Genomic DNA, 55,327 nt, shown 5'->3' with positions numbered 1-55,327 from the left:
CCATCTGGCCATGGGCAACCGCGACCTTCAGCTCCGGCACGTCGGACTGGAGGAAAGCCTGGATTTCCGGCAGGTCCGCAAGCCGCGGGCAGACGTAAAAACTCTGGCCGCCGCGATAATGTTCGCGCATCAGCGTCTCGCGGATGACCAGCGGATCGAAGGGCGAGATGAAGGTGCGGACCGCCATGCGGTCGACCGGCGGCGTGGTGATCAGCGACAGTTCGCGTACACCCGTCATGGCAAGCTGCAGCGTGCGCGGGATAGGCGTTGCCGAGAGCGTCAGGACATGCACGTCGCTCTTCAGTTCCTTCAGCCGTTCCTTGTGCTTGACGCCGAAGTGCTGCTCCTCGTCGATGATCAGCAGCCCCAGATTGGCGAACTGGATGCCAGCGCCGAGCAGCGCATGGGTGCCGACGACGATATCGACCTTGCCGTCGGCAATGTCCTTCTTGGTCTGGGCCAGTTCCTTGGCGGGCACCAACCGCGAGGCCTGCTCGACCTTGATCGGCAGACCGCGAAAACGCTCGCGAAACGTCTTGAAATGCTGGCGGGAGAGAAGCGTGGTCGGCACGACGACCGCGACCTGCGCGCCGTTCATGGCAGCGAAGAAAGCGGCACGCAACGCGACTTCCGTCTTGCCGAAACCGACGTCGCCGCAGACGAGGCGGTCCATCGGACGGCCGGCGCCAAGATCGTCGCGCACGGAATCGATGGCGTTCGCCTGGTCCTCGGTCTCGTCATAGGGGAAGCGGGCGGCGAATTCGTCGTAGAGCCCTTCCGGCGTGGTCAGAACCGGAGCCCGGCGGGTGATGCGCGTGGCGGCGATGCGGATCAGCGCGTCCGCCATATCGAGCAGGCGTTTCTTGAGCTTGGCCTTGCGGGCCTGCCAGGCGCCGCCGCCGAGCCTGTCGAGCTGGGCTTCCGCCGCATCCGAGCCGTAGCGCGACAGGAGATCGATATTCTCGACCGGCAGGAAGAGTTTTGCCTGGTCGGCGTAGTGGAGCTCGAGGCAGGCGCGCGGGGCGCCAGCGGCCTCGATCGTCACCAGGCCGACGAATTTGCCGATGCCATGCTCCGCATGGACGACCAGAGAACCTTCGTCGAGGCCGGCGACTTCGGTCAGGAAATTGGCGCCGCGCTTGCGGCGCTTGCCGCGGCGGACCATGCGGTCGCCGAGAATGTCCTGCTCGCCGATGACGACGATATTGCCCGTCTCGAAACCGGCTTCGAGGCTGAGGACCGCGGAAGCCGCCTCGCCTTTTTCCAGCTTGTCGAGATCGGCAAGCTTGTCGATCTGGTTGATGCGCTTCAGCCCGCGCTCGTCGAGCACCTGCAGCAGCCGATCGAGCGAGCCGGCGGACCAGCCGGTGACAAGAACCTTGGCGCCCTCGGCGCGCTTGTCGGCGATATGCTTGACGACAAGGTCGAAGACGTTGACGCGTTCGTCGCGATCCTTCTCTTCCGTCTGGTTTTTCGCCCAGCGAGGACCGGCATGCGCATCCAAGGTCACCACCCGGCGACCTTCCGCGTCCATCTCGTTGAACGGCGTCAGGCGCACCGCGTTGACGGCGTCGAGCGCGGCGGCAAAGGCTTTGCTTTCGAGGTAGAGCTGACCCGGTGAAACCGGCTTGTAGGGCGCCGCCTGGGCGGCCGCACCCTTGCCCTGGGTGCCGCTGTCGCGCCGTGCCTCGTAATAGTCGAGCACCAGTTTCGAACGCTCGCCGGCCGCCTCGCGAGCCGTGTGGTCGGTGACGATCCGGAAACCCTTGAAGTAATCGAAGGCGGTTTCGAGACCGTCGTAGAACAGCGGCAGCCAGTGTTCCATGCCGGGGTAACGTCGGCCTTCCGAGACTGCCTGATAGAGAGCGTCGTCGCGGGTCGCGGCGCCGAAGAGGGAGAGATAGTTCTTGCGGAAGCGGCTGATCGTGTCCGGTGTAAGCGTCACCTCGCTCATCGGATTGAGGTCGAGGGCGCGCGCCTGGCCGGTGGTGCGCTGGCTGGCGGGATCGAACGAGCGGATCGATTCCAGCGTGTCGCCGAAGAAATCGAGGCGCACCGGCTCCTCAGTGCCCGGCACGAAGACGTCGAGAATGCCGCCGCGCACGGCGAATTCGCCGACTTCACGCACCGTCGCGACGCGCTCGAACCCGTTGCGCTCCAGCCGCGCCGCGATGTCGTCCATGCGGATCTGATTACCGGGCTTGGCGGAAAAGGCGAGGCTTTCGATGATCTCGGCAGGAGCGATCTTCTGCAGCATTGCATTGACGGTGACGAGCACGATCGCCGCATGCGGCTTCTTGGCATGTGAGATCAGGCCGGACAGGGCCGCAAGCCTACGGGCGGAGACATCGGCGCTCGGGGAAACGCGGTCATAGGGAAGACAGTCCCAGGCAGGCAGTGTCAGGACCGGGATTTCCGGCGCCACGAAAGACAGCATCTGTTCCAGATCGAACATGCGCTGGCCGTCCGACATGACATAGGCGACCGCCTGGCCGGCGCGAGCGAGCTCGGCAAGGATCAGCGGCTCCATGCCCGGCGGCACGTTGCCTATGGTCAGCGGGGTCTGCGCCGCGGCGATCTTCTTCGCGTCGAATCCGGGAATCATCGGGCCAGAATTCATATCTTGTGCCCGAGCCTTGCTTCCAGGGAAGCTTTGGTGACGGGATCGAAATCCGGGTTATAGGCAGCGACACGCGCGAAAAGCGGCGTCTTCCTGTGCTCAGGCAAAGTTTGAGCCCCGGTTATCCAGGCATGCAGGTCGTGGTCGTCCTCGCCCATGATCGCCTCGAATTCGTCGAGTTCGGCTTCCCCGAGCTTGCCGATCTCGGCTTCCGCAAAACTCCCGAGAACCAGGTCCATTTCCCGGATGCCGCGATGCCAGCAGCGATAGAGGATGCGCCGGCGGCGCGGGTCGAGATCCGCGCTGGTGCGGGATAGTCCTGTCATGGCCGTGTCCTTGTTTTGCCGTTCATATAGGACGCTTTTCCGCCCTCGTCACCTTGCCAAATGGGCAAAATCCATCGCATTTTGCGCGCCATGCGTCCCGCCATACTCGATCCGCTGTTCTCGCCCGTCGCCTCGCTTGCCGGTGTCGGGCCGAAGCTTGCCGAACTGATCGCCCGCGTCACCGGCCGCGAGGACCCGGACGATTGTCGTGTCGTGGACCTGCTTTTCCATGCCCCCTCCTCACTGATCGACCGGCGCAACCGGCCGGGCATCGCGCTTTCGCCACAGGGCGCCATTGTCACAATCGAAGGCCGGGTCGACCGGCATCAGCCGCCACCGCCCGGCAAGTCCAACATGCCGTACCGCGTCTTCCTGCACGATGATACGGGCGAACTGGCGCTCACCTTCTTCCGTGCCAAGGGCAATTGGCTGGAAAAGTCGCTGCCGATCGACGAGATGGTGATGGTGAGCGGCAAGGTGGACTGGTTCAACGGTCGCCCCTCGATGGTGCACCCGGATTTCATCGTCAAATCCTCCGAGGCGGAGAACCTGGCCCTGGTGGAGCCGGTCTATCCGATGACGGCGGGCCTGACGCCGAAAGTGCTGCGCAAGGCGATCGACGGTGCCGTCGCCCGCATGCCGGAACTGCCGGAATGGGCGGATGCGGCGCTGGCCGTGCGCCAGGGTTTTCCTTCGGTCGCGGAGGCCTTTCGCGGGCTGCACGATCCGCGCGATGCAGCGGATATCGATCCGCAGGCACCTGCCCGTCGGCGGCTCGCCTATGACGAGTTCCTCGCCGGCCAGGTGTCCCTGTCGCTGGTGCGTCAGAGGGTGCGCAAGGTCCCGGGCCAGCCGATCCGCGTCAAGGGCGATCTTGCCGCAAAGATCATCGCCAATCTTCCCTTCTCGCTGACGCCCAGCCAAAAAGCGGCTGTCGAGGACGTCATCAAGGACATGGCCGGCGAAGACCGCATGTTGCGGCTGCTGCAGGGCGATGTCGGGGCCGGCAAGACGCTGGTGGCGCTGCTCGCCATGTCCGCCGCCGTCGAGGCCGGCGGCCAGGCCGTGCTGATGGCACCGACCGAAATCCTCGCCCGCCAGCATTTTGCGACGATCTCGAAGCTCGCCGGTGCTGCAGGCGTCGCGGTCGAGGTGCTGACCGGCCGCACCAAGGGGCGTGAGCGCGACCAGATCATCGAGCGGATTGCGTCTGGCGAAGCGCAGATCATCGTCGGCACCCACGCGCTCTTCCAGGATGCGATCAACTATCACAATCTGATGCTCGCCGTGGTGGACGAACAGCACCGGTTCGGCGTGCATCAGCGCCTTCGGCTGACGGCCAAGGGAATTTCCCCGCATATGCTGGTGATGACCGCGACGCCCATTCCCCGCACTCTGGTGCTCGCCGCGTTCGGCGATATGGACGTCTCGAAGCTCACCGAAAAACCGGCTGGCCGCAAGCCGATCCAGACCGTCACCATCCCCACTGAACGGATCGGCGACATCGTCGCCCGGCTGCGCGGCGCGATCGGCGAAGGAAAAAAAGCCTATTGGATCTGCCCGCTCGTCGAGGAATCAGATGTCTCCGACCTGATGTCCGCGGAGGAACGTTATGCGGTGCTCGCCAAGGAACTCGGCCGCGATGTCGGCCTGATCCATGGCCGCATGAGCGGACCGGAAAAGGACGCAGTCATGAGCGCCTTCAAGACCGGCGAAATCCGGTTGCTGGTCGCGACCACCGTGGTCGAAGTCGGCGTCGACGTGCCGGATGCGACGATCATGGTCATCGAACATGCCGAGCGGTTCGGGCTTGCCCAGTTGCACCAGTTGCGCGGCCGTGTCGGGCGCGGCGACGAGGCTTCGACCTGTATCCTGCTCTACAAGGGGCCGCTCACTGAAACCGGCCGGGCGCGGCTTTCGATCCTGCGCGACAGCGAGGACGGTTTTCTGATCGCCGAGGAGGATCTGAAACTGCGCGGCGAAGGCGAGTTGCTCGGCACCCGCCAGTCCGGCACGCCCGGTTTCCGGATCGCCAGCCTGGAAGCGCACGCGGAACTGCTGGAGATCGCCCGGAAGGATGCTGCCTATCTGCTGGAACGGGATCCGGAGCTCACAAGCGAGCGCGGCCAGAACATGCGCGTGCTGCTTTACCTGCACCGCCGCGACGAGGCGATCCGGTTCCTGAGAGCCGGCTAAGCCTGCATTTTCGGGGCTGGCAGGACGGCGGTCGGCGCGCCGGGGACGGGCTTGTAGTCCGGTGCGATGAGACCACCCGATATCAGCAGCTTGGCGCCTTCCTCCGGCGTCATGTCGAGCATGATGATCTTGCTCTTGGGCACGAACATCAGGAAACCGGCGGTCGGAACCGGGGTCGGGGGCAGGAAGACGCCGACCATTTCCTCACCGTCCGCATTGAGCTTTGCCGCGATCTCTCCCTGCGCGTCGCCGGAAATGAAGACCAGCGCCCACATGCCGGGGCTCGGAAACTCGATCAGCCCGCACCTCTTGAAGGAGGTCGATTGCTCCTTCAGCACCGTCTCGAAGATCTGTTTGATGCTCTTATAAATGCTGCGGATCAGCGGCATCCGGTGCAGGATCGATTCGCCGAACTTGACGATCGAACGGCCGATCAGGTTCTTGCCGAGAAAGCCGATGATGGTGATGAGCACCACCGCGATCAGCAGACCGGTGCCGGGAATGGTGATGTTGAAGTAATATTGGGGGTCGTAGCGCTGCGGAATATAGGGCGTGACCCAGCTATCCGCCCAGTCGATGAAGGTGAAAGTGAGCCAGATGGTGATGGCAAGCGGCGCGCAGATGATCAGGCCGGTTAGGAAGTTGTTCCTGAGACGGCCGGCCAGCGATATTCGCTCTGGACTGTCGCTCATTCGGTTTCCCTGCATACCCTAAGCATTGCCGCAATCATTGATGCGACAATGCCGGATGCGATGTTGCGATGCAAGGAAAAGCCGGCGGATATCACTCCACCGTGACGGATTTTGCCAGATTGCGCGGCTGATCGACATCGGTCCCCATGAACACCGCCGTATGATAGGCAAGCAGCTGGATCGGCAGCGAGAAGATCATCGGCGCGATGATCTCGTCGACATTCGGCAACGCGATCGTCGCCATGGTGGGAAGCTTGGAGGCCGCAGCACCCTTCTCGTCGGTGATGAAGATGATCTTGCCGCCGCGCGCCGCCACTTCCTGCATGTTGGAAACGGTCTTTTCGAAGAAGCGATCATGCGGCGCGATGACGATCACCGGCATGTGCTCGTCGATCAGCGCGATGGGCCCGTGCTTCAGTTCGCCTGCGGCATAACCTTCGGCGTGGATGTAAGAAATCTCCTTGAGCTTCAGCGCGCCTTCCATGGCAAGCGGAAAACTGGTGCCGCGGCCGAGATAAAGCACGTCCTTGAAGCGCGACAGCTCGCGCGACAGCGACTCGATCTGCGGCTGGATGTCGTTCAGCACCCGGCTCATGATCCGCGGCATTTCGGCGAGGTGCTTCACCATCGCCTTCTCCTCGTCCGCCGTCACCGTGCCACGGGCGCGACCTGCACCGATCGCGAGTGCGGCGAGGACCGCAAGCTGACAGGTAAAGGCCTTGGTGGAGGCGACGCCGATTTCCGGGCCGGCGAGGATCGGGAAGATCGCGTCCGATTCGCGGGCGATGGTCGATTCCCTGACATTGACCACCGCGCCGATCTTGAGGCCGTTGTCCTTGCAGTAGCGCAGCGACGCGAGCGTATCGGCGGTTTCGCCCGACTGGGAAATGAACAGCGCCGCCTGGGACGGCGACAGCGGCAGTTCGCGGTATCGGAATTCGGAGGCGACGTCGATTTCGACGGGCAGGCGCGCATAACGCTCGAACCAGTATTTGCCGATCAGGCCGGACAGGTATGCCGTGCCGCAGGCGGCGATCGCCAGCCCCGTCACCTTGCCGAAGTCGATCGCCGTATCGTTCGCCTTCACCGTATGGCTCGCGAAATCGATATAGTGGCTGAGCGCATGGGAGATGATCTCCGGCTGCTCGTAGATCTCCTTCTCCATGAAATGGCGGTGGTTGCCCTTGTCGACCATGAAGGCCGATGCCTGGGAAATCTGGCTCTGCCGCGTCACCGGCCTGCCGTCGTAGTCGATGATCTCTGCACCCTTGTGGGTCATGACGGCGCAGTCGCCGTCGACCAGATAGGTGATTTCATTGGTGAACGGCGACAGCGCGATCGCGTCCGACCCCAGGAACATTTCGCCGCGGCCGTGGCCGATTGCGAGCGGCGGTCCGAAACGGGCGGCCATGATCGTGCCTGGGTCGTCCTCGAACATCACCACCAGCGCATAGGCGCCGGCCACCCGGTTCAGCGTCGCCAGCATGGCGGCGCGATGGTCGAGGCCCTGGCGGGTGTATTTGGCGAGCAGGTGTGCCACGACTTCCGTGTCGGTCTGGCTTTCGAAGACCGCCCCTTCGGCCAGCAGTTCGTCCTTCAGCTCGGAGAAGTTCTCGATGATGCCGTTGTGGACGACGGCAACCCCATCGACGAAATGCGGATGGGCATTGGTCTCGTTCGGAACGCCGTGGGTCGCCCAGCGGGTGTGGGCGATGCCGATCGTGCCGGGCAGCGGCTCGGCGTCGAGCCTCTTTTCGAGATTGAAGAGCTTGCCCTCGGCGCGGCGGCGATCCATGCGGCCCTCGTGGACGGTCGCCACGCCGGCGGAATCATAACCGCGGTATTCGAGCCTTCGCAACGCATCGACCAGACGCGCCGCCACCGGCGAATTTCCGACGATCCCGACAATTCCGCACATGAACGACCCTTTCCGCTTCGTGGAACCCGCGCGAACTCCTAGCCGATTGCTGGTTTTGCGCAATCGGCCCGCCGGTCACTTTCGATGTCGGAAAGTAACGCGCAAACGTTAATAGCGGCGCTACTTTTGTGCCTTGCGGGCGGCCTTGAGGGCGAGCGCCCGCTCGCGGAGGATTTTCGCGCGCTCCGGCTTCACCTCCTGGCGGGCACGGCCGAGGGCCAGCGCATCGGCCGGGACATTTTCGGTGATGACACTTCCCGAGGCGACATAGGCGCCGTCGCCGATCGAGATGGGTGCGACGAGTGACGAGTTCGAACCGATAAAGGCGTTGGCGCCGATCCACGTCTCGTGCTTGTTGACGCCGTCGTAGTTGCAGGTGATCGTGCCGGCGCCGATATTGGAATGGGCCCCGACGAATGCGTCGCCGATATATGTCAAATGGTTGACCTTGGCGCCTTCGTCGATCCTGGCATTCTTGACCTCGCAGAAATTGCCGACCTTGGAGCCTGTGGCGAGATCAGCACCGGGGCGGAGCCGCGCGAAAGGTCCGACCGTTGCGCCGCCGCTCACATGCGCACCCTCGATATGGGAAAAGGCGTGGATCACCGCCCCGCTGTCGATCTTGACGCCCGGGCCGAAAACGACGTTCGGCTCGATCAGCGCGTCCTGGCCGATCTGCGTATCATAGGAAAGGAAGACGGTTTCCGGCGCAATCATGCTGACGCCCGAGATCATCAACTCATGGCGCCGGCGTTCCTGCCAGAGCTTTTCGAGCATGGCCAGTTCGGCCCGGTTGTTGCAGCCGGCAACCTCCGTTTCCGGCGCATCGACCGCCACGACCTTGCCGCCGGCGGCACGGGCGATCTCGACGGCATCGGTCAGGTAATATTCGCCCTTCGCGTTTTGATTGGTGATGCCCTCCAGAAGCGACAGCGCCTTGCGGCCATTGATCGCCATCAGCCCGCTATTGCACCAGGTGACCTTGCGCTCGTCCTCCGTCGCATCCTTCTCCTCGCGGATGGCGATCAGCTCGCCGTTTTCCACCAGCAGCCGGCCATAGCCGGTCGGCTTGTCGGTGTGAAAACCGATCACCACGACATCGGCTCCGGCGGCCAACTTTTCCCGCGCCTCGGCGAAGGGAGCCGAGGTGACCAGCGGGACGTCGCCATAGGCGACCAGGATGTCGTCGTAACCGCGGGCGATGGCTTGTTTCGCCGCCAGGACCGCATGGCCTGTGCCGCGACGCTCGGTCTGCAGGAAGGCCTCAACCGTAACACCCTCGACCGCGCCGGCCTTGGCAACCCCGTCCGCATCACGGCCGACCACCAGAGCCGCCTCAGTCACGCCGCTCGATGCCACCGCCGCCATCACATGAGCAATCATCGGCCGGCCGGCGATCGGATGCAGCACTTTCGACATCGACGATTTCATGCGCGTGCTGTCGCCGGCGGCGAGGATGACGGCAAGGCAGGAACGGCTCATAGGGGTTTCTCCTTCTCAGGCATTTTGCCGCTTCATAACAGCAAGATGATTGAAGTGCGATAAACGCCTTATGTCTGGCCGCAACAAAAAGGTGGCCCAACCACCTGCGCTGGAATTTGACCGAGGTCAGGTTTGGTTGTTGCCGGGCCGTATTGGGGAATGTCGGGCTGCCATACCGGAACCCTTTTCACATTAAGCCAGTTCGCTCTCGTCGTATTTCACGCGCGCTGCCTTAACGGACGGATGATTGGCCTCCGCCCATAGCAGCACCTTGGAAAGCGGCTCGAAGAGCGAGCGGCCGAGATCGGTCATCCGGTATTCGACGCTCGGTGGCTTGGTCGGAAACACTTCGCGTTCGATGTAACCGTCGCGCTGCAGGTCGCGCAGCGTTTGGGTCAGCATCCGCTGCGAAATATCGGGCACCAGGCGGCGAAGCTCGCCGAAGCGGTAAGGCTGGCGCGCCAAGGCCCCGAGAAGCAGCGTCGACCATTTGCCGGCGATCCGGTCGAGGACGTCCCTGACCGGGCAGTTACCCATGTCCCACCCGGACATATCGCATTCCTTGCCGTCCAAGACCGGCTTGCGGTTTGCATTGAGGGCCATGGAGTGGTTCCCTTGAAGTAACGATCTCCCTCGAAACTGCCTCCTTTACAGATCGAAGTCAATTCTTATTATAGTGCTAGTCTCTTTTTGAGACCTACATTCTTCGCCGCGCCTTCAGGCCGGCCATTGCCAGGAAAGAAACCCGCATGACCAAACTTCTCGTCACCGGCGCCGCCGGCCATCTGGGCCGCGCAGTCCTGCGTCACCTCATGGAGACATCCAAGGTCACCGCCGCCGACATCGTCGCTGCCAGCCGTGATCCGAACAAGCTTGCCGACCTTGCCGCCAGCGGTCTGGAAACCCGCACGGCCGATTTCGACGACGAAGCCGGGCTCGTGAAGGCATTCACCGGCGTCGACCGCGTGCTGATCATTTCCACCGACGAGCTGGCGACGCCCGGCAAGCGCATCACGCAGCACAGGAACGCCGTTTCCGCCGCCAAGAAGGCCGGCGTGAAGCACATCGTCTACACGTCCATGCCCAACCCGGACAAGTCGCTGGTCACGTTCGCGCCGGATCATCTCGGCACCGAAGAGGCCATCAAGGCGAGCGGCGTCGCCTACACGATCCTGCGCAACTCCTGGTACCACGACAATTATCTGATGAGCATGCCGCACAATCTTCAGGTCGGCAAATGGTACACGTCCGTTGGTGCGGGAAAGATCACCACGATCAGCCGCGACGACTGCGCCCGTGCCGCAGCCGTAGCCCTTGCCAATCCGCCGGCCGGCAGCCGCACCCTCGCACTCACCGGTTCGGAATCCCTGACGGCCGCAGAAATCGCCGCCCGCGCATCCGCCGCGGCCGGCAAGCCGCTGGATGTCGTTGATGTCACCGACGAGCAGCTGACCCAGGGCCTTACCGGCGCCGGCCTGCCTGCTTTCGTCGTGAATATGCTGGTCTCGGCGGATGCCAATATCCGCGCCGGCAATTTCGAACAGGTGACGAGCGACTATGAGACGCTGACCGGCCAGAAGCCGCAGACCCTCGCTGCCTATTTCGAGACCCAGAAGGCCGCCCTCGCAGCTTAGCGTCTCGCCGGATTGCGGCTCTCGGAATTTCGCGATAATGAGATGGAGTTACCAAATTCCATCTCGTTTGGAGAAAAATGCGCAAGATCGGCTTGATTGGCGGGATGAGTTTCGAAAGCACGGCTGTGTATTATCGGCTGATCAACGAGACGGTGCGCGAACGCCTCGGTGGTTTCGCGTCGGCCGATCTCCTGCTCCATTCCGTCAATTTTGCCGAAATCGTCGACTTGCAGAAGGCCGGCCGCTGGGATCTGGCGGCCGAGCACCTTGCCAGGAGCGCCCGCGGGCTAAAAGCGGCCGGCGCCGAATGCGTGCTGATCTGCACCAACACCATGCACATCGTCGCGCCGGACGTGCAGGCCGCGATCGACGTGCCCCTCATCCATGTCATCGACGAGACCGCCAGGGCATTGACGTCGAAAGGGCTGAACCGCCCGCTCCTGCTTGCGACCCGCTACACGATGGAGCACGGTTTCTATACCGAGCGCATGAAGATGCTCGGTATCGATGTCATGGTGCCGGACGCCGACGATCGCACCGATATCCATGACATCATCTTCAACGAACTCTGTGCCGGCACGGTTCTCGACACCTCCCGCACCCGGGCCATCGCCATGATCGAAAAGGCGAAGACAGAAGGTGCCGACAGCATCATCCTCGGCTGCACGGAAATCTGCCTCCTGCTCGATCCCGCCAGCCTGCCGCTCCCCGGCGTCGATTCCACCGCCATCCACGCCACGGCTGCAGTCGATTTCGCACTTGGCCAGTCGTCGGCAAAACAGGCAGCAGCATAAGTTTACTTGACTCAGTCAAATAGATATTGGACAGAATCTTCGGAGAGGAGATTCTGCCGATGACCGACCCTGCCGTTCTCGACGCCGTTCGCGCCTTCAACCGTTTCTACACCAACAAGCTCGGCATTCTCGCCAAGGGCTATCTCGATACCGATTACACGCTGACCGAGGCGCGGATCCTCTATGAGATGGGCGCCCGCAAGCGGGTGTCGGCGACCGAACTCAACCGCGATCTCGGCCTCGATCCGGCCTATCTCAGCCGGCTGCTGAAGAAATTCCGCGAGGCGGGCTTCCTCGACAGCGAGCCGGATCCCGACGACAAACGCAGCCAGATCCTCGTTGTCACCGACAAGGGACAAGCCGAATACGAGACGCTCGGCGAACGCTCCCGCCAGCAGATCGCCAAGGATCTCAATGAGGTGGACGAGATGGGCCGTGAAAAGCTGATCGGCTCGATGCAGGCGATCCGCACCATTCTCGATCCGCAATCGGCCGCCCCCTCCCCACCGGTCGTCATCCGTCCGCACCGGATCGGCGACATGGGCTGGCTCATCGAAGCCCAGGCGGTCGCCTATGCGCGGGAATACGGCTGGAACGACAAGTTCGAAGGGCTGGTCGCCGAGGTCGCCGGCAAGTTCATTGCCAACTTCAATCCCGAACGCGAACGCTGCTGGATCGCCGAACGCGACGGCAAACGTGTCGGTTCAGTAGTCCTGGCCGATGGCGGCGGTGATACAGCCAAGCTGCGCCTCCTCTATCTCGACCCCGCCGCCCGCGGCCTCGGTCTCGGCCGGACGCTGGTCGAGCAATGCATCAAGTTCTCGACGCTCGCCGGTTATAAGAAGCTGTCGCTCTGGACCAACGATTGCCTGACGGCCGCGATCCGCATCTACGAGACGACGGGCTTCAAGCTCGTCGCGGAGGAAAGGCACAACCTGTTCGGGCCGCAATGCAACGGCCAGACCTGGGTGCTGGAGCTCTGCGAAGCGAAGCTTTCGTCGTCGAACTAGACCGCCTGGCCGCAGGCACGGCGGAAGCGGCGCACGGTTTCCGCCATGCCGTATTCGAGCGCATCCGCCGTGAGGCCGTGCCCGATCGACACCTCGGCGAGCTTGGGGATGCGCTTCACCAATGCCGGCAGGTTGGCGACGGTCAGGTCGTGGCCGCCATTGACGCCGAGCCCCTCGGCAAGTGCCGCATCCGCCGTCCGTCCCAGCTTTTCGAGGATTTCGGCGCCGCGCTCCGGATTGTCGAAACAGCCGCCGTAAGGACCGGTATAGAGTTCGATACGGTCGGCGCCTGTCGCCCTTGCGAGCTTCACCGCCTCGACATCGCCGTCGCCATCGGCAAACAGCGACACCCGCATGCCGCCCTTCTTGAGCCTCGCCACGATCGGCTTCAGCATCTCGTGCGTGGCACGGAAATCGAACCCATGGTCGGAGGTCGCCTGGGTCGGATCGTCCGGCACCAGCGTCACCTGCTCCGGCTGGGTCGCGTCGCAAAGCGCCAGGAAATCCTCGCTCGGATATCCCTCGATATTGAACTCGGCCGCTGGAAACTCGTCGTCGATCAGCGCCCGAAGAACCGGCAGGTCGGTGAAGCGGATGTGGCGCTGGTCGGGGCGCGGATGCACCGTCAGGCCGGCCGCACCGGCCTGAAGCGCGATGCGCCCCAGCCCCTCGACACTCGGCCAGGGAAGATCGCGGCGGTTGCGCAGCATGGCGACGGCATTGAGGTTTACGGAAAGCTTGGTCGGCATGGCAATACCCGGTTTTGAAAGGTTAATCCGCTTTTAGGCCATGCGCCTTCGCAATGCCACCAGGTTTGGGAAAATGCACCTATAAAGAGTTTTGATGGACGAGAATTCACGAGGCAACCGGGGCTACCATTTCCTAAAGTTTTAGCTAATCTATATTTAACAGAGTTCGCTGAGCAGGCCAAACGGCGGCGGAATACGGTTTGAACAGCGAATTCTGCCATCCCACTTAATCGGGTCCGCATTTTCAGTACCGAGGTTCCATCCAGGAGGTTCGACGCGAAGTCGCAACCTCTAGGTGCATATCTGACCACGACGCCAAACTCCGGCGCAAGGGAACTCGATGCAGAGCGATATCATGCAAGCCAGGACCGACAGTGTGCCTCTTGCGGGAGCAGCCCGCAATTTCCCTTATCTCCCCCAGGTTTCACTCTCTTTTGAAATGCCCACCCAGCCAGTGGCGATCGCCGAAATGGCAGATCTCTTCGGCGTCACCCATCGCACTCTTCACTTCTACGAGGAAAAGGGCCTGATCATCGCCCGCCGCTCCGGCAGCATGCGGGTCTATGACAGGGGTCAGATCCACCGCATGGCGGTCATCAATGCCTGCCGCGAGATCGGTATTCCGGTTGCGGTCATCCAGGAACTGATGGAAGAGCTTGCTGGCGCGACCTCGGAGGCGGAAGCGGACGAGATGTTCCACGACATGCTGGCGCGGCGCAAACGGGAGCTCACGGCCGACATCTCGAACATCCGCCGGCAGATGCAGCAAATCGAAAGCCTGCTGGTGGCCGAGGAGGAAGACCAGGCGCTTGTTACCCCCAAGCCCATGTCCCTGGTCCTGAGCGACATCGAGAAACGGTGCCTGGGGCTGATGGCAGAGGGTTATTCGGCGCCGCGGCTTGCCCGCGCGCTCAACCTCGAATTCGAGGACCTGCGCCGGATGGAGGATGACATCATCCAGAAATTCCAGGCAACCAACCGTTTTCAGGCCGTCGCCAAGGCGATGCTGCTCGGTTTCGTGCCGAACTGATCGGCCTCTTTAGCGGACGATCGTCAGAGTCTCGGCCGCTCGGGTGATGGCAGTATAAAGCCAGCGCTCCCGGCTGTCGCGAAACGCCCAGCTTTCATCGAACAGAACGACGTTGTTCCACTGCGACCCCTGCGCCTTGTGGACGGTCAGCGCGTAGCCGTAATCGAACTCGTCGTAACGCTTGCGGGTCGTCCAGGGGATTTCGCCTTCCTGCTCTTCGAAGGCCTGTTTCAGAAGCTTGATCTTGGCCGCACCGCGATCCATGTCGTCGTCTTCCGGCCGGATCATCAGGTTGATGCCGGGTTTCACCGTCTCGCGTGACGAGCTCATCACCTGCCAGAGCGAACCGTTGAGCAGCCCCTTGGCCGGGTCGTTGCGCAGGCAGACCAGCTTGTCGCCGGATTGCGGATAGTCGGCGGTAAAACCTTTCAGTTCCCGGAGCCGCTGATTATAGCGCTTGCGGGTCTTGTTGGTGCCGACCAGAACCTGGTCCGCCTCCATCACCAGTGGCTGCGTCACCTCGTTGCGGGAGATCACTTTCGCTGTGCCGTAGTCGCCATACATGATCTCCTTGCCCTCGCGCACGTTCATCGCGAGCTGGATGATCGGGTTGTCGCGCGCCTGGCGATGGATATCCGTCAGCAGGTAATCCGGATCCTGTTCGGTAAAGAACCCGCCGCCGGTCACCGGCGGCAGCTGGCCGGGATCGCCGAGCACCAGGATGGGCGTGCCGAAGCTCATCAGGTCCTTGCCGAGCGCCTCGTCCACCATCGAGCATTCGTCGATGATGATCAGCGCCGCCTTGGCGACCGGGCTCTGGCGGTTGATCGAGAACATCGGCGCGATCGAAGTCTTGCCGGCATCGTCCTCGACCGCTTCCTCGCCGCGCGGCCTGTAGATCAGCGAGTGGATGGTTTTCGCGTTGCGCGCCCCGCGGGAGCGAAGAACCTGCGCCGCCTTGCCGGTGAAGGCCGCAAACAGCACCTCGCCATCGACATTTTCGGCGAAATGCTTGGCGAGCGTGGTCTTGCCGGTGCCCGCATAACCGAACAGCCGGAAGACCTGGCCGCGACCCTCTTTCAGCCATTGTGAAACGGCCTTGAGGGCCTCGTCCTGTTGCGGTGCAAATTGCATGACGGGACTTGGCAGGATTCTGCAGCCAAGCGCAACCGAAAAAGAACGAAAGATGAATCAAAGGCCGGGATGAGCGCCGTTGCAGGTGTTCCGGCGGACGAACGATAGCCTTCCTCTCGTTTATCCGCCCGGGCAGGATTGCCGCTGTTCAGCTTTCATCATCGGCCCGTATGATCGCGGCATGAAGATCCTGATTCTCGGCGCAACCGGCTTTATCGGCTCGGCGATCCTGCAAAGGCTTGTCGCCGAGGGCCATCGGATAACCGGGCTCGGGCGAGACCCGGACAAAGCCCGCCTGAAATGGCCCGCGGCCGAGTGGATAAAGGCCGATCTCGCGCAACTGTCTGCCTGGGGTCCGCTGATCGAGGATCAGGATGTCGTCGTCAATTGTGCCGGCGCGCTCCAGGACGGTCTTTCGGATGATCTTGGCGCCACCCAGGAAAAGGCGATGCTGTCGCTCTACGAAGCGGCACGGGCGCTCGGCGGCAGACGTATCGTGCAGATCTCCGCCCGCACGGACGGCGCAGCCGCCGGCCTGCCCTTCCTCGCCACCAAACGCCGCGCCGACGAAGCGCTTGCGGCAAGCGGCCTGCCCTTCGTCATCCTGCGGCCGGCGCTCGTCATCGGCCGCAATGCCCATGGCGGTACAGCGCTTCTACGGGCGCTCGCGAGCCTTCCCGGCCTGCTGCCGCTCATCCATGCCGAAAGCCCGGTCGAAACCGTCTCGCTGGACGACGTCGCCGCCGCCGTTTCCCTTGCGGTTGACGGCACTATCCCGGCCGGCAGCGATATCGATCTCGCCGCCGACAGGACCCTGACCTTGTCTGACCTCGTGAAGCTTCACCGCACTTGGCTCGGCCTGCCTGCGGCCGCCGTCATTGCGTTGCCGGCAGCGCTTGCGAAACCCGTCACCTGGGCCGCCGACATCGCCGGACGACTCGGCTGGCGTTCTCCGCTTCGCTCGACGGCGATGACGGTAATGTCGGAAGGCGTCAGGAGCCTGAGGCCAAAACCGGCCGGCCTCGTCCTTGCAGACGCGGCAGAGACCCTCGCCGCCCATCCGAGCGGCATTCAGGACCTCTGGTTCGCGCGGCTCTATCTCCTGAAACCCGCAATCATTCTGACGCTGTCGCTGTTCTGGCTGTTGTCCGGCCTGATCCCGCTCCTCGACCTGAGCGCCGCGGCAGCCCAATTTCCGCCCGTCGTGCCGGGCTCCGTCGCTATGGCAATGACGGTCGCGACATGTCTCCTCGACATCCTGCTCGGGTCTGCTGTCCTCATCCGTCCCTATGCCCGCAAGGCAATGCTCGGGATGATCCTCACCAGTCTCGTCTACCTGGCCGGCGGCTCGATCCTCGCGCCGCAGTTATGGCTCGATCCGCTTGGTCCCCTCGTGAAAGTCCTGCCGTCGATCGCCCTCACCCTCGTCGCCCTCGCCATTCTGGACGAACGCTGATGGACGCCGAAAGCCTGTTGCGGCTCCTGCATGTGATCGGCGCCACGGTGCTGCTCGGAACCGGCGCCGGCATCGCCTTTTTCATGGTCATCGCCCGGCGGACGGAAGATCCGAAACTGATCGCCCACACCGCCGGCACGGTCGTGCTGGCCGATACCGTCTTTACGGCCACCGCCGTTATCCTGCAGCCGGTCACCGGCTACCTGCTGACAAGGAGCATCGGCTGGTCGCTGACGGATGGCTGGGTCGCCCTGTCGCTCATTCTCTACGTGGTGACGGGATTGTTCTGGCTGCCGGTCGTCTGGATCCAGATCAAGCTGCGCGATATCGCCCGCATCGCCTGTGAAGACTCCGCGCCGCTGCCGCCGGAGTGGTACCGGCTCTACCGGATCTGGTTTGCCTGCGGCTTCCCGGCCTTCTTCGCGGTCATCGCCATCTTCTGGCTGATGCTGACCAAGCCGGATATCCCGCTGTTCTGAACCATCAGTGCTGCCGCTCGACCAGCTTCCCCAGCTGCTCGATCACCGTGCCCCAACCGTCGAAAAAGCCCAGCTCGTCATGCATCTTGCGGTCCTCCGGGCTCTTGTGCATGACATGCGCCAGATATTCTGTGCCCTGCGAATGATCCTTGAAGGTGATGATCGCTGTCATAAACGGCTGTTCGGCCGGCCGCCAACCGCCTGTCAGCGCATTGGTGAAGACGATCCTCTCCTGGTCGTCGGCGGCCAGAAAACAGGCGCTGAGATGCGGACCGAATTCACCGCCGTCCTCGCTCATCTGCGTCTCGAAAGCACCGCCCGGGCGAATGTCCATCGCCACGACCCTGCAGAGCGCCGGCGCCGGGATCCACCACTGCTCGAAACTCGCCTTGTCCGTCCAGGCGTTCCAGACGACCGAGCGCGGCGCCTTGATCAGCCGCGAAATGGTAAGGTCGAGAGCCGGATTGAACGTCTGCGTCATCTGTCTGTCTCCCGTTTCTGTTCGTGCCGAAGGAACTCCTGTTTCGCCAGAACCAATTGCTCCAGCCTGTCGGTACGGGCTTCCCAGATCGCCCGCTGTCCGGAAAGCCAATTCTCCAGCATGGCGAACCGTGTCCGTTCCAGCGTGCATGTCCGCACCCGGCCCTGCTTTTGCGTGCGGATAAGGCCGCTCTCCTCCAGGAAACGCACATGTTTCATGAACGAGGGCAGCGCCATGTCGAACGGTTCCGCGAGATCGCTGATGCTGGCCGATCCGTGACCGAGCCGCCCCAGAACCGCCCGCCGGGTCGGATCTGCAAGCGCCTGGAACAAGCCGTCGAGTTCGCTTGAATAGTTTTCCATAAGGCTAAGTACCAAATCGAAACACTTATCTCAATAGCTAAGTGTTATTTTCTCGAAAGAATCTTCGGCATCGGCGGAATAAATCCGCCGCTCCCGGTGTCTTGACTTCGGTGGCCGACGTGAGGCCGCCATCAACCAGGGAGACGATCCATGAAGACCTTCATTCTCGTGCCTTTCGCGCTCGCAGCGCTGACCTCGGTCGCCTTTGCCGCCGGCCCGTTCAAGACCGTCAAGACCTCGACCAAAGGCGAAGTCCTCGTCGGCGAAAAGGGCATGACGCTCTACACCTTCAAGAACGACAAGCCCGGCACCTCCAACTGCTACGACAAGTGCGCCACCAACTGGCCGCCGGTCATGGCCGCTTCCGATGCGAAGGCCGATGGTGCATACTCTATCGTGACCCGCAAGGACGGGGCCAAGCAGTGGGCGAAGGATGGCATGCCGCTCTATTATTGGGTCAAGGACACCAAGGAAGGCGACACCACCGGTGACGGCGTGAACGGCGTTTGGGATGTCGCAAAGCCCTGATCAATCCACTTCCGGAACGGCGCGTGAGGCACAGGCTCCCGCGCCGCTTTCCTTCGAGGCGCAGATCCTCGCCCTCCTGCCCTCGCTCAGGCGCTATTCGCGCAGCCTGACGCGCTCGGACACGGAGAGCGAGGACCTGTTGCAGGATTGCGTCGAGAAGGCGCTGGTCAGTCGCGGCCAGTGGCGCGGCGCGAATTTCAAATCCTGGGCCTACAGGATCATGACCAATCTTCACCTCAACGCGCGGCGGTCGATCGCGCGACGCCCGTCCGTCGGCATAGAGGAGGCGGAGAGCATGGCTGCAAGCACGGGTGCCGACGATCCCTTGGAAAAGAACCGTCTCGTGCAGGCGCTGGAGACGCTGCCGAAGGAGGCGCGCGCGGTGCTGATGCTGGTCGTCGTGGAAGGTTACGCCTATCAGGAAGTCGCCGAAATGCTGGAGATTCCGGTCGGCACTGTGATGTCGCGCCTGTCTCGGGCGCGCCAGGCCTTGCGGGAAAAAATGCGGGAGGAAAACGTCATACCATTGCGGAGACCACGATGACCGAAGCCAGATCCGTATCCGAAGCGGAACTGCACGCCTATGCCGACGGCTTCCTGGACGAGGCCGACCGCACTCGCGTGCAGGATTTTCTGGCCGAAAACCCGGACGCCGCACAGATGGTGGCCGACTGGCAGGAGCAGAACGACGAGTTGCGCGCCGCCTTCGCCGGTCATGAAAGATCGAAACCCACCGATATCCAGCTTCTCACGGGCGGTCTGGCGCGCACCAGCACCCGGCCGTCCCGCCGCTTCGCGCTGGCAGCCGCCGCAGGTCTGATCTTCGCAGCCGGCGCGCTCGGAGGCCATTATGGCCCGCTGCTGTTCGAACGCCCGGATATCCAGCTTGCCGCTACCGAAGTCCTGCCGCGCGAGGCGCGCAACGCCTTCCTCGTTTATGCAAGCGAGGTGCGCCACCCGGTCGAAGTGTTTGCAAACGAAGAGACGCATCTCGCCAACTGGCTTGGCAAGCGGCTGTCGATCGCCAATCTCAAGGTTCCGAACCTGCAGGGACAGGGCTTCAAGCTGGTCGGCGGCCGCCTCCTGCCGGTCGGCGGCAAGCCGGGCGCGCTGTTCATGTACGAGGACCAGACGGGCCAGCGCCTGACCGTGCTCGTCGGCCGCAACAAGGAAAACCGCACGACCAGTTTTCGGTTCGCCTCCGCCAGCACCGTCGAGACCTTCTACTGGATCGACGGCGAACTCGGATATGCCGTCACCGGCGAAATCTCCCGCGACTTGCTGCGCCGGGTCGCCGAGGAATGTTACCGGCAGTTTCCGAGCTGATCTTCAGCGCAGCGGATCGTTGGCCAACTCGATCGACCGGCCATGCGGCGTCGCCTCCGCTGCCCGCTGCCAGCTCTCTTGAAGCGCCAGGATCGTTTCGCCGTCCGCGACGCCCTTGCCGATCAGCAGGCCGGAGAGCGCCGCCACCCAGCAGTCGAAATAATCGCTGCCGTCATCCGCTCTGCCGGGCTTGTGGACCTCGCCTGAAAGCGCTTCGGCCCATTCGCTCCAGCTGAACAGGCCGCGCTCGTGCAGATGCACGGTCATGGCGAAGGCTTCCGCCGCCCAGGGCTCCGGAAACACCGGATCACCCTCCGGTGACTTCGGCAATCCGGCCGACTGCACCAAAGCCGATGGGATCTCACATGCGCTCAAGATAGCTCTCCCAGGCATCGATCGAGACCGTCAGCGTCGGGTCGGCGCCCTCGCCCCAGATTTCCGGCCCGTCGAACACGACCGTATAGACCCATTGTGGGTTCTCGCCCTTGCCATGCGCATTGTCGTCGGGAAACACAAAAGAGCCCTGCACGGCCTCGACGACACCGGTCTTGGCGCGGGCATAACGCGGCAGCCGCGTATGGGTCTCGGGATTGAAATTGCGGGTCCGCACCCGGTCGCCCGGCTGGAATTGTGGTTCCGTCTCGATGGGCCGGTCGCACGGTCCGCCCTTGGCAAGCGCGCCCGCCACCATCTCCGCCTTCAGGATGCGTTTTGGCGTCGCCGGCTCCATCTGCTTGCGGCCCGCATCGATTTCCGCCCGCGCCGCAAAACCATGACGTTCGAGCAGCACTTCCAGCGCCCGAATCCAGATCTCGTAATAGCTCGCGCCCAGATACGCCGCCGGCGGAATATTTTCGCGCGCATGCCGGCTTTCGTCGATCGTCCAGCCACCGAGAGCGCCGCCGGACAGCGTCAGCCCCAGCGCCCGCTTCTCCCACTCGGCATGAAAATACGGCTCGTCCTTTTCCGGCGCCACCGGCCCGAAGCCCATCTGGCCGCCTAGATCATGGGGCCCGTTCATGGCCGCGGCCCCGCAATCGCCGTGCCGATCATCGCGTCGCGGCTGACGAGGTCGGCGAGAGCCTCCTCGCCGAGACCTTCTGTACCTTCCGGCCTTTCGGGGATCACCAGATAACGCAGTTCGGCGGTCGAATCCCAGACGCGAATCTTCTTGGTCTCCGGCAGGACCAGGCCGAACTCGGCAAGCACGCCGCGCGGATCGATGACAGCGCGCGAGCGATAGGCCGGTGCCTTGTACCAGACCGGCGGCAGCCCGAGTACCGCCCAGGGGTAACAGGAGCAGAGCGTGCAGACGACGAGGTTATGGGTGTCCGGCGTGTTGAACACCGCCCGCATATGCTCCCCCTGCCGGCCGGTGTAACCGAGGCTGGCAATCGCCGCGGTCGCATCGGTTCTCAGCCATTCGGCGAAATCCGGATCGCTCCAGGCCTTGGCGACCACCCGGGCACCGTTGCGCGGGCCGATCTTCGTCTCATAGGTGTCGACGATCACATCGATCGCCTTCGGATCGATCAGCCCCTTTTCGGTCAGCACGGTTTCGAGCGCTTTTACGCGCGCCTGCATGTCGCTGTAGCGATTGTCGTGATCATGGCCGTGCTGGTGGTCATGCCCGTGGTCGTGATGGTGATCGTGGTGATGATGTGTAGACATGCTTGTCTCCCTCATTTCAACATCGGCCAGAGGCTTGCGACAAGCAAGAGCGCCATGGTGATGTTGAACCATTTCAACCGCGCCGGCACCGACAGCCATTCGCGCAGCGCCGAACCGAAGCCGGCCCAGGTCGAAACGCTCGGCACGTTGACCGCAGCGAACGCCAGCCCTACGAGCATCACGGTCGGCAGGTAATATTCCGGGTTCGTATAGGTCGCCATGGCGGTGACCGCCATGACCCAGGCCTTCGGATTGACCCATTGGAAGGCCGCCGCGCCAATAAATGTCATCGGCTGCGCACCGGTCTTGCCGTCCGACAGGCTGCGCGACGTGCCGATCTTCCAGGCGACCCAGAGCAGATAGGCGCCGCCGGCGAATTTGAGTGCCATATAGACGACAGGCACCGAATGCAGCAGTGCGCCGAGGCCGAGACCGACCGCGATCAGCAGCGACAGAAAACCGGCACCGATGCCGAGCATATGCGGAATTGTCCGCGTAAAGCCGAAGTTCACGCCCGACGCGAACAGCATCATGTTGTTCGGCCCCGGCGTGATCGAAGTCGTAAAGGCGAACAGGACGAGGGCCAGAAAGGTTTCCAGCGACATATTTTCTCCTAACGCCAATCCGCCCCGGCTGTCTCGACCATCTCGTTTCGCGGATGGCCCGCCTTCCGGTGATAGGATCGTTGGAGAAGATCTTCAAGCGGAACTTGGCAGCTTCAATCGAAGCCATATCTAAGTAGGATATACGTCTCAAGAAGTGACAGACCGAGGTCCCAGATGCCCGATATCCCGACAGTCACCCTGCCCTCCGGCATTTCGGTTCCGGCTCTCGGCCTCGGCACCTGGCAGATGGGCGAGGACAGCCGCAAGGCCGCGGTGGAGATCGAGAGCCTGAAGCGCGGCCTCGATCTCGGCATGACGCTGATCGACACGGCGGAAATGTATGGCGAGGGCGGGGCCGAAAAAATCACCGCGGAAGCGATCGCCGGCCGCCGGGAACAGGTGTTTCTGGTCAGCAAGGTCTATCCTTGGAATGCCAGCCGGAAGGGTGTCGTCGAGGCCTGCGAACGCAGCCTCGACCGGCTGAAGACCGACCGGCTCGACCTCTATCTCCTGCACTGGCGGGGCGAACATCCGCTGACTGAGACCGTCGCCGGCTTCGAGGAGCTGCGCCGGGCCGGCAAGATCGGCGCCTGGGGCGTCTCCAATTTTGATCTCGACGACATGTTGGAACTGATGGAGGTGCCGGATGGCGCAAACTGCGCCGCCAACCAGGTCCTCTACAATCTCTCACGCCGCGGCATCGAATACGATCTTCTGCCCTGGTGCCAGGAGCGCGGCATCCCCGTCATGGCCTATTCGCCGATCGAACAGGGCCGGCTTGCCAAAAGCGGGGAACTGATCCGCATCGCCAAGGCCTATCAGGCGACGCCGGCGCAGGTGGCGCTCGCCTTCCTCTTGGAACGCGACGGCGTCATCGCCATCCCGAAATCCGCCAATCCGGACCGCGTCGCGGAAAACGCCGAGGCGGTCGATCTGGATCTCAGCGAGGCGGACTGGACAGCCCTCGACGCCGCCTTCCCGCCACCGTCGCGCAAGGCACCATTGGAGATGATCTAGCGGAGATCGAGCGTGCGGCGCTTCGCCATCAGCGTGTCGATCGCCGGCAAGACATCGATCTCCGCCCGACCCGTTACATCCCCTGCGGGCCGCGGTTCATCGCCGCGATCCCGGTGCGGCAGACTTCCACCAAACCGAGCGGCTTCATGATCGCTACGAACTGGTCGATCTTCGAGGACTTCCCGGTGATCTCCAGGATGAAATGCTCGACCGTCGCATCGACGACCTTGGCATGGAAGGCATCCGCAAGCCGCAGCGTTTCGGCGCGGCGGTCGCCCTGGCCGACGACCTTGACCAGCGCCACCTCGCGCTCGATCGGCCGTTCCTGGCCGAGTGCGTGGGCGCGAACCGTCAGGTCGACGACCCGGTGCACCGGCACGATGCGTTCGAGCTGCGCCTTGATCTGTTCGAGCACCGTCGGCGTGCCGCGCGTCACGATCGTAATGCGGGATAGGTGAGCTTCGTGTTCCGTTTCCGAAACCGTCAGGCTCTCGATATTGTAGCCGCGGCCGGAAAACAGGCCGATCACCCGTGCGAGCACGCCCGGTTCGTTGGCGACGAGAACCGAAAGCGTGTGGCTTTCGGCTTTTGCCGTCTCAGGCGCGATGAAATAGGCGGATCCGGTCGGTTGCTGATGCGCATTCATGGTCTTGGGTCCATTTCCTCAGAATTTTGTTGAAGGATGTGCCGCCCGTCTCAGACGAGCTGGCGACCCTTGGCATCGATGGCATTGGCAACCGCTTCGTCGGTGGCTTCGTCCGGCAGCAGCATCTCGTTATGCGCCTTGCCCGAAGGGATCATCGGGAAGCAGTTGGCGAGATTGGCGACGCGGCAATCGAAGATCACCGGCTTCTTGACCGCGATCATTTCCTCGAGCTTGTCGTCGAGTTCCTTCGGATCGTCGCAGTAGATGCCGACGGCGCCATAGGCTTCCGCAAGCTTGACGAAGTCCGGCATCGCCTCCGTATAGGAATTCGACAGGCGGTTGCCGTGCAGCAGCTGCTGCCACTGGCGGACCATGCCCATATACTGGTTGTTCAGGATGAAGATCTTGACCGGCAGGTTATGCTGGATGGCGCAGGACATTTCCTGGATGCACATCTGGATCGACGCATCGCCGGCAACGTCGATGACGAGGGCGTCCGGATGGGCGACCTGAACGCCGATCGCTGCCGGCAGGCCGTAGCCCATGGTGCCGAGGCCGCCCGAGGTCATCCAGCGGTTCGGCTCCTCGAACTCGAGGAACTGTGCCGCCCACATCTGATGCTGGCCGACTTCCGTGGTGATGTAGGTGTCATGCCCCCTGGTCGCCTCGAAAAGGCGCTGCAGCGCATATTGCGGCATGATGACGTCGTTGGAATGCTTGTAGGAGAAACTCTTGCGAGCCCGCCAGCGGTTGATCTGGCTCCACCATTCCTCGGTCTGCGCCTTGGCCGGTTTTTTCGGCAGCGCACGCCACAGGCGGACCATGTCTTCGAGAACGCTGCCGACGTCACCGAGGATCGGGATGTCGACATGCACGTTCTTGTTGATCGAGGATGGGTCGATATCGATATGGACCTTGCGCGAATTCGGTGAGAACGCGTTGAGGCGGCCGGTAATGCGGTCGTCGAAACGGGCGCCGATGCAGACCATGACGTCGCAGTCGTGCATCGCCATGTTCGCCTCATAGGAACCGTGCATGCCGAGCATGCCGAGCCAGTTCTTGCCCGACGCCGGATAGGTGCCGAGCCCCATCAGCGTCGAGGTGATCGGGAAATCGCTGAGCTCGACCAGCTCGCGCAGCAGCCGAGAGGCGTGCGGGCCGGAATTGACGACACCGCCGCCGGTGTAGAGGATCGGCCGGCGCGCCGAGGCCATCAGCTCGATGGCCGCCTGAATGGCGTTGATGTCGCCCTGGGTGCGCGGCTGATAGCTGGTGTTCTGGGCGATCTCAGGCTTCGGCGTATAGGTGCCGGTCGCGAACTGGATGTCCTTCGGGATGTCGACGACAACCGGACCCGGCCGCCCGGTCTGGGCGATGCGGAAGGCCTCGTGGATGATGCCGGCCAGTTCGTTGACGTCCTTGACCAGCCAGTTGTGCTTGGTACACGGCCGGGTGATGCCGACGGTGTCGCATTCCTGGAAGGCGTCCGAGCCGATCAACGTCGTCGGGACCTGGCCCGACAGGCAGACCAGCGGCACCGAATCCATCAGCGCATCCTGGAGCGGGGTGACGGCATTGGTGGCGCCTGGACCGGAGGTCACCAGCATGACCCCGACCTTGCCGGTGGAGCGGGCATAACCTTCGGCCGCATGGCCGGCGCCTTGCTCGTGGCGCACCAGAATGTGCTGAATGTCGTCCTGCTGGAAGATCTCGTCATAGATCGGTAGGACGGCGCCGCCCGGATATCCGAAGATATGCTCGACGCCATTGTCCTTCAGAGCCTTCAGGACGATCTCCGCACCCGTCATCTGATTATCTGGCATCTGGTTGTTCGTATCCGTCATTGTCTTGGTCCATTCGCTGCTGGATTTTTACCGGCGGCTCCTCCGAGCCGGATTGAAGGCATAAAAAAAGGCCCCTTGGAGGAGCCTGTCTTTCCGCGCATGGGTGGCTGTCGCCGGACGGTTACACCGTCCTGCCCATGCGCGTTCCCACCACAATAAGAGCGATCGAGATCTTCATGGCGCGAAGTGTTAGCCAGATAAATGTCGTTCGTCAACGTGGGCCTGCACCAAAAATCCTCATCGGCCTGATTTTGCTGCTCCGTTTCCACGCATTCGGCCGCGCGCTTTCCTACACGAGTTGTTAAGGCCGGCACAATATAGTCCTCCTGTTTGGAGGGTAACGACCCGACAGATGAGCCATGACCATATCCGCCACCCCAATGACAGGGGCCAGAGTTTGTTGAACAACGATCTGCAACGTTCCGCATCTGCAGGGGAGCAGGATCGTCGCGACATCCAGAAGCCGGGCAACCGCATGCTTGGCCGCGTCGTCGCCTGCACCGGCTCGCACGCCACCATTTCCGCCGTTGCCGAACACGGCGAGACCGATCTTACCGAACTGTGGTCTGTCGGCAGGCTGATCTCCATCAGCGTCGGCGAGAACCGTGTCGTGGCGCTTGCCTATGCAATGCAGACCGGTGGCAAGGAATGGAGCGAAAACGGCAACACCGGCTTTCACATCGAGGCCGAATTGCTCGGCGAGGTGCGCAAGGGGGTTAATGGTCGTGACGAGTTCACCGGCGGCATCTCCTGTTATCCCTATCTCGGCGCGGTCGCGCACCGCATTCGTGCCGCCGACCTTTCCCGCATCTATGATACCGGCAAGAACGAAACCTGCGTGGTCGGCAAGCTGACGCAGGACGACACGATCGACGCGACGATCCATATTCCATCGATGCTGTCGAAACATTTCGCCATCGTCGGCTCGACCGGCGTCGGCAAGTCCACCGCCGTCTCGCTGCTCCTCCACAAGGCGATCGAAACCGACCCGAAACTGCGCGTCCTCATTCTGGATCCGCACAATGAGTTTGCCGCTGCCTTTCCCGAGCACGCGGTCGTGATCGATACCGAGACGCTCGACCTGCCCTTCTGGTTGATGCGGCTCGAAGAGTTTTCCGAAGTGGTTTTTCGCGGTCGTCCGGCCGTGGCGGAAGAACTGGACATCCTGCGCGACCTTATCCCAGAGGCGAAACGCGCTTTCCGCGGCAATGAAACGTCGCTGATGCGCCGCTCGACCGAAAAAAGCTCGGTCACCGCCGACACGCCGGTTCCCTACCGCATGGCGGACCTCCTGGCGCTGATCGACGAACGGATCGGCCGCCTGGAAGGCCGCGGCGAAAAACCGTTCCTGCGGTCGCTCAAGATGCGCATCCTGTCGGCGATCAACGATCCGCGCTATCACTTCATGTTCTCCAACAACACGATCAACGACACGATCATGGAGACGATCGCCTATATCTTCCGCATTCCCGGCGACGACCGGCCGATCTCGACCTTCCAGCTCGCCGGCATTCCCTCCGAAGTCGTCAATTCCATCGCCTCGGTCCTCTGCCGCATGGCGTTCGAGCTGGCGCTCTGGAGCAATGGCGCCGTCCACATGCTCGTTGTTTGCGAAGAAGCGCACCGTTACGTGCCGGCCGACCGGGAACTCGGTTTCTTTCCGACAAGGCAGGCCATCTCGCGCATCGCCAAGGAGGGCCGCAAATACGGCGTCTCGCTCGGCGTCATCACCCAGCGCCCCGGCGAACTCGACCAGACGATCCTGTCGCAGTGTTCGACCGTGTTCGCGATGCGGCTGTCCAACGACCGCGACCAGGAAATCATCAAGTCGGCGATCCCGAATTCGTCGATCTCGACGACCAGCTTTCTGTCGTCGATCGGCAATGGTGAGGCGATCGCCTTCGGTGAGGCGATTTCAGTGCCGATGCGCATGCGGTTTGCCCGCGTCGAGGAAAAATACCTGCCCAAGGCCAATGGCGTCGCCGACAAAGGCACGGAGGATACGCCGGATACGGTCGATCTGCGCACCGTGATCGCCCGTATGCGCGCCGTTAGCGGCCCGGATATTTCCGCCTTCCAGCAAAGCTACTCCACGGCGACGGCGCCTTTCGCGGAAGGCGCTTCCGGGGCCGAGGAGGATACGGATGATGATTTCCCGCCGGCAGGCGATGCCGAACTCGATCGCTGGAACCGGGAGATCCGCTCGACCGGCCATGTGACGATCAATCCGACGCCGCCGATGGCAGGCAACCCGCAGCTTGAACCCTACCGGCCGGAAATGCTGCCGCGCGCGGCCGCGCCCGAACAACCCTCGGCGCCCCGCCCCGACCGTTTCGCAGACTTGCGCCGCGACCGTCCGCCTGAGCCGCCGCCCTACCAGCCCGCGCCTCCGACATTCCAGCGGCCTCCGGCGCCCGAAGGCGCTCCACGCCCGAACCCGCGGCTCCGGCGCGAAGGATCGCTGCGCGAAAGCCTGCTGAAGAAACCGCTGACCAGCCTTTACGACAAGGATTGAGCCGGACTCAGGCCAGGCGCTCCCAACTCTCGTCCATCTGGTTGCGAAACCAAGTCATCTGCCGCTTGGCATATTGGCGGGTCAATGCCGAGCCGCGTTCGATAACCTCTTCCCAGCTCATACGGCCTTCCAGCATCTCGGCGACCTGCACAACGCCGATCGCCTTCATGACAGGCAGGTCGGGTGCAGGATCGAGCGCCAGCAGTGCCCTCACCTCATCCACGGCCCCGGTCTCCAGCATCGTCTCGAAACGGCGGTCGATCCGTTCGTGCAGGAGTTTTCTGTCCGGCAGGACGACAAGCTTCTTCGCCCTCGAGGGATCGATCACCATCGGCCCCTGCCTGCCCTGAAACTCGGCGATGGAGCGGCCGGTCTCCGCCAGAACCTCCAGCGCTCTGACGATCCGCTGCCCGTCCTTCGGCTCCAGGCTCGCCGCTACCGTCGCATCGCGTGCCGAAAGCTCCGCATGCAGCGCTTCCGGGCCTTCCTCCTTGAGACGCAGGCGCACCTCGCAACGAATATCCTGCGAGATCTCCGGCATCTCGGACAGGCCGCCGGTCAGCGCCTTGAAATAAAGCCCGGTGCCGCCGACGAAGACCGGCAGCCGGCCCTCGCGCGCCAGTTCCGGCAGAAGCGCCGTCACGTCGCGCAGCCACTCGCCGGTGGAATAGGCCCTCGTCGCCGGCACATGCCCGTAGAGCAGGTGCAGCACGCCCTCCATCTCGTCCTCGGCCGGTCGCGCCGTCAGGACCCGCAGCGTGTCGTAGACCTGCATGCTGTCGGCGTTGATGACAACGCCGTTTTTCTCGCGCGCCAGGCGCAATGCAAGCGCCGACTTGCCGCTGGCCGTCGGCCCGGTTATCAGGATCGCATCAAAATTGTCGATAAGGTCGCTCATATGGCTTTCGTTGCCACGCTCATTGCCCATCCGTCAAACCCCGTTCTCACGCAACAGCTCGGAGAACAAGCGGCGGAGGCGGTAAAAGCCTCCGGCCTCTACTGGCTGGCGGATGGGATCGCCTGCGATATCGCCTTGCGCGACGGCTGCGATATCGAGGCAGCCGAGGCCGATCTGAGGGTTGTCATCAGCAGCGTCCCCATCGATCTCGTCATCCAGGACGCGGATACGCGGCGCAAGAAATTCCTGATCGCCGACATGGATTCGACCATGATCGGCCAGGAGTGCATTGACGAGCTTGCCGATGTCGTGGGGCTGAAGGACAAGGTAGCGACGATCACGGCCCGCGCCATGAACGGCGAGATCGCCTTCGAACCCGCGCTCCGCGAGCGCGTCGCGCTTCTGAAAGGCCTGCCGATCACGGTCGTCGACGACGTCATCGCCAAGCGCATTACGCTGACCTCAGGTGGGCCGGAACTGATCGCCACCATGAAGGCCAAAGGCCATTACGCCGCGCTCGTGTCGGGCGGCTTTACCGTCTTCACCAGCCGCATCGCCGCGACCCTCGGCTTCGACGAGAACCGCGCCAACATCCTCCTCGAAAACGATGGCATCCTCACCGGCGAGGTCGCCGAACCCATCCTCGGCAAACAGGCCAAGGTGGACGCGCTGATTGCCATCGCGGAAAAGCTCGGCATCTCCCCGGAAGACACCATCGCCGTCGGCGACGGCGCCAACGATCTCGGCATGCTCGACATCGCCGGCTCCGGCGTCGCGTTGCACGCCAAACCCACCGTTGCCGCCCAGGCCAGGATGCGCATCGACCACGGCGATCTGACCGCCCTCCTCTATATCCAGGGTTATCGCAAGGCGGATTTTATCCTCACCTGAACACAACCTCCGCGATTGACGACGTGCAACTCGCATCGCATCATACGCATTGAAAATCATTGCAAAAATGGTATATTCAATGCAGTGGAAAATGGAATTTCTGAACGATCGCGTCAGGATCGAGCTGGAGGCGTTTCCCACCGATATTGTTGCCAGTTTCCTCCGCATCGTAAAGCTGATCGAGCTGGAAGGACCCGCCAAGGTGCACGAGCCCTATGTGAAGCACCTTGAGGGACCGATCTGGGAAATGCGGATGCGCGGCCGCGACGGAATAGCCCGGGCAGCTTATGTGACGGCTTCAGGCCAGCGGATCGTGGTCTTGCACGTCTTCCAGAAGAAGACGCAGAAAACGCCCAGGCGCGAAATCGAGATTGCGCTGAGACGGGCAAAGGATGTGAGATGAACAAGAAGAGCCTTCTGGTAAGCGAGGCAGCGAAGGAATGGTTCAAGGACCCCGAATTCGTCGCGGCCTATGATGCCCTCGAAGAGGAGTTTGCCCTCGCGGAGGCCCTGATCAAGGCACGCGCTCAAGCCTCCATGACTCAGGAAGACGTCGCCAAGGCCATGGGCACGACTCAGGCCGCCATCGCCCGGCTGGAGAGTGGTCGTTCCATGCCCTCGACCCGCACCCTGCAGCGTTTCGCCGATGCCACCGGTACCAAACTGCGCATCAGGTTCGAAAAGCCGAAATCCTCTGCGAAGGTTTCGTAGGACAAAGCCCAAGACATGCCCCCACGGATCATCCTCGAAACCGAACGCCTGCGCCTCAGAAGCTGGATCGACAGCGACCGCGACCTCTTTCGCGAGATCAATTCCGATCCGAAGGTGATGGAATTTTTCCCGTTCCGCCGCACCCACGAGGAGGCCGACACCTTCCTCGCAAAACTCAACGATGCGATCACCGAAACCGGGCTCGGCTTTTACGCGCTGGAACTGAAGGAAACGCAGGAGCCCATAGGTTTCTGCGGCCTGTCGCTCGCCAACATGCCGGATATCTTTCCGGTCGAGACGGTGGAGATCGGCTGGCGGCTGGCGACTCGGTTCTGGGGCAACGGTTATGTCACGGAGGCAGCCCGCGCGCTGCTCGACTTCGCCTTCGGCGAAAAGCACCTCGATGCGATCGTCTCCTTCGCAGTCGGCGAAAACAGGCGATCGACCGCCGTCATGAAGCGGCTCGGCCTGCATCGCATCACCGGCATGGATTTCGACCACCCGCGGGTGCCGGATACGCATCCGCATCTGAAACCGCATGAGGTCTACGCGATCACCCGCGATGAGTGGCAGCGCCAGAGAGCGGCCGCGGGGTGTGCCCACTGACAGCCCCGCCCTGGGCTTACTCCAGCGGCAGCGCCACGAAGCGCAGGTTTCCGGAAGGATCCGAGACCATCACATGCGCGTTGCGCCGGCCCTCGGACTTCAGGACCGAGATCCGCTTGACGACGTCGGCCGGGCTTTCGACGAAATCCTGCGCCACCTCGACCACGACCTCGCCGACCTTCAACCCCTTCTGGGCTGCCGGCGAATTCGGCGCGACGGCGGTGATCAATACCCCCTCGACGCTTTCAACGATGCTGAAACTCTTGCGGCGCTCCTCGTCGAGCACGGCGAGCGTCATGCCGAAGGCTGCGGCCGGGTCCTGGCTGAGCTCGCCCTTCTGGTCTCCGGGCGGTTTGTTATCCGGCGTCTTGTTCTCGCCCTGGCCTTCCGGCAGGGCCGGCTGGTCGTCTTCCTCCTCCGGATCGGCGCTATCCTCCAGGCGGCCGAGCGTCACCTTGACGGTCTGCTGCTTGCCGTCGCGCAGGATCACCACATCGACTTCCTTGCTGACCGGGCTTTCCGCAACGATGCGCGGCAGGTCGCGCATCTCGTTGACGGACTGGCCATCGAAGGTGAGGACCACGTCGCCCGCCTTGATCTCGCCGTTCTTGATCGGCCCGCCATTGACGACGCCGGATACCAGCGCGCCGCGCGCCCTGTCGAGGCCGAGGCTTGCCGCCACGTCGTCGGTGACCGGCTGGATGCGCACGCCGAGCCAGCCGCGGCGCGTCTCACCGAATTCGGTCAGCTGGTGCACGACATTTTCGGCGAGCTCCGTCGGGACGGCGAAACCGATGCCGATCGAACCGCCGGACGGTGAAATGATCGCGGTATTGATGCCGATCACCTCGCCGCGCATGTTGAACAGCGGGCCGCCGGAATTGCCCTTGTTGATCGCCGCATCCGTCTGGATGAAGTTGTCATAGGGGCCGGCGTTGATGTTGCGGCCGCGGGCAGAGATGATGCCCAATGTCACGGATCCGCCGAGGCCGAAGGGATTGCCGATCGCCATCACCCAGTCGCCGATCCGCATGCGGCGGGAATCGCCGAAGCGCACGGCCTTGAGCGGCGCCTTGGGCTCGACCTTCAGGACCGACAGGTCGGTCTTGGTGTCGGTGCCGACCAGCTTGGCCTTGAGCTTCGAGCCATTCGGGAAAATCACCTCGATGTCGTCGGCGCCTTCGATGACGTGGTTGTTGGTGACGACGTAGCCGGAGGGATCGATCACGAAGCCGGAGCCGAGCGAAGAAACCTTCTGATTGCCGTTCTGGCTGCCCTGGCCATCGAAGAAGTCTTCGAAAAACTCCTGGAATGGCGAGCCTTCCTGGATCTGAGGCTGCGGGCCGGCTCCCTGGTCCTTGACGCTTTGGGAGGTGGAGATGTTGACGACGGCATCCAGCAGGCCCTCGGCGAGATCGGCGATCGAACCTGGGCCGCCGCCTGCCATCGGCCCCGGAGCCGGGGGCGGATTGATGGTCGGAGACGGTGTCGGCGGAGCCGGCAGCATGACGCCCGGCGAACCGGCGGCCGGCGGATTGGCGTTCTGTCCCGGAGCGGCAGGGACCGGGGTCTGGGCAATCGCCTGCAAGGGTGCCGCCAGCAGGGCAAAAGTTGCCGCAAGCGTAACGGTGCGCTTGAAGGTCGATCGAACCGAATGGGCCATCTGGCGTCCTCGCTGTTGGATTGTCCGCATCACCCCGGAAGAGCGGTCTCCACCCGGGCAGGCTATAGGAACCTTTGAATCGGGCGGAGTTTCGGCAGAGCATAAGGCGGAATGACGACGGTGGAAATTACCTTTTCGTGAGGATTGCGCCCTCTGACCATCGCGCCTGTGGATGGTCTTGTCATGAAAGGGGCGGCTTTGCGCCGCCCCAAGCTTGTTGGATCAGTTCGCCGGCGCTGCGGGTGCAGCAGGCGGCGTCCGCGGGGCCGGGGTCTGAACCGGCGCAAGTGCCTCACCTGCGGACGATTTGAAGAACCGGAAGAATTCCGAATCCGGCGACAGCACCAGGGTCGTGCCGTTGTCGGCAAGTGCCGCCACATAAGCCCGCATGGTGCGGTAGAACTCGAAGAAGCCCGGATCGCGCTGGAAGGCCTCGCCGAAGATCTTGTTGCGTTCGGCATCGCCCTGACCGCGCATGATTTCCGAATCCCTCTGTGCTTCGGAGACGAATTCGACGACCTGGCGGTCGGCGATCGCCCGCCGGCGCTGGCCCTGCTCATTACCACGAGCCCGGATCAGTTCAGCTTCGGCAAGACGTTCCGCCTTCATGCGCTGGAAGGTCTGCTGCGACACTTCCTGGGTGAGGTCGGTGCGGCGGATACGAACGTCGCGGATCGCGAGCCCGAGGGTTTCCGCCGCAGCACTCAGGTCGGCGCGAACCTCCTGCATCATCGAAGAGCGCTCGTTGGAAAGCGCCGCGTCGAAATTGCGCAGACCGTAGACCCGGCGCAAAGCCGCATCGAGGCGGGTGCGAAGGCGCGATTCGGCCGATTCGCGGTCGCCCGACACCGTTTCTCGGAAGAGGCGCGGGCCGGTGATCGAGTAGACGACAAAAGCGTCGACTTCATAGAAGGCACCGCCGCGCACCTGGACGCGGATATTGTCGAGATCGAAGCGCAATGCCCGGTCCTCGACATACTGGACGCGGTCGGCGTCCATGAATGCGAAGGGCAGCTTGAAATAGATGCCCGGCTCGCGCTTGACGTCCTGAATTTCGCCGAAGCGGACGACGATCGCCTGTTCGCGTTCGTTGACCACGAAAACCGACGAATAGATGAGGATGAGAAGAACGGCGAGGCCGATCAGGAATGCGGGGAGTCGATTGGAGTTCATCGGGTGCCTCCCTGCGTCGGCTGCTTCATCATCTCGTTGAGCGGCAGATAGGGAACGACGCCGTCCTTGCTGTCCAGAATGATCTTGTTGGAGTTCTTCAGGACTGCTTCCATGGTTTCGAGGAATATACGCCGGCGCGTGACTTCAGGCGCATTGGCATACTCGTTGTAGATCGAGACGAAGCGCTGCGCCTCGCCCTGCGCCTCGTTGACGACCTTGTCCTTGTAGGCGGATGCCTCTTCGCGGACCTGGGCTGACTGACCTCGGGCCTGGCCGAGCTTCTGGTTGGCGTACTGGTTCGCCTCTTCGACGAAACGGTCCTCGTCCTGTTCGGCACGCTGCACTTCTTCGAAGGCGTCGGCCACTTCACGCGGCGGCGCCGCATCCTCGATCGGTACGGCATTGATGGAAAGGCCGGAGCCGTAGGTATCCATCGTGCCCTGGATGATGCTGCGCACCTCGGTCGAGATGCCTTCGCGGTTGTCGCGGAAAATGTCCTGCGCCGGGCGGCGGCCGACGACTTCGCGCATGGCGCTTTCGGAAACCTGCTGCAGCGTCGAAGCCGGGCCTTCCAGATTGAAGAGATAGGCCTTCGGATCGGTCACGGTGAACAGAACCGAGAACTGAACGTTGACGATGTTCTGATCGCCGGTCAGCATCCAGCCGGCATTGGAGCTCGAGCCCCGCGCCGCGCCGATATTCTGCTGCTGTTCGGTGACCTTGACGATCTCGACGGATTCGAACGGCCAGAAATGGAAATGGAGGCCAGGCATCGAAATTTCGTCCTTCGGGCGGCCGAAGCGCAGTTCGACCCCGCGCTCGTCCGGCTGGACCGTGTAGACGGACTGGAAGGCGAGGAAGGCAATGATCACGATGAGAACGATCGCGAAGGCGCCGCCGTTGAAGCCGCCGGGCATTACGCTGCGCAGCCGGTCCTGACTGCGCCTTATGATGTCTTCGAGGTCGGGCGGACCGCCGCTGCCCCCGCCGCCGCGTGGGCGGTTCGGTCCCTGTCCCCACGGCCCTTGATTATTACCGCCACCGCCGCCCCAAGGACCGCCGCCGCCACCATTCTGATTGCTCCAGGGCATCAAAACCTCTTTGTTCGTATTCGCTCCCAAACCGCGACCCTGCCGTGCGGCAGCCGTCTGGCTATTGCCCGTTATAGGGATGCGCAGACCTGCTTTCAACGCAGGTTCAATAACTTCCCGTTCAACGGTAACGAAATGTTTCAGTTTGTCGCGGTTCGGCGGGCATAAGTGGCGAAACGGGTCGGATAACTGTCCTTCTCGCCCACCGGAACGGCAACCTCATCGATTTTCTCGAACACCGCCGGATCGATGGCAGGAAAGATCGTATCGCCGTCGGAAATATCGGTTTCGACATGGGTAACGTGCAGCACGTCTGCGATCTCGATCGCCTGCGCATAAATCTCGCCGCCGCCAAGCACGTAGATCTCGTCGGCTCCGGCCTCCTCGGCCCTGCGGCCGGCAATCTTCAGTGCCTCATCGAGGGAGGCTGCCACATCGACGCCCTCGTAGTGGAAGTCCGGATTGCGCGTGACGACCACATGCGGCCGGCCAGGGAGAGGCCTGCCGCCGAAACTGTCGAAGGTCTTGCGCCCGACGATGACCGGCTTGCCCAAGGTCAGCGCCTTGAACCGCTTCAGATCGGTCGAAAGTCTCCAGGGCATGTCGCCATCACGGCCGATGACGCCGTTCCGCGAGACGGCGGCGATGACGACGAGACGGGGCTTGCTCACACCGCCACCGCCGCCTTGATATGCGGATCGGCCTCATATCCTTCCAGCGCGAAATCCTCGAAGCGGAAGGAGAAGATGTCCTTTACCGCAGGATTGATGCGCATGGTGGGCAGCGTTTTCGGGGTACGGGTCAGCTGCAGCTTCGCCTGCTCGAAGTGATCCGAGTAGATATGCGTATCGCCGAGCGTGTGGACGAAGTCGCCGGGCTTCAGCCCCGTCACCTGGGCAACCATCATCGTCAGCAGCGCGTAGGACGCGATGTTGAACGGCACGCCGAGGAAAACGTCGGCGGAGCGCTGGTAGAGCTGGCAGGAGAGCTTGCCGTCGGCGACGTAGAACTGGAACAGGCAATGGCAGGCCGGCAGCGCCATCTCGTCGAGCTGGCCGACGTTCCAGGCCGACACGATATGCCGGCGCGAATTGGGGTTGACCTTGAGGCCTTCGATCAATTGCGAAATCTGGTCGATATGGCGGCCGTCGGGGGCGGGCCAGGAGCGCCACTGATAGCCGTAGACGGGGCCAAGTTCGCCCTTCTCGTCAGCCCATTCATCCCAGATCGAGACGCCGTTCTCCTTCAGATAGGCGACGTTCGTATCGCCCTTCAGGAACCACAGGAGCTCGTGGATGATCGATCTCAGATGCAATTTCTTGGTCGTCAGGACCGGAAAACCTTCTGCGAGGTCGAAGCGCATCTGATAGCCGAATACCGAGCGGGTGCCCTTGCCGGTCCGGTCGCCCCGGTCGGTACCCGTTTCCATCACATGCCGGAGAAGATCGAGATATTGTTTCATGGGTCAGGCCGCCGATTCCATCGTCATGGAATCATATAGTAGCATAGCTCGGCCCGACCAATCTCGTTTGATGGCTTTCCCCCGTTTTAGCGGCGCCAATCACCTGGTGACGTATTGGCGCCAATCGTGGCTCTCGGCGAAACCTAGGACCTCCCTGATCTTGCGGTTGCTGATCGGAGCCTCGAATTCGCCGATATCGCCGACAATGGGCGTGCCGGGCGCCCAGCGTTCGAGGAACGGCCGGGTCGGCTCAAGCGCCGTAATCGTGTCGTTGACCGCGTTGAAGACCTGGAAGCCCAAGCCGTCCTTTTCGATGCAGAGATGCACGATCTGGCCGAGGTCGCGGGCATCGATATAGCTCCAGGCATTGCGTTTGCGCGACGGCGGGTCGGCGAGGAAGGCGGGGAAGCGGCTGTAGTCCTCCGGCGAGATCACGTTGCCGATCCGAAGCGCATAGATGTCCGCGCCGAAACGCATGGCAAAGGCCCGCGCCGTCTTCTCGTTGACGACCTTGGAGAGACCGTAGCTGTCCATCGGGTCGACATCGTAATCTTCGGTGAGCGGAAACGAACGGTAATCCTTGTCGCCCTCGGCAAAGCAGACCCCATAGGTCGTCTCGCTGGATGCGATGATCACCTTGGGGATGCCGAGCTTCATCGCCGCCTCGATGACGTTGTAGGTGGAGATCGTGTTGGCCGAAAACGTCGCGTTGTCCGGGCGCATCAGGATGCGCGGCACGGCGGCAAAATGCACCACCGCATCGACGGGCGCCGGCCCCTTGCCGCTCTCCAGTCCCTGGAAGCCGAAATGCATGGAGAGCGCGTTGAAGGTCTCGCCGCCGTCCCTGAGATCGGTGATCAGCGTGTTGACGCCGGGGCAATCGAGCGGCGCCAGGTCGAGGTTGAGGACCTCATGCCTTTCCCCTACGAGATACGGCACGACATGCCGTCCAGCCTTGCCGCTGCCGCCGGTGAATACGATCCGCTTGCCCATGACGCCGTCTCCTCAGATCCAATCCGACCTTTGCCGCGACTGACTATATCGCCCGCCCACCCGTTGCGAACCCGGCATGGCCGACAATGACGTTCCCGGTCGACGATGAAGCATGGCACCGCCTGCCCGTCAACGCCGATCACCCCCACTGGCCACCGCCTCCGCTTCACAAAGGAGTGCAGTCACGCGCGCCCTGGGCGCCGCACAACGGCAAGACCTGCCTATCGAGTTTCACAAATCGATGAACTGGAAACCGGCGCTCCCATCCCCTGGTTCTCGGCGGATTCGCTCCCTCCGCCCCCCTGTTCGACGAACCGCGAATCGGGCAGAAAAAAGGCGACCCCTCAACCATTGCGCAGCCTGGAGCCTCGACCATGCGTATCCGCCACGCCCTTGCCGTCCTCGCCTCTTTGGTGATCGCGGCGCCTGCTTTTGCGCAGGACCACCCTTCGGCCTTCGTCGGTTCGTGGGAGGTTGAAACCGGCAGCGCGATCGGCAAATGCAACGTCGAACTCAAGGGCACGGCTTTCGCAGGAAAGCTTTCTGCCAGCAGCATGATGTGCCTCGGCCCCTTGGGCTTCCTGAACGGATGGACGCCCAGCCGCGACGGCGTCACGCTGCTTGATCTCAGCGGCAGGGAGATCGGCAGCTTCGGACCGTCCCGCGGCAATCTCGTCGGACGTCTGAGCGACGGCAGCATGGTTACCATGAGACCGACGAGCGGCCAGCGTTTCGGCGGCAGGCGCGACGATGATCGCCGGCGTCCAGACCGGGGCGGAAACGATCGCGCGGACTGCTATCTGCGCGAAGACACGGGCCGATGCGCCGATCCTTCAGACATTCCGCCGCCGCGGGAACGCCGGCTGGTCCGCTCGATCGGCCCGCTCAACGTTCGCAGCCAGGAAGACATGAGCAGCCCGGTCGTGACCCAAACCGAAGCCGGAGAGTGTTTCACCGTCCATGGCTGCCGCGATACCCGGTGGGGGCCTCGTTGCGAAGTCCGGTGGGGCAAGAGCCAGATCGGCTACACCATCAAGTATTTCGAGAGGAACGGCAAAAATTATATCGGCTTTCTCAACCGCTGCTGAGAGCCCGGATGCTTTTCCACCTCACAGTCCGGTTGGCGTCCGGCCTTCGTGCCGGCGCCTGAAACGCCGCTAGAGGCGCTTGACCTTCCAACGCTGGAAACTTGTAGCGTCCGCTCCATCTCGTGACTTCGCGACTTGGAGGAAGCCATGTTCATCCAGCCAATCGACTATCTTCTCTTCGTCTGGTTCATCCTGGCCGGCCTGAGCACGCTGTATGTCGCCTGGGATCAGTTCAGGAACAATCCCGAGCCGGCCGTGATGAAATGGGGCTTCATCCTCGTCACGCTCTATCTCGGGCCGATCGGTCTGCTCCTCTACATCCTGGCCGACAAGGAACCTGTGCCCGGAACGCATGAAGAGTTCATCAAGCCGCTGTGGAAGCAGGGGATCGGCTCCACCATCCACTGCGTTGCCGGCGATGCCACGGGCATCATCATCGCTGCCACGATCACCGCTCTTCTCGGCCTGCCGATGTGGATCGATATCATCATCGAATACATCGCCGGCTTCACGCTCGGCCTGTTCATCTTCCAGGCCCTGTTCATGAAGAACATGATGGGCGGCACTTACTGGCAGAATGTCCGACACTCCTTCATGCCGGAATTCATCAGCATGAATGCGATGATGGCCGGCATGGCTCCGGTCATGGCAATCCTGATGATGGGCCGCGACATGAGGGCCATGTGGCCGGGAGAGATGCTCTTCTGGGGCGTGATGGCCCTCGGCATCGGGGTCGGTTTTCTGGTCGCCTACCCGTTCAATGTCTGGCTGGTCGCCAAGGGGCTGAAGCACGGGCTGATGACGCAGCGAGACCAAATGGCCGGCGACAAGCATGGGCCGCACCAGCAGGAGGGCGCACATGCCCACGCAGACGAGAACCGACGACAGCAAGCCGGTAACCATCAGCATCACGGGTCGGGGCAAGATCGCCGAAGCCGCGCATTCGCCCCTACCCGTCTCCAGATCGCCACCATGGCCGCCTTCACCTCGATCATGCTGATTGCCGGCTTCGCCTACCCGTTCACCAAGGTCAACATGCATCTGGGCGCCCACGACGTCGGCGGTGCGATCATGGCCCCCGGGATGATCATGGCGTTCGATACGCCCGGCGACGCCATGCGCGACATGGCAGCGGTCGACCCGCGCCTCACGAGTTTTCAGGCGCGCGAGATGGCGACGGGCGGCGAAGTCCTTCCGCCGCGCATCGATGGCGACGTCAAGGTCTTCGACCTGACCGCCTCGGTGATCCGATGGTCGATATTGCCCGGCGAAACGGTGGAGGCCTACGCCTACAACAATCAGGTTCCAGGCCCGACCTTGCGGGTCGTGCAAGGCGACAAGGTCCGGATCAACGTCACCAACCGGCTGCCCGAAAGCACGACCGTTCATTGGCATGGCCTGATCCTGCCAAACGAGATGGACGGGCCGGCCCACATTACCCAGAAGCCGATAGAGCCGGGGCAGACCTTCACCTACGAATATACCGTCGGGCAGTCGGGCACCTATTTCTACCACACCCACGACCACGTGGATCGGCAGCAGTCGCTTGGCCTGTACGGGGCACTGATCATAGATCCCAAGAATCCGGCCGACGAAATTGCCGCCGATCTCGAATATACGATGCAGCTTCAGGAATGGGTGAAGCGGGAGTGGCTCACATATCCCGCCATGCCGATGGAAGGTGCCCTCCCCAACTTCTTCACGATCAACGGGAAATCCTATCCCGCAACGGATACGATCAAGATGAAGGTCGGGCAGAAACTGAAAATACGCTTCGTCGGTTCCCACACGACAGCCATCCATCCGATGCACGTCCATGGGGGCCCGTTCGAGGTCGCCGCGCGCGACGGGGAGACACTGGCGCCAACGGCCCGGTACCTGGCCGACACGGTCAACGTTGCTCCCGGACAACGCTACGATGTCCTGTGGACCGCCCAGCGACCGGGAAAATGGCTCGTCCACTGCCATATCTCCCACCACACGACGAACAACAATGTCGAAACCGAGGGCGGTGGTGGTCTGATGCTGGTGATCGATGTCCAGCCGTGAACTGGCACTACGATGACGAATGGGCGGTTGAGACGTTCCGCTCGTCTCGGCCCCAGAAAAATCGCTTGACCTTCCCAGTGGGGGAAGCCGCAAGTGTGCGCTCACCGCAATGCTCCGATTGCGGCGGGTGGCCCTTCCGGTCTTCGTGGCGTTGTCGCAATGCCATACGAACGACATGAAACGGTGTTGAAAAAGGCGTCGATTGACAAGCTCGAAGGCTCTGGCAATCCTGATAGGCATGAGTGGGATGTATCGAATCACATCTAAAGCGATGGCACTGATGTTCAGACTGGTGATGATCTTGTCACTGGCGGGCTACAGCTTTTCTGCCGTCAGCGCTGCGATGCATCCCGAAAACGCCGTCCAGCTCTCGCAGGTCGAAGATGGCCACGCCGCTCACCATGGCGACGACGGCGTTGCGACGGCCGATGCCGATCATCACGGCGACCAGCACGACCACGGCAGTCCGGAAAAGTCCAAGAACTCCTGCTGCACGGATTATTGCGGCGTTGCGGCCATCACCTGCTCCGGCTCCTCGTTGAGCCATCCGCGTGTGGTTTCCATTCGCGAGTTCATCGACGACACGGATACTGCCGGTCAGAAGCCGAGCCTGCATCGTCCACCTAATATCTGAGAACTAGCACCCGCGGGGCGGGTCTTGCTGTGACCGTGCGCGAGCGATCGCGCCGGCACGATTGCGATCATATTCTCGGATTTTCAACATGAAACATTTGTTCCTGGTGGTTGCTCTTCCGCTTTTTGCCAGCGGATGCGCGTCCACATTGCCTGAAGTCGTTGCTTCCACCGACCACCCCGACACCGTGTCCGACGTTGGGGCCCTCCGGTACCGGAGCCCGATTGACGGCTACACCCATCGCATGCCCGTCGATCCGAAGCCCTGGCGTGGCCTCAACGACGCCCAGGCTCCGAAAAAAGGATGAGCGCGATGATAACACGTCACGTCAGAGTCTTGTCCGCCATCGTGTTTCCCCTCGTCGCCGCCGGCTGCGTTGCGACGGACTACGCGGCCAAGGATGCCGGTTTCATGAATGCCTCGTCGAAAAGCAGCGAGGCAACCGGCAAACAAACCGTGTGGGTCCAAAACCGACAGCAGTCTCAGGCAGTCCGCGACCACGTGAAGGCGCTGATGGCCAGGAAGACCATCGACGTCGAGACCGCCGTCCAGGTCGCTCTCCTGAACAACAAGGGGCTTCAGGCTTCTTATGCCGATCTCGGAGATAGTGCTGCAGACGCATGGCAGACGCAGCTTTCGGTTTTTCCGACCTTCTCCGTTGGCCTGACCGGGATCGCCACTCCCGGACTTGAGGTCTATCGTGTTCTCGAAGGTGCCATCGCGGCCAATATTCTGGCTCTGGCGACATACGACAAGAACATCAAGCTGGCCGACACGCGGTTCCGTCAGGCCCAACTCAACGCGGCCATCGTCACGATCTCTCTCGCCGCCGAAACGCGACGAGCCTGGATCAACGCCGTGGCGGCATGGGAAAATGTCGCCTACCTCAACCAGGCCAAGGTAGCCGCCGACGCTGCGTCCGAGCTCGCCAAGAAGATCGGCGAAGCCGGATCGATGCCGAAGGCCGACCAGGCGCGTGAACACGTCTTCTACGCGGAGCTGACCGGCGAGACTGCCAAGGCAAGGCTCGAAGCAAAGCTTGCCAAGGAGGAGCTGGTCAGGCTGATGGGCCTCTCCGGTTCCGACATCGACTTCCAGATTCCGAACCGTCTTCCCCCACTGCCGAAAGCATTGATCAAGCGCGACGACATAGAGGCCGAGTCGATCCACAAGCGCATGGATCTGCAGGTCGCCCGCCTGGAGCTTCAGGCGACCGCCCAGTCCTACAAGCTCGAGGATGTCACCCGCATCGTCACCGACATCGAACTGGTCGGCACTTACGAAAAGGAACGCGAGCGCGAGGACGGTAAGATCCTCTCGGACGTGTCGAAGACGGCAGGACTGGAATTCAGGATCCCGATCTTCGATTCCGGCCAGGCGCGTCTGCGAAAGGGTGAGCTCGCCTATATGCGGGCCGCCAACCAGCTGGCGGAACTTGCGGTCAACACCCGTTCGCAAGCCCGCTCCGCCTATCTGTCCTACAAGTCGAACTACGATATCGCACGCCACTACCGAAACAGCGTCCTGCCGTTGCGCAATGCGATCGAGGAACAGTCCCTCCTCACCTACAACGGCATGATCACCAGCACCTTCGAACTGATCGCCGATACCCGCGAGAAGATCGACTCCACCATCCTCGCCGTCAACGCCAAACGCGACTTCTGGCTCGCCGAAGCGAACCTTGCCCCCGTCATCTATGGCGGCAGCACCGGTTCGGCCTCGGCGGAAACCGAGGTCGCTTCGGCTGAAGCCGAAGACTGAGAAAGGAAACGAGAATGTTCAATAGAAGACAATTGCTCGGAGCAGGTGCCGCCGGTGCCGCCCTCGTCTCCTCCCAGGCCTGGGGCCAGACTTCGAACATGGGTCTGCCGGAGGCAGCCGCCATGGATTCCGCCGCAACCCAGGCTCCGGTTCGCCCATCCGTCGGTCCGGATTATAACCCGGTCGTGACCCTGAACGGATGGACCCTGCCCTTCCGGATGAACAACGGCGTCAAGGAATTCCACCTTGTTGCGGAACCGGTGGAACGCGAGATGGCCGAAGGCATGACGGCCTATCTCTGGGGCTATAACGGCCAGTCGCCAGGTCCGACCATCGAGGCGGTCGAGGGCGACCGGGTCCGCATCTTCGTGACCAACAAGCTGCCGGAGCACACCACGGTCCACTGGCACGGCATGATCCTGCCATCGGGAATGGACGGTGTGGGCGGCCTTTCGCAACCCCATATTCCCGTCGGCAAGACCTTCGTCTACGAGTTCGACCTCGTTAAGTCCGGCACCTTCATGTACCACCCGCATTCGGACGAGATGGTCCAGATGGCGATGGGCATGATGGGCTTCTTAGTGGTCCATCCCAAGGACCCGAAGTTCATGCCGGTGGACCGCGACTTCGTTTTCCTGCTCAGCGCCTATGACATCGATCCCGGCACCTATGTGCCGCGCGTCATGGAGATGACCGACTTCAATCTCTGGACCTGGAACAGCCGCGTCTTCCCCGGCATCGATCCGCTGGTGGTCGCGAAGAACGACAAGGTCCGTGTCCGCGTCGGTAACCTGACGATGACCAACCACCCGATCCACATGCACGGCTACGATTTCGAAGTGACCTGCACCGACGGTGGCTGGGTTCGCCCCGAGGCACGCTGGCCGGAGGTCAGCATAGACATTCCGGTCGGCGCGATGCGGGCCTACGAGTTCGACGCAAAGCATGTCGGCGACTGGGCGATCCATTGCCACAAGTCGCATCACACGATGAACGCGATGGGCCACGACATTCCGACGTTCATCGGCGTCGACAAGAAGGAAGTCACCAAAAAGATCAGGCAGATCCGTCCCGAATACATGCCGATGGGTACGGCCGGCATGGCGGATATGGGCGAGATGTCCATGGAAATACCGGAAAACACTGTTCCCATGATGACTGGATGGGGACCCCACGGCCCCATCGAGATGGGCGGCATGTTTTCCGTGGTGAAGGTCCGCGGGGGTATCTCGGCGGGCGATTACGCCGATCCGGGCTGGTACGAAAACCCGCCCGGCACCCAGGCCTGGGAGTGGACGGGAAGCCTCCCCGACGCGCCCAAGGCCAAAGACGCAAAGACACAGCCGCCGTCGAAACATTCGAACCACGGCTGATCGGTAACTCCCAACAATCAAAGGACATGATCATGAAAACTGCAATTCTTGGCCTCTTCCTCGCCACCCTCGCAACGCCGGTTCTGGCATCGGGCAGCCACGCGGGCGGCCACGGCGAAGCAATGGCCGTTGGCGAACCCGGCGACAAGTCGAAGGTCAGCCAGACCATCCGCGTCAGCATGAAGGAGACGCCCGACGGCAAGATGATCTTCACCCCGAACGACTTCAAGGTTCGCAAGGGCCAGACCATCCGCTTCACGATCAAGAACGAAGGCGAGCTCGACCACGAATTCGTCCTCGACCAGGAGGCCAAGGTGATGGAGCATAAGGCGGTCATGGAGAAGTTTCCGGACATGGAACATGACGATCCAAACGCGATCCGCCTGAAGCCGGGCAAGTCCGGCGATATCGTCTGGAAATTCACCAATGACGGCGTCTTCAAGATCGCCTGCCTCGTTCCCGGCCACTACGACGCCGGAATGCACGGCGACGTCACCGTCGCCAACAAGTAGGTAAAAAGGAAGGAGTAGAGCATGAAAACCGTTCTCAAACTTGCCGTCGTCGCAGCGCTCGGCCTCGCATCCGCCAGCGGCGCGTTCGCTCAGGAATTCACCAAGGCCACCGTCAAGAAGGTCGATACGAAGGCCAAGAAGGTCACGCTCATCCACGAGGAGCTGAAGGGTCTCGAAATGCCCGCCATGACCATGGTCTTTCAGGTCGGCAACGACGCTCTGCTGGCCAAGCTGAAGGAGGGCGCAAAGGTGCAGTTCGTCGCAGAACGCGTCGACGGCAAGCTGACGGTCACGCAGGTAAAGTGACCATCACGCCGCGCTTCCTCAGGGAGCGCGGCCTTACCTCTCGGAAGCATCTGAAAATCACGGTGCCAGCGGGCGATCGATTGCAAGGTTAGATCCTGCCTGTATGACCGCAAACAGCCCAGCGGAGCCCCATTCTTCCGAGCCAGAGGCAAAAATCATCGCGGCGAGAGGTTATCGGGGCCTTTCACGGCTCCCACCCCTTTTCACCGGGGGTGGAAGCGCCTATATGACGGTTGCCGGACTTCGGTCCGGCTATGGCAATAAACGGCCGGTGTAATAAACCTATTGGACCCGGGGGCGGTACCCGGCGCCTCCACCAAAAACCGGTCGGTCGCATGGAAAACCTTGCAGACCGGCTTTTGATGGGGGCGAAATAGGATCGACAAGGGCTTAAAGATCGAACTTTTGCTCGGCATGATACCACCGTTATCGGGTCAAAAAGTGTAGTTGCAAACGACAACAACGCTAAGGGTTATGCTCTCGCTGCCTAATGGCGGTGCGGGAAATCCGAACTAAGTCCTTGGAGGTAGCACTTTAAGGCGGGGTCCGAAGGCACCTGGCAACAGAAGCCTTCACCTTCGCTCCCCAGTCGAATACTATGGAACTGACTCGGATGCTCGTCGGGGCTTCCCCGCGCCGGGCCGGCATGGCATAACGCGTCTGACTAAAAGACGAGAGAATGGAAAGACAGGACCGTATGGGGCAGGACCACATCCGTTACGATATTCTGGCGCAGGACGCGTTGCGCGGCGTCATCCGTAAGGTTTTGACCGAGGTTGCGGCCACGGGCCGTCTGCCGGGCGACCACCATTTCTTCATCACCTTCCTGACCGGCGCCCCGGGCGTGCGCATCTCGCAGCACCTCAAGGCAAAATATGCCGAACAGATGACCATCGTCGTCCAGCACCAGTTCTGGGACCTCAAGGTCTCCGATACCCAGTTCGAGATCGGCCTTTCCTTCTCCGACACCCCGGAACGCCTGGTCGTTCCCTTCAACGCCATTCGCGGTTTCTACGACCCTTCTGTGAATTTCGAGCTTGAATTCGAAGTGCCGCTCGCCGACGAGGACGAGAACACCACCGCCGAGATCACTGCCATCCCCGTAGACGCCGTTTCCAAGTCTGCCGACACCGAAGCCAAGCCCGGCGAAGAGAAGAAGCCCGGCTCGGTCATCTCGCTCGATTCCTTCCGCAAGAAGCAGTAAGCGCCGGGAGGCGCGTCAGCCATGAGCGCCGAAATCGTCAACCTTCGCCAGTTCCGCAAAGCCAAGGAACGGCTCGAAAAGGAAAAGGAGGCGGAGCAGAACCGCCTCACCTTCGGCCGTACCAAGGCCGACAAGTCCCTGACCAAGGCACGCAACGACAAGGCGGAGAAGGGACTCGACCAGGGCCGCCTGGAAAAGCCCGGCAAGGACGACTGACTTTCCGTCCGGTGTATATTAAGGATCCGCTAACCAAGCTTCAGCCGATCGGCTTGACGCCGGAAGTACCACAGTCTGAATAAGCGAGCTTGTTCCGAAGGTCCGGAGAGTTTCGTGATCCGCAAACATTCCGCGACCCTTCACGGTCATCGCACCAGTTTTTCCCTCGAGGACGAGTTCTGGCTCGAGTTGAAGGCAATCGCAGCAAAACGCGATATCAGCCTGGCGACCCTGATCGCCGAGATCGACGATCAAAGGGACGCCGCCAGCAATCTCTCGTCGGCGCTGCGCGTCCATGTCCTGACGTGGCTCAAGTCTTCATAAAACGAAATGGCACCGCCGTTGGGCAGCTACTGCTGCACCCCTGGCAGGCTTGGCATATTGGAAATGCCGGGGGACGGAAGGTTCGGAAAGTTCTGGCGGATCGCGCCATCGGTCGGCGGCACGATCAACTGCGGCGGCTGGCTGATCTGGCGCTGACGCACCTCTTCCGCCGCACGCGCCGCCGCCTCCACGCCCTGACGCTGGCGTTCCGCCTCGGCCGCCTGCTGCTGGCGGGCCCGCTCTTCGGCCGCCGCCTTGTCGCGGGCCGCCTGCCGCTCGATCGCTTGGAAATTATAGAGCGCCACCTCGCGACGAAGACGCTGCTTTTCGAGCACGCTCGCCTGCAGCGTCTCGACACGCCGCCGCTGCTGCTCGAAGGCCCGCTGCGACAGGAAATTCGTCATCGCCGCGATATCGACCCGTTTGGCGGGTGCGGCAAGGTCCCCCGAATATTCGAGCCGGATGGTCGGATCGCCGCCGGCCAGCGCTTCCTCGCCGGCATCGTAGGTGACCGCCAGATTTGCGCTCAAACTGTCATCCAGCAGATCGAAGCGCCCCTCGCCCGACAGCTTCGTCGCGCCGACGCCGGCCGCGACATTCTGCGCCCGCGCTTCGCCGGCCGTGATCGTCACGGGGATGGTCATGTTGCCGACCGCCGCACTTCCCTGATGCAACAAGCCGGTCGCGATCGGCCGGACCCTCGCCTCCGTCACCTCGCCGCCAAGCTTGTCGACCCCGGCCATCAAGGGCTTCATCGCATCGGGATTGATGCCGGCGACGGTCAGGCCCTTCAGCCGCAACTCGGCCGACCCGCTCGTTGCACCGAGGAGCTCGGCCAAGGTCCTGCCGGTCGATTCGGCGGACATGTTGAAATCCAGCTTGCCGCTGGCGACCGGCTTGCCGCCAGCCTTCCAGACGAGCGGCGCGAGATCGGCATTCTCAGCCGAAATCCGGGCCTGCAGAAGTCCTGTTCCGTCACCGTTCGACATCAGCAGCCGGCCAGCGAGCCGGCCGCCCTGCCAGTTGCCCGCACCGTTCTCGATGGTGATGCCGCCGCTGCGATGGGTGACCCTGGCTGCAAAATCATCAATATTGCCGAAGGCGCCGGCATCGAACCTCCGCGCCTTGACGTCGAGCGCGACATCCGTGCCGGAAAAGATCGGCCGGGCGAAGGGTTTTGAGGAAAACGCCCCGCTTTGCGGATCGCTGACCGGCCCGTAGATCGCCTCCCCGAGCCAGGCAAGATCGAGGCTGTCGACGCTGAGCGAGCCGGTTGCCGGCAAGCCCGGCGCCTTGCGGTCGATCGCGATGTCTCCGCTGATCGCATTGCCGTCCGCGGCACCTTTAAGGGCGGCGATCTTCACCGCCTCCGGCGTCATGCTGAAATCCGCGTCGAGCGTGACCGGCATGCCGGTGCCGAACTGCGGCAGGCCGATGCCATTCATCAGCAGATAGGGCTCCAAATCCGCGCTTCTGAGCGTGACGTGACCTCTGCCCTCGCCAAAGCCCTCGTTGCCGATCCGAATATCGCCGTTGATGTCCAGTGAGGTCTTTTCGGTCGTGAATGTCAGAGCAGCCTTTGCCGCGGCATCCGGACCCTGGTGGACGTTGAGCAGCAGTTCTCCCGCGCCATCCCCCTGGAAAGGCAGGGGATCGAGACCCGCCTGCCCCAGGAGAACCATCGGATCGGGATTGTCGAGCGACGCTACGAGCGTCATGTCGGTGCCGCTCGTGAGGTCGAAGAGGCCTGGGAGCTTCAGAGCGGCATTAACGGCGCTGCCGTTGGTCTTGCCCTTGAGGACGACCTCCATGCCATTCAGGTCGCCGCCGACAGTCAGGCTGGCACCGAGATCCGTGTTGGCGAACCAGGTGCCGTTTGCCGCAAGCCGGGCGAGAGCCGGATGCGCAGGCAGCCGGTCGCGCAGCATGGCCAGGAAAGCCGTCGGATCGACGGAACGGAAGGTGAGGCTGCCATTGCCCGAATAGGCAAGCAGCGAGCCTTCTACGCGACCTCGTGCCGAAACCGTCGCGCCTTCGACATTGCCGATCGTCAGGCGCTCCAGCGACAGCGCGCCGCCGGCTAGGGTGAAGGCGGTGTCGACATTGTTGGCGGCGACCCCGAAGGCGGTGAACCGGTCGGCCTTCAGCGTCGCGGCAACCCGATGGTCGAGCACGTCCTGGCCCGCATCGTCGCCGGTCATCAGCGAGGCGAGCGCCCGCATCGCATCGATATCGATCTCATTGCCGGCTAGGCTCATCGAAAGATTGGGCGTCTGCCCCTGGGCGGACTGGCGCTCCACACGGCCCTTGAGCGTCGCCGGGCCGACCGCCAGTTCGAGGTTGTCAAACCGCTGCAGGTCCGGCGTCAGGTTCACCTTTGCCGAAAACCCGGCGGAGCGGAGTTGGCGCAGCTCGGGCGCCACCCGGCCCGAAAGCCAGTCGGAAAGTCCGGATGGCTGGCTGGAGGCGACCAGCATGTCGCCGACGAAGGACGTCCGGTCGCGAAGCACGAGGCTGCCCTTTGCCTCCAGCTGCGTGCGACCCGGCAGGGTGGCGACCACGTTGTCCACCGTCCAGCCGCGCCCGGCGGGACGGATGTCGAGCCTGATATCGCGTATGGTCGTGTCGTTGGCGACGATCGCCGGCAACCTCAGGCTGGCGCGGCCGGGCACCTGCGGAATGGGGATCGAGGCCGCCAGCCGGATGAAATTGTTGATGCGGCGCTGCGCCGAGGCGGCGGCATCGCGGCCGGTCTTGGCCCGCGCTCCCTCGCCCAGCCGATTGACGTCGATCTGCTGGCCGTCGGCTGTCAGCAGGAATTCAGGCTTCTCGCCGGTATCGAGCGTCGCTTCGCCAGTGACCACGTAAGGGTTGTCGGTCGCCCCGACTTCCAGCCGGTATTGCGGAACGCGAATGCGTTCGTTGGTGACCTCGAACCCGCCCTTGAGGCGTGGCCCGGGCGGCGGCGGCGTCACCGGCTCGGTCTCGTCTTCCTCCTGCAGGAAGTCGAGGGTGAAGTTGCCGTTATAGGCAGGCTTGTTGTCGGCGACGGTAAGCTCGCCGTCGAGATTGACCTCGACGGGCTGCGCGTCCGGCCAGAGCCTGAGGCGCAGCGCCATACGCTTGCCCTCGGCATCCGCCGTGCCGCTTGCCAAGTTGAACCGCGTCTCATAACCGTCGAGCGCCGCATTGCCTTCGCCGCGCCAGGGGCCGCGCAACGAACCTGCGGAAAAATCGCCCGCGAGGCCGGTGATCTGCCGTGACTGCCCGGACTGTTCGTCGATCAGGTTGATCTCGCCGCCGGTGATATGCACATCCTCGATGACCACCGTACGGGCCGGGATCGCGGCACGGCTGCCGCGCATCCAGTCGAGAGAGCCGTCCTTCAACAGCCGGATCCGCGCCTTCGGCTCCTCGATGCGCATGTCGAAGATGCGCGCCTCGCCCGAGAGGAACGGCGCCAGCTCCATATCCATCGAAAATCGTGCCACCTGCACCAGCGGCTGACCATCCGTATCAGGCCCCACCCGTACGTCATGCAGGGTGACTGACGGAAACGGCAGTATACGTGCATCGACGTCGCCGTGGACGGTGACCTTCTTGCCGAGGATGCGGCTTGCCTGTTCCTCGAAGCCGACGCGCAGGCTCGACCAGTCGACGAAGAACGGCGCGAGCAGCGCTGTGAACAGCGCCACCACCACCAATCCGCCGAATGCCAACAGGATGCGTCCGAGCACGGTATCCGTCTCCCTGATCTTGCTTAAGAGACTAGTTCCATTGGGTTCACAGGCAAGTCAAGCTTGCGGGAGCATCTCATTCGGCAATCCTGAAGATCTTGCCCGGATTGAAGATATTATCCGGATCGAGGCCCCGCTTGATGGTCCGCATCAGCTCGACGGCACCGCCCAGTTCTTCCTCGAGGAACGACATCTTGCCCTGGCCGACGCCATGCTCGCCGGTGCAGGTTCCGTCCATCGAAAGTGCCCGGTGATTGAGGCGGGCGATGAACGACTCGACCTTGTCGACCGAAGCCGGGTCCTTGCCGTCGAAAAGCACCAGGACATGGAAATTGCCGTCGCCCGCATGGCCGACGATCGGCGCCAGTAGGCCCTGTTCGGCAATATCGGCCTGGGTCTCGGCGACGCATTCGGCAAGCCGCGAGATCGGCACGCAGACGTCGGTCGACAGGCCGTCGAGTTCCGGCGCCAGCGCCCTGCTTGCCCAGTAGGCATTGTGCCGCGCGGTCCACAGCTTTGCCCGCTCCTCGGCATTGGCGGTCCAGAGAAATTCGTCGCCGCCGCATTCCGTGGCAATCTCGGCAAACTGCGCCGACTGCAGCGCCACCGTCTCCTCGGTGCCGTGGAACTCCAGGAAGAGCGTCGGTTTTTCCGGATAGGAGAGTTTTGAATAGGCATTGCAGGCGCGCATCTGCACGTCGTCCAGCAGTTCGATGCGGGCGACCGGAATGCCCATCTGGATGGTCATGATCACGGCGTCGCAGGCGGCCTTGACGCTCGGGAAGGCGCAGACCCCGCCGCCGATCTTTTCCGGAATGCTCTGCAGCCTCAACGTCACAGAGGTGATGACGCCGAGCGTGCCTTCCGAACCGACGAAGAGACGGGTCAGATCGTAGCCGGCCGAGGATTTCCGAGCCCGCCGCGCGGTGCGGATTTCCTCGCCGTCGGCGGTGACGGCGGTCAGCGACAGGACATTGTCCTTCATCGTGCCGTAGCGCACGGCATTGGTGCCGGACGCGCGGGTGGCGGCCATGCCGCCGACCGAGGCGTTGGCGCCGGGATCGATCGGGAAGAACAGGCCGGTGTCGCGAAGCTCACGGTTCAGCTCCTCGCGGGTAATGCCGGGCTCCACGGTCACGTCGAGATCGGCCGGGCTGACCCGAAGCACCTTGTTCATGCGGCTGAAATCGATCGAGATGCCGCCGGAGGGCGCATTCACCTGGCCTTCGAGCGAGGAGCCGATGCCGAAAGGCACCACCGGCACGCGATGCTCGGCGCAGGCCTTGACCACGACTTTGACGTCATCGGCGCTTTCGACGAAGACGACGCCATCCGGCAATTGCGCCGGCAGATAGGTCGTCGTGTGGGCATGCTGCCCGCGAAACGACTGGCCGGTCTGAAAACGTTCACCGAAGGATTGCTTGAGGATGCCGAGGACCGTCAAGATGCCCTCATCGTTGCGAAGGCCTGCCTTCACATCCTTGATCGCCATGATCACTCTCCTCTTGTATTTTCAAGGGATTGGTTAGGCGACGGGTCGGGTTTTGTCCAGCCGGAACAGCGGCGGACCGATCGGGCGGAGTCCGGCCTTGGTGATCCTCAGTTTCTTTCGTCATCCTTATCTGTTGCGTTGGTTTTTGCTTTGAGTTGAATCTGAGCAGGCCGACGGCGTACCTTCGTCATCCTTGGTCTGAGAGACCGTGCCCGAGCCCGGTACGCCTGCCGGTGTATCCGCGACGGAACGTGGGGATTGTAGGCACGGATCGGCAGGCCGGGGATGAGAGGGGTGAAAAGTTGAATTGACTCGTTGAGCAGGCAGGCGGGTAAAGCTTGGGACATCCCCCCGACGGCACTGCCCGACGAACTCGGCATAAGAATGCCGGCCGCGAAACCTGATGCGGAACCTAGCCCGCTATGGCCACGCTCAGCCTCTGCTGTACCTGATCGACATTGCCGCGGACGTATACGGCCGTGGGCTTGCCGCCGGCGCTGGCAAGCGCGAGAGCGACGATAGTGACTTCCTCTTCGAAGGTCGTGACGTAAAGCACCTGCATGGGATTGATGTATACGGACTGGTTATGGGTATTCTTGAAGCCGATCAACGCCATACGTCTCTCCTTCTGCTGCGTGGCAACATTGCCATGCCATGCACAAGGTTGCCGCAAGTTTAACAGGCCCGGCTCGTGATCGTTATGACCAAAAGAAGTCTCGAAACCGACCACCGCAGCGAGATGTCGGCGATGAGCCTCCCGTGCTGGTAAGTCCTTGCGCTCCGGCAGGGTGAGTTTCCGGGAGCCGGACGCGAATCGCCGGCAAGGCCTTCGCGCCACAGACAGGCTTTTTGTCCCGGCGCCAAATAGTTCACCTGCAAGTCACCGATCGATGCGCTAGATCAGGTCCTGCCCTTATCAAGTTTCAGGAGATCAGCGATGGCGACAATTGCAATCATCGGCGCGGGTGCGATGGGGAGCGGGATCGGCCAGCAGTTGGCGGACGGCGGCGCCAAGGTATTGACCTATCTGGATGGCCGCTCTCCCGAGACCCACGACCGGGCCAAAGCCGCCGGAATGAAGCCCGCCCCGCTCGAAGATATCATCGGGGCGGAGATCGTTCTATCGATCGTCCCGCCCGGCGAGGCGATTGGCGTCGCGGAACGTCTGTCGGCGGCGATCGGAGAGCGCCCTGCCCCGGTGACATTCATCGATTGCAACGCGATCTCGCCCGACACGATGCGCAAGGTTGCAGCCGTCTTCAGGCCCGGCCAGGCGAACGTGCTGGACGGCTCGATCATCGGCCTGCCGCCGCAGCCGGGAAAAGCCGGACCAAAACTCTATATCAGCGGTGACGGGGCGGACAGAAGCGCCGTTCTCGCCGGGCACGGGCTTCACGTCCGCCGGATCGAGGGCGCCGTCGGCGCAGCCTCGGCGCTTAAGATGTGTTATGCGGGCATCAACAAGGGCGTCACCGGCCTCGGCACCGCCATGCTTCTCGCCGCCATCGGATCGGGCGCCGACCAGAGCCTCAGGCGGGAGATGGCCGAAAGCAACCCCGACCTCGATCGGAAACTCTCGGGCGCCATTCCGGACATGTATGCGAAAGCCTATCGCTGGGTGGCGGAGATGGAGGAGATCGCAGCATTCCTCGGCGAGGACGATCCGGCCTCGCTGATCTTCAAGGGAATGGCGGGATTGTTTCAGAAGATGGCCGACGACCGGGCCGGCGGCGGCGCGCTTGCCGGCCAGCTCAACGACCTACTCGGCCGATAGGTCGTCGAAAATCTCGACGCTATCTCGTCTGTCCTCGGATCAGGTCCGAGGACAGCGGCTATGGAAGGGACAGATTGCTCCCACCCGTCACTCGGCGGCGAGCAGCTGTTCCTCTTTTTCCTTCTCGTTATCCTGCTTCTCCTGCCCGCCGCGCGAGGCATGCGCCAGTTCCTCATGGAACCGCGCTTCCTCGTGCATATGCGGCTTGGCGAAGCCGGCGATCAGAAGATAGGCGACCGGGGTGATGAACAGCGTCACGATGACCGCAAAGCCGAGACCGCCGACGATGACCCAGCCGAGCGCGATACGGGCTTCCGCACCGGCGCCCTGGGCCAGCAGCAGCGGTACGCCGCCGATGACGGTGGCGATCATCGTCATCATCACCGGGCGCAGACGCATGGCGCAGGCCTTCTCGATCGCCTCACGCACGCTCGCACCGCGGTCCCGCAGTTGGTTGGCGAATTCGACGATCAGGATGCCGTTCTTCGCCATGACGCCGACCAGCAGCACGAGGCCGATCTGGCTGTAGACGTTGAGGCTCGACCCGGTCAGCACCAGCGCGATGGCGGCGCAGGCAAGACCGAGCGGCACGGTCGACATGATGATGATCGACGACAGCACGCTTTCGAACTGCGCCGCCAGCACCAGGAAGATGATCGCGATCGCAAAACCGAAGGTCATCAGCATGGCATTGGAGTTTTCGCCGAGCGTCTTCGCCTCCGCCATCGGAACCAGGCGGACGCCCGCCGGCAGGAACGGCTGGGCGATCGCGGAGACTTCCCTGACCGCATCGCCGAGCGCCACGCCGTCGCGCAGGTTCGACGAGATGGACACCGAGGCGAGCTGTTCCTCGC

The 55,327-nt window shown here is 62.7% G+C and carries 55 protein-coding genes and 1 other RNA gene (2 of these 56 cut by a window edge); 29 read left to right on the top strand and 27 right to left on the bottom strand.

The genetic code is table 11. The features are described 5' to 3' along the window. Both mfd and C5L10_RS17105 read right to left on the bottom strand, forming a co-directional pair. A protein-coding gene (gene mfd / locus C5L10_RS17110; protein WP_105430672.1) for a transcription-repair coupling factor crosses the window boundary here: on the bottom strand, positions 1–2,605 show its 5' portion. The gene continues 902 nt to the left of window position 1, outside the view; only the first 2,605 of its 3,507 coding nucleotides appear in the window; the start codon lies at positions 2,603–2,605; the stop codon falls past the left edge of the window. A gap of 11 nt (positions 2,606–2,616) precedes the next feature. After that, entirely contained in the window at positions 2,617–2,946 is a 330-nt protein-coding gene (locus C5L10_RS17105) for a succinate dehydrogenase assembly factor 2 (RefSeq protein WP_046667648.1), read from the bottom strand. A 90-nt stretch (positions 2,947–3,036) separates the two neighbouring features. Between C5L10_RS17105 and recG the strand changes: the two genes are divergently transcribed. After that, positions 3,037–5,142, top strand: coding sequence for an ATP-dependent DNA helicase RecG (gene recG, locus C5L10_RS17100; protein ID WP_105430671.1), 2,106 nt, complete (start codon positions 3,037–3,039; stop codon positions 5,140–5,142). Here the strand turns inward: recG and C5L10_RS17095 are convergent. From C5L10_RS17095 to C5L10_RS17080, 4 genes are all read right to left on the bottom strand, one after another. Further along, positions 5,139–5,834 (bottom strand): DUF502 domain-containing protein, encoded by a 696-nt coding sequence (locus C5L10_RS17095; RefSeq protein WP_046633667.1) that lies wholly within the window; start codon positions 5,832–5,834, stop codon positions 5,139–5,141. The two genes, recG and C5L10_RS17095, sit on opposite strands and share 4 nt — an antisense overlap. Positions 5,835–5,925: 91 nt before the next feature. Beyond that, entirely contained in the window at positions 5,926–7,752 is a 1,827-nt protein-coding gene (glmS, locus tag C5L10_RS17090; protein WP_105430644.1) for a glutamine--fructose-6-phosphate transaminase (isomerizing), read from the bottom strand. 120 nt (positions 7,753–7,872) lie between these two features. Further along, positions 7,873–9,234 (bottom strand): bifunctional UDP-N-acetylglucosamine diphosphorylase/glucosamine-1-phosphate N-acetyltransferase GlmU, encoded by a 1,362-nt coding sequence (gene glmU / locus C5L10_RS17085; RefSeq protein WP_105430643.1) that lies wholly within the window; start codon positions 9,232–9,234, stop codon positions 7,873–7,875. A 192-nt stretch (positions 9,235–9,426) separates the two neighbouring features. Then, positions 9,427–9,837 (bottom strand): helix-turn-helix domain-containing protein, encoded by a 411-nt coding sequence (locus C5L10_RS17080; protein ID WP_105430642.1) that lies wholly within the window; start codon positions 9,835–9,837, stop codon positions 9,427–9,429. 146 nt (positions 9,838–9,983) lie between these two features. Between C5L10_RS17080 and C5L10_RS17075 the strand changes: the two genes are divergently transcribed. The 3 genes from C5L10_RS17075 (at position 9,984) to C5L10_RS17065 (ending at position 12,672) form a co-directional block, all read left to right on the top strand. Further along, positions 9,984–10,868 carry an SDR family oxidoreductase gene (locus tag C5L10_RS17075; protein WP_105430641.1) on the top strand — a complete coding sequence of 295 codons (885 nt, stop codon included), beginning with the start codon at positions 9,984–9,986 and terminating at the stop codon, positions 10,866–10,868. Between the two features lie 77 nt (positions 10,869–10,945). Beyond that, positions 10,946–11,662, top strand: a complete 717-nt coding sequence (locus C5L10_RS17070) for an aspartate/glutamate racemase family protein (RefSeq protein ID WP_105430640.1) — start codon at positions 10,946–10,948, stop codon at positions 11,660–11,662. A gap of 59 nt (positions 11,663–11,721) precedes the next feature. Continuing rightward, positions 11,722–12,672 (top strand): helix-turn-helix domain-containing GNAT family N-acetyltransferase, encoded by a 951-nt coding sequence (locus tag C5L10_RS17065; RefSeq protein ID WP_105430639.1) that lies wholly within the window; start codon positions 11,722–11,724, stop codon positions 12,670–12,672. Here C5L10_RS17065 and C5L10_RS17060 read toward each other — a convergent pair. Further along, entirely contained in the window at positions 12,669–13,421 is a 753-nt protein-coding gene (locus C5L10_RS17060; RefSeq protein ID WP_105430638.1) for a pyridoxine 5'-phosphate synthase, read from the bottom strand. The two genes, C5L10_RS17065 and C5L10_RS17060, sit on opposite strands and share 4 nt — an antisense overlap. 355 nt (positions 13,422–13,776) lie before the next feature. Here C5L10_RS17060 and C5L10_RS17055 point away from each other — a divergent pair, with 355 nt between their 5' ends. After that, positions 13,777–14,451: a MerR family transcriptional regulator gene (locus tag C5L10_RS17055; RefSeq protein ID WP_172717062.1), complete on the top strand. Its 675-nt coding sequence runs from the start codon at positions 13,777–13,779 to the stop codon at positions 14,449–14,451. Between the two features lie 9 nt (positions 14,452–14,460). On the opposite strand, the gene C5L10_RS17050 is transcribed toward C5L10_RS17055, so the two are convergent. Continuing rightward, entirely contained in the window at positions 14,461–15,585 is a 1,125-nt protein-coding gene (locus C5L10_RS17050) for an ATP-dependent RecD-like DNA helicase (protein ID WP_105430636.1), read from the bottom strand. 181 nt (positions 15,586–15,766) lie between these two features. Between C5L10_RS17050 and C5L10_RS17045 the strand changes: the two genes are divergently transcribed. Both C5L10_RS17045 and C5L10_RS17040 read left to right on the top strand, forming a co-directional pair. Then, on the top strand, positions 15,767–17,041 hold the full coding sequence (locus C5L10_RS17045) for an SDR family oxidoreductase (protein ID WP_105430670.1): 1,275 nt from the start codon (positions 15,767–15,769) through the stop codon (positions 17,039–17,041). Further along, positions 17,041–17,520, top strand: a complete 480-nt coding sequence (locus C5L10_RS17040; protein WP_105430635.1) for a DUF2269 domain-containing protein — start codon at positions 17,041–17,043, stop codon at positions 17,518–17,520. Before C5L10_RS17045 ends, C5L10_RS17040 begins: the two co-directional genes overlap by 1 nt. 4 nt (positions 17,521–17,524) lie before the next feature. On the opposite strand, the gene C5L10_RS17035 is transcribed toward C5L10_RS17040, so the two are convergent. Then, positions 17,525–18,001 (bottom strand): SRPBCC family protein, encoded by a 477-nt coding sequence (locus C5L10_RS17035; RefSeq protein WP_105430634.1) that lies wholly within the window; start codon positions 17,999–18,001, stop codon positions 17,525–17,527. Continuing rightward, positions 17,998–18,363 (bottom strand): helix-turn-helix transcriptional regulator, encoded by a 366-nt coding sequence (locus C5L10_RS17030; protein WP_105430633.1) that lies wholly within the window; start codon positions 18,361–18,363, stop codon positions 17,998–18,000. The genes C5L10_RS17035 and C5L10_RS17030 overlap by 4 nt, the downstream gene beginning before the upstream one ends. Before the next feature lie 150 nt (positions 18,364–18,513). Between C5L10_RS17030 and C5L10_RS17025 the strand changes: the two genes are divergently transcribed. The 3 genes from C5L10_RS17025 to C5L10_RS17015 are packed head-to-tail and all read left to right on the top strand — an operon-like array spanning position 18,514 to position 20,217. Continuing rightward, positions 18,514–18,891 (top strand): hypothetical protein, encoded by a 378-nt coding sequence (locus C5L10_RS17025; protein WP_105400834.1) that lies wholly within the window; start codon positions 18,514–18,516, stop codon positions 18,889–18,891. After that, on the top strand, positions 18,875–19,435 hold the full coding sequence (locus tag C5L10_RS17020) for an RNA polymerase sigma factor (protein ID WP_105430632.1): 561 nt from the start codon (positions 18,875–18,877) through the stop codon (positions 19,433–19,435). The genes C5L10_RS17025 and C5L10_RS17020 overlap by 17 nt, the downstream gene beginning before the upstream one ends. Continuing rightward, positions 19,432–20,217 (top strand): anti-sigma factor, encoded by a 786-nt coding sequence (locus C5L10_RS17015; RefSeq protein ID WP_105430631.1) that lies wholly within the window; start codon positions 19,432–19,434, stop codon positions 20,215–20,217. The genes C5L10_RS17020 and C5L10_RS17015 overlap by 4 nt, the downstream gene beginning before the upstream one ends. 3 nt (positions 20,218–20,220) lie before the next feature. On the opposite strand, the gene C5L10_RS17010 is transcribed toward C5L10_RS17015, so the two are convergent. Genes C5L10_RS17010 through C5L10_RS16995 form a run of 4 tightly spaced genes read right to left on the bottom strand, consistent with a single transcriptional unit; the run spans position 20,221 to position 22,493 of the window. Then, a complete protein-coding gene (locus C5L10_RS17010; protein WP_205837058.1) occupies positions 20,221–20,592 on the bottom strand; it encodes a nitrile hydratase accessory protein in 372 nt (123 codons plus the stop codon). After that, the gene (nthB, locus tag C5L10_RS17005) at positions 20,579–21,238 is read right to left on the bottom strand and encodes a nitrile hydratase subunit beta (RefSeq protein ID WP_105415741.1); all 660 of its coding nucleotides are present in this window, start codon (positions 21,236–21,238) and stop codon (positions 20,579–20,581) included. Before nthB ends, C5L10_RS17010 begins: the two co-directional genes overlap by 14 nt. Continuing rightward, a complete protein-coding gene (gene nthA / locus C5L10_RS17000; RefSeq protein WP_105430630.1) occupies positions 21,235–21,888 on the bottom strand; it encodes a nitrile hydratase subunit alpha in 654 nt (217 codons plus the stop codon). Before nthA ends, nthB begins: the two co-directional genes overlap by 4 nt. Positions 21,889–21,899: 11 nt before the next feature. After that, positions 21,900–22,493, bottom strand: a complete 594-nt coding sequence (locus C5L10_RS16995; RefSeq protein WP_105430629.1) for a LysE family translocator — start codon at positions 22,491–22,493, stop codon at positions 21,900–21,902. A 174-nt stretch (positions 22,494–22,667) separates the two neighbouring features. Between C5L10_RS16995 and C5L10_RS16990 the strand changes: the two genes are divergently transcribed. Continuing rightward, positions 22,668–23,510, top strand: coding sequence for an aldo/keto reductase (locus C5L10_RS16990; RefSeq protein WP_105430628.1), 843 nt, complete (start codon positions 22,668–22,670; stop codon positions 23,508–23,510). Between the two features lie 73 nt (positions 23,511–23,583). Here the strand turns inward: C5L10_RS16990 and ilvN are convergent, their stop codons facing one another. After that, a complete protein-coding gene (ilvN, locus tag C5L10_RS16985; RefSeq protein WP_024164177.1) occupies positions 23,584–24,156 on the bottom strand; it encodes an acetolactate synthase small subunit in 573 nt (190 codons plus the stop codon). Between the two features lie 50 nt (positions 24,157–24,206). After that, positions 24,207–26,000, bottom strand: a complete 1,794-nt coding sequence (locus C5L10_RS16980; protein WP_105430627.1) for an acetolactate synthase 3 large subunit — start codon at positions 25,998–26,000, stop codon at positions 24,207–24,209. A 397-nt stretch (positions 26,001–26,397) separates the two neighbouring features. Here C5L10_RS16980 and C5L10_RS16975 point away from each other — a divergent pair, with 397 nt between their 5' ends. Continuing rightward, on the top strand, positions 26,398–28,515 hold the full coding sequence (locus C5L10_RS16975; RefSeq protein ID WP_105430668.1) for an ATP-binding protein: 2,118 nt from the start codon (positions 26,398–26,400) through the stop codon (positions 28,513–28,515). Between the two features lie 7 nt (positions 28,516–28,522). Here the strand turns inward: C5L10_RS16975 and miaA are convergent, their stop codons facing one another. Then, on the bottom strand, positions 28,523–29,413 hold the full coding sequence (gene miaA, locus C5L10_RS16970) for a tRNA (adenosine(37)-N6)-dimethylallyltransferase MiaA (protein ID WP_105430667.1): 891 nt from the start codon (positions 29,411–29,413) through the stop codon (positions 28,523–28,525). Between miaA and serB the strand changes: the two genes are divergently transcribed. From serB to C5L10_RS16950, 4 genes are all read left to right on the top strand, one after another. Continuing rightward, entirely contained in the window at positions 29,414–30,304 is an 891-nt protein-coding gene (serB, locus tag C5L10_RS16965) for a phosphoserine phosphatase SerB (protein WP_105430626.1), read from the top strand. It abuts the gene before it with no gap. Positions 30,305–30,395: 91 nt separating this feature from the next. After that, complete coding sequence (locus tag C5L10_RS16960; protein WP_245448026.1) at positions 30,396–30,707, top strand: type II toxin-antitoxin system RelE/ParE family toxin; 312 nt, start codon at positions 30,396–30,398, stop codon at positions 30,705–30,707. Beyond that, positions 30,704–31,015: a helix-turn-helix domain-containing protein gene (locus tag C5L10_RS16955; RefSeq protein ID WP_105430624.1), complete on the top strand. Its 312-nt coding sequence runs from the start codon at positions 30,704–30,706 to the stop codon at positions 31,013–31,015. Before C5L10_RS16960 ends, C5L10_RS16955 begins: the two co-directional genes overlap by 4 nt. Before the next feature lie 15 nt (positions 31,016–31,030). Further along, positions 31,031–31,621: a GNAT family N-acetyltransferase gene (locus C5L10_RS16950; RefSeq protein ID WP_105430623.1), complete on the top strand. Its 591-nt coding sequence runs from the start codon at positions 31,031–31,033 to the stop codon at positions 31,619–31,621. A gap of 16 nt (positions 31,622–31,637) precedes the next feature. Here C5L10_RS16950 and C5L10_RS16945 read toward each other — a convergent pair whose 3' ends face one another. The 6 genes from C5L10_RS16945 to C5L10_RS16920 all read right to left on the bottom strand — a co-directional run bounded on the left by C5L10_RS16945 (position 31,638) and on the right by C5L10_RS16920 (position 38,003). Then, on the bottom strand, positions 31,638–33,284 hold the full coding sequence (locus C5L10_RS16945; protein ID WP_105430622.1) for a Do family serine endopeptidase: 1,647 nt from the start codon (positions 33,282–33,284) through the stop codon (positions 31,638–31,640). A gap of 222 nt (positions 33,285–33,506) precedes the next feature. After that, on the bottom strand, positions 33,507–34,457 hold the full coding sequence (gene hflC / locus C5L10_RS16940) for a protease modulator HflC (protein WP_046667623.1): 951 nt from the start codon (positions 34,455–34,457) through the stop codon (positions 33,507–33,509). Further along, a complete protein-coding gene (gene hflK, locus C5L10_RS16935) occupies positions 34,454–35,548 on the bottom strand; it encodes an FtsH protease activity modulator HflK (protein ID WP_105430621.1) in 1,095 nt (364 codons plus the stop codon). Before hflK ends, hflC begins: the two co-directional genes overlap by 4 nt. Before the next feature lie 140 nt (positions 35,549–35,688). Beyond that, positions 35,689–36,219, bottom strand: a complete 531-nt coding sequence (locus tag C5L10_RS16930) for a dihydrofolate reductase (protein ID WP_105430620.1) — start codon at positions 36,217–36,219, stop codon at positions 35,689–35,691. Further along, the gene (locus C5L10_RS16925; RefSeq protein WP_046667620.1) at positions 36,216–37,010 is read right to left on the bottom strand and encodes a thymidylate synthase; all 795 of its coding nucleotides are present in this window, start codon (positions 37,008–37,010) and stop codon (positions 36,216–36,218) included. Before C5L10_RS16925 ends, C5L10_RS16930 begins: the two co-directional genes overlap by 4 nt. A 99-nt stretch (positions 37,011–37,109) precedes the next feature. Next, a complete protein-coding gene (locus C5L10_RS16920) occupies positions 37,110–38,003 on the bottom strand; it encodes an NAD(P)-dependent oxidoreductase (RefSeq protein WP_105430619.1) in 894 nt (297 codons plus the stop codon). Between the two features lie 374 nt (positions 38,004–38,377). Here C5L10_RS16920 and C5L10_RS16915 point away from each other — a divergent pair, with 374 nt between their 5' ends. The 12 genes from C5L10_RS16915 to C5L10_RS16860 all read left to right on the top strand — a co-directional run bounded on the left by C5L10_RS16915 (position 38,378) and on the right by C5L10_RS16860 (position 47,470). Continuing rightward, on the top strand, positions 38,378–39,091 hold the full coding sequence (locus tag C5L10_RS16915; protein ID WP_105430618.1) for an AprI/Inh family metalloprotease inhibitor: 714 nt from the start codon (positions 38,378–38,380) through the stop codon (positions 39,089–39,091). 147 nt (positions 39,092–39,238) lie between these two features. Beyond that, positions 39,239–41,140 (top strand): DUF4396 domain-containing protein, encoded by a 1,902-nt coding sequence (locus tag C5L10_RS16910; RefSeq protein ID WP_105430617.1) that lies wholly within the window; start codon positions 39,239–39,241, stop codon positions 41,138–41,140. 280 nt (positions 41,141–41,420) lie between these two features. Further along, positions 41,421–41,774, top strand: a complete 354-nt coding sequence (locus C5L10_RS16905; RefSeq protein ID WP_245448025.1) for a hypothetical protein — start codon at positions 41,421–41,423, stop codon at positions 41,772–41,774. Positions 41,775–41,862: 88 nt separating this feature from the next. Then, positions 41,863–42,081, top strand: a complete 219-nt coding sequence (locus tag C5L10_RS16900; RefSeq protein ID WP_105424376.1) for a hypothetical protein — start codon at positions 41,863–41,865, stop codon at positions 42,079–42,081. Positions 42,082–42,086: 5 nt separating this feature from the next. Continuing rightward, positions 42,087–43,535 carry a TolC family protein gene (locus C5L10_RS16895; RefSeq protein ID WP_105430666.1) on the top strand — a complete coding sequence of 483 codons (1,449 nt, stop codon included), beginning with the start codon at positions 42,087–42,089 and terminating at the stop codon, positions 43,533–43,535. A gap of 14 nt (positions 43,536–43,549) precedes the next feature. After that, positions 43,550–44,908: a multicopper oxidase family protein gene (locus C5L10_RS16890; RefSeq protein WP_105430615.1), complete on the top strand. Its 1,359-nt coding sequence runs from the start codon at positions 43,550–43,552 to the stop codon at positions 44,906–44,908. A gap of 32 nt (positions 44,909–44,940) precedes the next feature. Beyond that, positions 44,941–45,420: a plastocyanin/azurin family copper-binding protein gene (locus C5L10_RS16885; RefSeq protein ID WP_105430665.1), complete on the top strand. Its 480-nt coding sequence runs from the start codon at positions 44,941–44,943 to the stop codon at positions 45,418–45,420. 21 nt (positions 45,421–45,441) lie between these two features. Beyond that, positions 45,442–45,726, top strand: coding sequence for a copper-binding protein (locus C5L10_RS16880; RefSeq protein WP_046667614.1), 285 nt, complete (start codon positions 45,442–45,444; stop codon positions 45,724–45,726). Between the two features lie 196 nt (positions 45,727–45,922). Next, positions 45,923–46,303, top strand: a transfer-messenger RNA (tmRNA) gene (gene ssrA, locus C5L10_RS16875). A 120-nt stretch (positions 46,304–46,423) separates the two neighbouring features. Next, positions 46,424–46,930 (top strand): SspB family protein, encoded by a 507-nt coding sequence (locus tag C5L10_RS16870; RefSeq protein ID WP_046633588.1) that lies wholly within the window; start codon positions 46,424–46,426, stop codon positions 46,928–46,930. Between the two features lie 21 nt (positions 46,931–46,951). Further along, the gene (locus tag C5L10_RS16865) at positions 46,952–47,146 is read left to right on the top strand and encodes a DUF4169 family protein (RefSeq protein ID WP_046667612.1); all 195 of its coding nucleotides are present in this window, start codon (positions 46,952–46,954) and stop codon (positions 47,144–47,146) included. 114 nt (positions 47,147–47,260) lie between these two features. Then, a complete protein-coding gene (locus C5L10_RS16860; RefSeq protein ID WP_046626051.1) occupies positions 47,261–47,470 on the top strand; it encodes a ribbon-helix-helix domain-containing protein in 210 nt (69 codons plus the stop codon). A gap of 26 nt (positions 47,471–47,496) precedes the next feature. Here the strand turns inward: C5L10_RS16860 and C5L10_RS16855 are convergent, their stop codons facing one another. From C5L10_RS16855 to C5L10_RS16845, 3 genes are all read right to left on the bottom strand, one after another. Beyond that, the gene (locus C5L10_RS16855) at positions 47,497–51,207 is read right to left on the bottom strand and encodes an AsmA family protein (RefSeq protein ID WP_105430614.1); all 3,711 of its coding nucleotides are present in this window, start codon (positions 51,205–51,207) and stop codon (positions 47,497–47,499) included. A 76-nt stretch (positions 51,208–51,283) separates the two neighbouring features. Then, entirely contained in the window at positions 51,284–52,699 is a 1,416-nt protein-coding gene (locus C5L10_RS16850) for an FAD-binding oxidoreductase (protein ID WP_105430613.1), read from the bottom strand. A 412-nt stretch (positions 52,700–53,111) separates the two neighbouring features. Then, complete coding sequence (locus tag C5L10_RS16845; RefSeq protein ID WP_046667609.1) at positions 53,112–53,315, bottom strand: hypothetical protein; 204 nt, start codon at positions 53,313–53,315, stop codon at positions 53,112–53,114. Positions 53,316–53,636: 321 nt separating this feature from the next. Here C5L10_RS16845 and C5L10_RS16840 point away from each other — a divergent pair, with 321 nt between their 5' ends. Next, positions 53,637–54,473, top strand: a complete 837-nt coding sequence (locus C5L10_RS16840; protein ID WP_105430612.1) for an NAD(P)-dependent oxidoreductase — start codon at positions 53,637–53,639, stop codon at positions 54,471–54,473. An 87-nt stretch (positions 54,474–54,560) separates the two neighbouring features. Here C5L10_RS16840 and C5L10_RS16835 read toward each other — a convergent pair whose 3' ends face one another. Beyond that, on the bottom strand, positions 54,561–55,327 hold the 3' end of the coding sequence (locus C5L10_RS16835; RefSeq protein WP_105430611.1) for an efflux RND transporter permease subunit. Its footprint extends 2,437 nt past the window's final position; 767 of the gene's 3,204 nt are visible here — the last part of the coding sequence; its start codon lies beyond the right edge, outside the window; the stop codon is at positions 54,561–54,563.

The organism is Neorhizobium sp. T6_25 (assembly GCF_002968555.1).
Taxonomy (GTDB): domain Bacteria; phylum Pseudomonadota; class Alphaproteobacteria; order Rhizobiales; family Rhizobiaceae; genus Neorhizobium.
This window is presented reverse-complemented; position numbering and strand designations above follow the sequence as displayed.

Excerpts from the sequence above, each read along its gene's own strand:
- C5L10_RS16980 (WP_105430627.1), bottom strand. The coding sequence starts at position 26,000 with ATGACGGATACGAACAACCAGATGCCAGATAATCAGATGACGGGTGCG.
- serB (WP_105430626.1), top strand. The coding sequence starts at position 29,414 with ATGGCTTTCGTTGCCACGCTCATTGCCCATCCGTCAAACCCCGTTCTC.
- recG (WP_105430671.1), top strand. The coding sequence starts at position 3,037 with ATGCGTCCCGCCATACTCGATCCGCTGTTCTCGCCCGTCGCCTCGCTT.
- C5L10_RS16885 (WP_105430665.1), top strand. The coding sequence starts at position 44,941 with ATGAAAACTGCAATTCTTGGCCTCTTCCTCGCCACCCTCGCAACGCCG.
- glmS (WP_105430644.1), bottom strand. The coding sequence starts at position 7,752 with ATGTGCGGAATTGTCGGGATCGTCGGAAATTCGCCGGTGGCGGCGCGT.
- C5L10_RS17105 (WP_046667648.1), bottom strand. The coding sequence starts at position 2,946 with ATGACAGGACTATCCCGCACCAGCGCGGATCTCGACCCGCGCCGCCGG.
- C5L10_RS17050 (WP_105430636.1), bottom strand. The coding sequence starts at position 15,585 with ATGCAATTTGCACCGCAACAGGACGAGGCCCTCAAGGCCGTTTCACAA.
- nthA (WP_105430630.1), bottom strand. The coding sequence starts at position 21,888 with ATGTCTACACATCATCACCACGATCACCATCACGACCACGGGCATGAC.
- glmU (WP_105430643.1), bottom strand. The coding sequence starts at position 9,234 with ATGAGCCGTTCCTGCCTTGCCGTCATCCTCGCCGCCGGCGACAGCACG.
- C5L10_RS16880 (WP_046667614.1), top strand. The coding sequence starts at position 45,442 with ATGAAAACCGTTCTCAAACTTGCCGTCGTCGCAGCGCTCGGCCTCGCA.
- C5L10_RS16850 (WP_105430613.1), bottom strand. The coding sequence starts at position 52,699 with ATGGCGATCAAGGATGTGAAGGCAGGCCTTCGCAACGATGAGGGCATC.
- C5L10_RS17025 (WP_105400834.1), top strand. The coding sequence starts at position 18,514 with ATGAAGACCTTCATTCTCGTGCCTTTCGCGCTCGCAGCGCTGACCTCG.
- C5L10_RS17045 (WP_105430670.1), top strand. The coding sequence starts at position 15,767 with ATGAAGATCCTGATTCTCGGCGCAACCGGCTTTATCGGCTCGGCGATC.
- nthB (WP_105415741.1), bottom strand. The coding sequence starts at position 21,238 with ATGAACGGGCCCCATGATCTAGGCGGCCAGATGGGCTTCGGGCCGGTG.
- C5L10_RS16990 (WP_105430628.1), top strand. The coding sequence starts at position 22,668 with ATGCCCGATATCCCGACAGTCACCCTGCCCTCCGGCATTTCGGTTCCG.
- hflC (WP_046667623.1), bottom strand. The coding sequence starts at position 34,457 with ATGAACTCCAATCGACTCCCCGCATTCCTGATCGGCCTCGCCGTTCTT.
- C5L10_RS17030 (WP_105430633.1), bottom strand. The coding sequence starts at position 18,363 with ATGGAAAACTATTCAAGCGAACTCGACGGCTTGTTCCAGGCGCTTGCA.
- miaA (WP_105430667.1), bottom strand. The coding sequence starts at position 29,413 with ATGAGCGACCTTATCGACAATTTTGATGCGATCCTGATAACCGGGCCG.
- ilvN (WP_024164177.1), bottom strand. The coding sequence starts at position 24,156 with ATGAATGCGCATCAGCAACCGACCGGATCCGCCTATTTCATCGCGCCT.
- C5L10_RS16895 (WP_105430666.1), top strand. The coding sequence starts at position 42,087 with ATGATAACACGTCACGTCAGAGTCTTGTCCGCCATCGTGTTTCCCCTC.
- C5L10_RS17075 (WP_105430641.1), top strand. The coding sequence starts at position 9,984 with ATGACCAAACTTCTCGTCACCGGCGCCGCCGGCCATCTGGGCCGCGCA.
- C5L10_RS16925 (WP_046667620.1), bottom strand. The coding sequence starts at position 37,010 with ATGAAACAATATCTCGATCTTCTCCGGCATGTGATGGAAACGGGTACC.
- C5L10_RS17020 (WP_105430632.1), top strand. The coding sequence starts at position 18,875 with ATGTCGCAAAGCCCTGATCAATCCACTTCCGGAACGGCGCGTGAGGCA.
- C5L10_RS16955 (WP_105430624.1), top strand. The coding sequence starts at position 30,704 with ATGAACAAGAAGAGCCTTCTGGTAAGCGAGGCAGCGAAGGAATGGTTC.
- C5L10_RS16840 (WP_105430612.1), top strand. The coding sequence starts at position 53,637 with ATGGCGACAATTGCAATCATCGGCGCGGGTGCGATGGGGAGCGGGATC.
- C5L10_RS16995 (WP_105430629.1), bottom strand. The coding sequence starts at position 22,493 with ATGTCGCTGGAAACCTTTCTGGCCCTCGTCCTGTTCGCCTTTACGACT.
- C5L10_RS17035 (WP_105430634.1), bottom strand. The coding sequence starts at position 18,001 with ATGACGCAGACGTTCAATCCGGCTCTCGACCTTACCATTTCGCGGCTG.
- C5L10_RS17055 (WP_172717062.1), top strand. The coding sequence starts at position 13,777 with ATGCAAGCCAGGACCGACAGTGTGCCTCTTGCGGGAGCAGCCCGCAAT.
- C5L10_RS17015 (WP_105430631.1), top strand. The coding sequence starts at position 19,432 with ATGACCGAAGCCAGATCCGTATCCGAAGCGGAACTGCACGCCTATGCC.
- C5L10_RS16865 (WP_046667612.1), top strand. The coding sequence starts at position 46,952 with ATGAGCGCCGAAATCGTCAACCTTCGCCAGTTCCGCAAAGCCAAGGAA.
- C5L10_RS16870 (WP_046633588.1), top strand. The coding sequence starts at position 46,424 with ATGGGGCAGGACCACATCCGTTACGATATTCTGGCGCAGGACGCGTTG.
- C5L10_RS16920 (WP_105430619.1), bottom strand. The coding sequence starts at position 38,003 with ATGGGCAAGCGGATCGTATTCACCGGCGGCAGCGGCAAGGCTGGACGG.
- C5L10_RS17065 (WP_105430639.1), top strand. The coding sequence starts at position 11,722 with ATGACCGACCCTGCCGTTCTCGACGCCGTTCGCGCCTTCAACCGTTTC.
- C5L10_RS17095 (WP_046633667.1), bottom strand. The coding sequence starts at position 5,834 with ATGAGCGACAGTCCAGAGCGAATATCGCTGGCCGGCCGTCTCAGGAAC.
- hflK (WP_105430621.1), bottom strand. The coding sequence starts at position 35,548 with ATGCCCTGGAGCAATCAGAATGGTGGCGGCGGCGGTCCTTGGGGCGGC.
- C5L10_RS16945 (WP_105430622.1), bottom strand. The coding sequence starts at position 33,284 with ATGGCCCATTCGGTTCGATCGACCTTCAAGCGCACCGTTACGCTTGCG.
- C5L10_RS17060 (WP_105430638.1), bottom strand. The coding sequence starts at position 13,421 with ATGCCGACCAAGCTTTCCGTAAACCTCAATGCCGTCGCCATGCTGCGC.
- C5L10_RS16915 (WP_105430618.1), top strand. The coding sequence starts at position 38,378 with ATGCGTATCCGCCACGCCCTTGCCGTCCTCGCCTCTTTGGTGATCGCG.
- C5L10_RS16950 (WP_105430623.1), top strand. The coding sequence starts at position 31,031 with ATGCCCCCACGGATCATCCTCGAAACCGAACGCCTGCGCCTCAGAAGC.
- C5L10_RS16845 (WP_046667609.1), bottom strand. The coding sequence starts at position 53,315 with ATGGCGTTGATCGGCTTCAAGAATACCCATAACCAGTCCGTATACATC.
- C5L10_RS17080 (WP_105430642.1), bottom strand. The coding sequence starts at position 9,837 with ATGGCCCTCAATGCAAACCGCAAGCCGGTCTTGGACGGCAAGGAATGC.
- C5L10_RS16905 (WP_245448025.1), top strand. The coding sequence starts at position 41,421 with ATGTTCAGACTGGTGATGATCTTGTCACTGGCGGGCTACAGCTTTTCT.
- C5L10_RS17040 (WP_105430635.1), top strand. The coding sequence starts at position 17,041 with ATGGACGCCGAAAGCCTGTTGCGGCTCCTGCATGTGATCGGCGCCACG.
- C5L10_RS16910 (WP_105430617.1), top strand. The coding sequence starts at position 39,239 with ATGTTCATCCAGCCAATCGACTATCTTCTCTTCGTCTGGTTCATCCTG.
- C5L10_RS16960 (WP_245448026.1), top strand. The coding sequence starts at position 30,396 with ATGGAATTTCTGAACGATCGCGTCAGGATCGAGCTGGAGGCGTTTCCC.
- C5L10_RS16890 (WP_105430615.1), top strand. The coding sequence starts at position 43,550 with ATGTTCAATAGAAGACAATTGCTCGGAGCAGGTGCCGCCGGTGCCGCC.
- C5L10_RS16900 (WP_105424376.1), top strand. The coding sequence starts at position 41,863 with ATGAAACATTTGTTCCTGGTGGTTGCTCTTCCGCTTTTTGCCAGCGGA.
- C5L10_RS17070 (WP_105430640.1), top strand. The coding sequence starts at position 10,946 with ATGCGCAAGATCGGCTTGATTGGCGGGATGAGTTTCGAAAGCACGGCT.